The organism is Aquincola agrisoli (assembly GCF_036621135.1).
GTDB classification, from domain to species: Bacteria; Pseudomonadota; Gammaproteobacteria; order Burkholderiales; family Burkholderiaceae_C; genus Aquincola; species Aquincola agrisoli.
Genome location: NZ_JAZIBG010000003.1, coordinates 1 through 54,567 on the forward strand (window position 1 = coordinate 1; position 54,567 = coordinate 54,567).

Annotated in this window: 52 protein-coding genes, 1 pseudogene and 1 riboswitch (1 of these 54 only partly in view); of the genes and pseudogenes, 26 read left to right on the top strand and 27 right to left on the bottom strand. The window is 71.6% G+C overall.

Annotated elements, in window-relative coordinates; genetic code table 11:
• Positions 1-118 precede the first annotated feature (118 nt).
• Positions 119-925, bottom strand: coding sequence for an IclR family transcriptional regulator (locus V4F39_RS00465; RefSeq protein WP_332287260.1), 807 nt, complete (start codon positions 923-925; stop codon positions 119-121).
• A gap of 169 nt (positions 926-1,094) precedes the next feature.
• On the opposite strand from V4F39_RS00465, the gene V4F39_RS00470 reads away from it, so the two are divergent.
• Positions 1,095-2,096 (top strand): tripartite tricarboxylate transporter substrate binding protein, encoded by a 1,002-nt coding sequence (locus tag V4F39_RS00470; protein WP_332287261.1) that lies wholly within the window; start codon positions 1,095-1,097, stop codon positions 2,094-2,096.
• Positions 2,097-2,118: 22 nt separating this feature from the next.
• Here V4F39_RS00470 and V4F39_RS00475 read toward each other — a convergent pair whose 3' ends face one another.
• Entirely contained in the window at positions 2,119-2,778 is a 660-nt protein-coding gene (locus V4F39_RS00475; protein ID WP_332287262.1) for a FadR/GntR family transcriptional regulator, read from the bottom strand.
• A gap of 178 nt (positions 2,779-2,956) precedes the next feature.
• Here V4F39_RS00475 and V4F39_RS00480 point away from each other — a divergent pair, with 178 nt between their 5' ends.
• Both V4F39_RS00480 and V4F39_RS00485 read left to right on the top strand, forming a co-directional pair.
• Positions 2,957-3,826, top strand: coding sequence for a fumarylacetoacetate hydrolase family protein (locus V4F39_RS00480; protein ID WP_332287263.1), 870 nt, complete (start codon positions 2,957-2,959; stop codon positions 3,824-3,826).
• Positions 3,827-3,871: 45 nt separating this feature from the next.
• Positions 3,872-4,843 carry a Bug family tripartite tricarboxylate transporter substrate binding protein gene (locus V4F39_RS00485; protein WP_332287264.1) on the top strand — a complete coding sequence of 324 codons (972 nt, stop codon included), beginning with the start codon at positions 3,872-3,874 and terminating at the stop codon, positions 4,841-4,843.
• A 9-nt stretch (positions 4,844-4,852) separates the two neighbouring features.
• Here the strand turns inward: V4F39_RS00485 and treY are convergent, their stop codons facing one another.
• From treY to V4F39_RS00510, 5 genes and pseudogenes are all read right to left on the bottom strand, one after another.
• Positions 4,853-7,780: a malto-oligosyltrehalose synthase gene (treY, locus tag V4F39_RS00490; protein ID WP_332287265.1), complete on the bottom strand. Its 2,928-nt coding sequence runs from the start codon at positions 7,778-7,780 to the stop codon at positions 4,853-4,855.
• A complete protein-coding gene (gene treZ, locus V4F39_RS00495; RefSeq protein WP_332287266.1) occupies positions 7,777-9,624 on the bottom strand; it encodes a malto-oligosyltrehalose trehalohydrolase in 1,848 nt (615 codons plus the stop codon). The genes treY and treZ overlap by 4 nt, the downstream gene beginning before the upstream one ends.
• Positions 9,624-11,750 (bottom strand): glycogen debranching protein GlgX, encoded by a 2,127-nt coding sequence (glgX, locus tag V4F39_RS00500; RefSeq protein ID WP_332287267.1) that lies wholly within the window; start codon positions 11,748-11,750, stop codon positions 9,624-9,626. The genes treZ and glgX overlap by 1 nt, the downstream gene beginning before the upstream one ends.
• Before the next feature lie 26 nt (positions 11,751-11,776).
• A pseudogene (locus V4F39_RS00505) lies at positions 11,777-12,988 on the bottom strand (glucose-1-phosphate adenylyltransferase); the annotation flags it as partial.
• A gap of 143 nt (positions 12,989-13,131) precedes the next feature.
• A complete protein-coding gene (locus V4F39_RS00510) occupies positions 13,132-13,473 on the bottom strand; it encodes a thioredoxin family protein (RefSeq protein ID WP_332287268.1) in 342 nt (113 codons plus the stop codon).
• Positions 13,474-13,621: 148 nt separating this feature from the next.
• Here V4F39_RS00510 and V4F39_RS00515 point away from each other — a divergent pair, with 148 nt between their 5' ends.
• The 4 genes from V4F39_RS00515 to V4F39_RS00530 all read left to right on the top strand — a co-directional run bounded on the left by V4F39_RS00515 (position 13,622) and on the right by V4F39_RS00530 (position 17,942).
• A complete protein-coding gene (locus V4F39_RS00515; protein ID WP_332287269.1) occupies positions 13,622-14,227 on the top strand; it encodes a (2Fe-2S)-binding protein in 606 nt (201 codons plus the stop codon).
• Complete coding sequence (locus tag V4F39_RS00520) at positions 14,224-15,276, top strand: FAD binding domain-containing protein (RefSeq protein WP_378235136.1); 1,053 nt, start codon at positions 14,224-14,226, stop codon at positions 15,274-15,276. The genes V4F39_RS00515 and V4F39_RS00520 overlap by 4 nt, the downstream gene beginning before the upstream one ends.
• A complete protein-coding gene (locus V4F39_RS00525) occupies positions 15,273-17,588 on the top strand; it encodes a xanthine dehydrogenase family protein molybdopterin-binding subunit (protein ID WP_332287270.1) in 2,316 nt (771 codons plus the stop codon). Before V4F39_RS00520 ends, V4F39_RS00525 begins: the two co-directional genes overlap by 4 nt.
• 84 nt (positions 17,589-17,672) lie before the next feature.
• Positions 17,673-17,942, top strand: coding sequence for a GlsB/YeaQ/YmgE family stress response membrane protein (locus tag V4F39_RS00530; protein ID WP_332287271.1), 270 nt, complete (start codon positions 17,673-17,675; stop codon positions 17,940-17,942).
• Between the two features lie 62 nt (positions 17,943-18,004).
• On the opposite strand, the gene V4F39_RS00535 is transcribed toward V4F39_RS00530, so the two are convergent.
• Entirely contained in the window at positions 18,005-18,292 is a 288-nt protein-coding gene (locus V4F39_RS00535; protein WP_332287272.1) for a hypothetical protein, read from the bottom strand.
• A gap of 109 nt (positions 18,293-18,401) precedes the next feature.
• Between V4F39_RS00535 and V4F39_RS00540 the strand changes: the two genes are divergently transcribed.
• The 12 genes from V4F39_RS00540 to V4F39_RS00595 all read left to right on the top strand — a co-directional run bounded on the left by V4F39_RS00540 (position 18,402) and on the right by V4F39_RS00595 (position 30,942).
• Positions 18,402-19,736 (top strand): DUF3422 family protein, encoded by a 1,335-nt coding sequence (locus tag V4F39_RS00540; protein WP_332287273.1) that lies wholly within the window; start codon positions 18,402-18,404, stop codon positions 19,734-19,736.
• A 112-nt stretch (positions 19,737-19,848) separates the two neighbouring features.
• On the top strand, positions 19,849-21,030 hold the full coding sequence (locus tag V4F39_RS00545; RefSeq protein WP_332287274.1) for a DUF3182 family protein: 1,182 nt from the start codon (positions 19,849-19,851) through the stop codon (positions 21,028-21,030).
• Positions 21,017-21,844 (top strand): alpha/beta hydrolase family protein, encoded by an 828-nt coding sequence (locus V4F39_RS00550; protein WP_332287275.1) that lies wholly within the window; start codon positions 21,017-21,019, stop codon positions 21,842-21,844. The genes V4F39_RS00545 and V4F39_RS00550 overlap by 14 nt, the downstream gene beginning before the upstream one ends.
• 230 nt (positions 21,845-22,074) lie before the next feature.
• Positions 22,075-24,153 (top strand): NAD(+) synthase, encoded by a 2,079-nt coding sequence (locus V4F39_RS00555; RefSeq protein WP_332287276.1) that lies wholly within the window; start codon positions 22,075-22,077, stop codon positions 24,151-24,153.
• Positions 24,150-24,431 carry a DUF427 domain-containing protein gene (locus V4F39_RS00560; RefSeq protein WP_332287277.1) on the top strand — a complete coding sequence of 94 codons (282 nt, stop codon included), beginning with the start codon at positions 24,150-24,152 and terminating at the stop codon, positions 24,429-24,431. Before V4F39_RS00555 ends, V4F39_RS00560 begins: the two co-directional genes overlap by 4 nt.
• 13 nt (positions 24,432-24,444) lie before the next feature.
• The gene (locus V4F39_RS00565) at positions 24,445-26,052 is read left to right on the top strand and encodes a sensor histidine kinase (RefSeq protein WP_332287278.1); all 1,608 of its coding nucleotides are present in this window, start codon (positions 24,445-24,447) and stop codon (positions 26,050-26,052) included.
• A 191-nt stretch (positions 26,053-26,243) separates the two neighbouring features.
• Positions 26,244-26,930: an energy transducer TonB gene (locus V4F39_RS00570; RefSeq protein ID WP_332287279.1), complete on the top strand. Its 687-nt coding sequence runs from the start codon at positions 26,244-26,246 to the stop codon at positions 26,928-26,930.
• Positions 26,931-27,012: 82 nt separating this feature from the next.
• The gene (locus V4F39_RS00575; RefSeq protein WP_332287280.1) at positions 27,013-27,825 is read left to right on the top strand and encodes a MotA/TolQ/ExbB proton channel family protein; all 813 of its coding nucleotides are present in this window, start codon (positions 27,013-27,015) and stop codon (positions 27,823-27,825) included.
• 13 nt (positions 27,826-27,838) lie between these two features.
• Positions 27,839-28,276: an ExbD/TolR family protein gene (locus V4F39_RS00580; protein WP_332287281.1), complete on the top strand. Its 438-nt coding sequence runs from the start codon at positions 27,839-27,841 to the stop codon at positions 28,274-28,276.
• A 19-nt stretch (positions 28,277-28,295) separates the two neighbouring features.
• The gene (locus tag V4F39_RS00585; protein WP_332287282.1) at positions 28,296-28,721 is read left to right on the top strand and encodes an ExbD/TolR family protein; all 426 of its coding nucleotides are present in this window, start codon (positions 28,296-28,298) and stop codon (positions 28,719-28,721) included.
• 8 nt (positions 28,722-28,729) lie between these two features.
• The gene (locus tag V4F39_RS00590; RefSeq protein WP_332287283.1) at positions 28,730-29,944 is read left to right on the top strand and encodes a tetratricopeptide repeat protein; all 1,215 of its coding nucleotides are present in this window, start codon (positions 28,730-28,732) and stop codon (positions 29,942-29,944) included.
• A gap of 26 nt (positions 29,945-29,970) precedes the next feature.
• Positions 29,971-30,942, top strand: coding sequence for an MBL fold metallo-hydrolase (locus tag V4F39_RS00595; protein WP_332287284.1), 972 nt, complete (start codon positions 29,971-29,973; stop codon positions 30,940-30,942).
• A gap of 7 nt (positions 30,943-30,949) precedes the next feature.
• On the opposite strand, the gene V4F39_RS00600 is transcribed toward V4F39_RS00595, so the two are convergent.
• The 3 genes from V4F39_RS00600 to V4F39_RS00610 all read right to left on the bottom strand — a co-directional run bounded on the left by V4F39_RS00600 (position 30,950) and on the right by V4F39_RS00610 (position 33,444).
• Positions 30,950-31,504: a TMEM165/GDT1 family protein gene (locus tag V4F39_RS00600; RefSeq protein ID WP_332287285.1), complete on the bottom strand. Its 555-nt coding sequence runs from the start codon at positions 31,502-31,504 to the stop codon at positions 30,950-30,952.
• Between the two features lie 58 nt (positions 31,505-31,562).
• Positions 31,563-31,726: riboswitch (yybP-ykoY riboswitch) on the bottom strand.
• Between the two features lie 4 nt (positions 31,727-31,730).
• A complete protein-coding gene (locus V4F39_RS00605; protein WP_332287286.1) occupies positions 31,731-32,978 on the bottom strand; it encodes an MFS transporter in 1,248 nt (415 codons plus the stop codon).
• Entirely contained in the window at positions 32,971-33,444 is a 474-nt protein-coding gene (locus V4F39_RS00610) for a MarR family winged helix-turn-helix transcriptional regulator (protein ID WP_332287287.1), read from the bottom strand. Before V4F39_RS00610 ends, V4F39_RS00605 begins: the two co-directional genes overlap by 8 nt.
• A gap of 51 nt (positions 33,445-33,495) precedes the next feature.
• On the opposite strand from V4F39_RS00610, the gene V4F39_RS00615 reads away from it, so the two are divergent.
• Genes V4F39_RS00615 through V4F39_RS00625 form a run of 3 tightly spaced genes read left to right on the top strand, consistent with a single transcriptional unit; the run spans position 33,496 to position 35,100 of the window.
• Positions 33,496-34,056 (top strand): PaaI family thioesterase, encoded by a 561-nt coding sequence (locus V4F39_RS00615; RefSeq protein WP_332287288.1) that lies wholly within the window; start codon positions 33,496-33,498, stop codon positions 34,054-34,056.
• Positions 34,053-34,451 (top strand): lactoylglutathione lyase, encoded by a 399-nt coding sequence (gene gloA, locus V4F39_RS00620; protein WP_332287289.1) that lies wholly within the window; start codon positions 34,053-34,055, stop codon positions 34,449-34,451. The genes V4F39_RS00615 and gloA overlap by 4 nt, the downstream gene beginning before the upstream one ends.
• Positions 34,452-34,467: 16 nt before the next feature.
• Positions 34,468-35,100: an FMN-binding negative transcriptional regulator gene (locus tag V4F39_RS00625; protein ID WP_332287290.1), complete on the top strand. Its 633-nt coding sequence runs from the start codon at positions 34,468-34,470 to the stop codon at positions 35,098-35,100.
• Positions 35,101-35,127: 27 nt separating this feature from the next.
• Here V4F39_RS00625 and eda read toward each other — a convergent pair whose 3' ends face one another.
• Positions 35,128-35,757, bottom strand: a complete 630-nt coding sequence (gene eda / locus V4F39_RS00630) for a bifunctional 4-hydroxy-2-oxoglutarate aldolase/2-dehydro-3-deoxy-phosphogluconate aldolase (protein ID WP_332287291.1) — start codon at positions 35,755-35,757, stop codon at positions 35,128-35,130.
• 134 nt (positions 35,758-35,891) lie between these two features.
• Positions 35,892-37,706, bottom strand: coding sequence for a phosphogluconate dehydratase (gene edd / locus V4F39_RS00635; RefSeq protein WP_332287292.1), 1,815 nt, complete (start codon positions 37,704-37,706; stop codon positions 35,892-35,894).
• A gap of 211 nt (positions 37,707-37,917) precedes the next feature.
• Here edd and V4F39_RS00640 point away from each other — a divergent pair, with 211 nt between their 5' ends.
• The gene (locus V4F39_RS00640) at positions 37,918-38,478 is read left to right on the top strand and encodes a gamma-glutamylcyclotransferase (protein ID WP_332287293.1); all 561 of its coding nucleotides are present in this window, start codon (positions 37,918-37,920) and stop codon (positions 38,476-38,478) included.
• 37 nt (positions 38,479-38,515) lie between these two features.
• On the opposite strand, the gene V4F39_RS00645 is transcribed toward V4F39_RS00640, so the two are convergent.
• On the bottom strand, positions 38,516-39,124 hold the full coding sequence (locus tag V4F39_RS00645; RefSeq protein WP_332287294.1) for a nucleotidyltransferase family protein: 609 nt from the start codon (positions 39,122-39,124) through the stop codon (positions 38,516-38,518).
• 154 nt (positions 39,125-39,278) lie between these two features.
• On the opposite strand from V4F39_RS00645, the gene pdxH reads away from it, so the two are divergent.
• The gene (gene pdxH, locus V4F39_RS00650) at positions 39,279-39,917 is read left to right on the top strand and encodes a pyridoxamine 5'-phosphate oxidase (RefSeq protein ID WP_332287295.1); all 639 of its coding nucleotides are present in this window, start codon (positions 39,279-39,281) and stop codon (positions 39,915-39,917) included.
• 28 nt (positions 39,918-39,945) lie between these two features.
• Here the strand turns inward: pdxH and V4F39_RS00655 are convergent, their stop codons facing one another.
• From V4F39_RS00655 to ligD, 5 genes are all read right to left on the bottom strand, one after another.
• Positions 39,946-42,054, bottom strand: a complete 2,109-nt coding sequence (locus tag V4F39_RS00655) for a TonB-dependent receptor (protein ID WP_332287296.1) — start codon at positions 42,052-42,054, stop codon at positions 39,946-39,948.
• Positions 42,055-42,147: 93 nt separating this feature from the next.
• Positions 42,148-42,525, bottom strand: a complete 378-nt coding sequence (locus V4F39_RS00660; RefSeq protein ID WP_332287297.1) for a hypothetical protein — start codon at positions 42,523-42,525, stop codon at positions 42,148-42,150.
• 28 nt (positions 42,526-42,553) lie between these two features.
• Positions 42,554-43,084 (bottom strand): peptide-methionine (S)-S-oxide reductase MsrA, encoded by a 531-nt coding sequence (gene msrA, locus V4F39_RS00665; RefSeq protein WP_332287298.1) that lies wholly within the window; start codon positions 43,082-43,084, stop codon positions 42,554-42,556.
• Positions 43,085-43,233: 149 nt separating this feature from the next.
• On the bottom strand, positions 43,234-43,449 hold the full coding sequence (gene cspE, locus V4F39_RS00670; RefSeq protein ID WP_332287299.1) for a transcription antiterminator/RNA stability regulator CspE: 216 nt from the start codon (positions 43,447-43,449) through the stop codon (positions 43,234-43,236).
• A gap of 125 nt (positions 43,450-43,574) precedes the next feature.
• A complete protein-coding gene (ligD, locus tag V4F39_RS00675; RefSeq protein WP_332287300.1) occupies positions 43,575-46,154 on the bottom strand; it encodes a DNA ligase D in 2,580 nt (859 codons plus the stop codon).
• Positions 46,155-46,291: 137 nt separating this feature from the next.
• Here ligD and ku point away from each other — a divergent pair, with 137 nt between their 5' ends.
• Both ku and V4F39_RS00685 read left to right on the top strand, forming a co-directional pair.
• Positions 46,292-47,203 (top strand): non-homologous end joining protein Ku, encoded by a 912-nt coding sequence (ku, locus tag V4F39_RS00680; protein WP_332287301.1) that lies wholly within the window; start codon positions 46,292-46,294, stop codon positions 47,201-47,203.
• 140 nt (positions 47,204-47,343) lie between these two features.
• A complete protein-coding gene (locus V4F39_RS00685) occupies positions 47,344-47,844 on the top strand; it encodes a VOC family protein (RefSeq protein ID WP_332287302.1) in 501 nt (166 codons plus the stop codon).
• A gap of 12 nt (positions 47,845-47,856) precedes the next feature.
• Here the strand turns inward: V4F39_RS00685 and V4F39_RS00690 are convergent, their stop codons facing one another.
• The 8 genes from V4F39_RS00690 to V4F39_RS00725 form a co-directional block, all read right to left on the bottom strand.
• The gene (locus V4F39_RS00690) at positions 47,857-48,471 is read right to left on the bottom strand and encodes a DVUA0089 family protein (protein ID WP_332287303.1); all 615 of its coding nucleotides are present in this window, start codon (positions 48,469-48,471) and stop codon (positions 47,857-47,859) included.
• 178 nt (positions 48,472-48,649) lie between these two features.
• Positions 48,650-49,492 carry a citryl-CoA lyase gene (locus V4F39_RS00695; RefSeq protein WP_332287304.1) on the bottom strand — a complete coding sequence of 281 codons (843 nt, stop codon included), beginning with the start codon at positions 49,490-49,492 and terminating at the stop codon, positions 48,650-48,652.
• A 16-nt stretch (positions 49,493-49,508) separates the two neighbouring features.
• A complete protein-coding gene (locus tag V4F39_RS00700; protein WP_332287305.1) occupies positions 49,509-50,789 on the bottom strand; it encodes a TRAP transporter large permease in 1,281 nt (426 codons plus the stop codon).
• 18 nt (positions 50,790-50,807) lie between these two features.
• Positions 50,808-51,317, bottom strand: coding sequence for a TRAP transporter small permease (locus V4F39_RS00705; RefSeq protein WP_332287390.1), 510 nt, complete (start codon positions 51,315-51,317; stop codon positions 50,808-50,810).
• 180 nt (positions 51,318-51,497) lie between these two features.
• The gene (locus V4F39_RS00710; RefSeq protein ID WP_332287306.1) at positions 51,498-52,064 is read right to left on the bottom strand and encodes a type II secretion system protein; all 567 of its coding nucleotides are present in this window, start codon (positions 52,062-52,064) and stop codon (positions 51,498-51,500) included.
• Positions 52,058-52,432: a type IV pilin protein gene (locus tag V4F39_RS00715; protein WP_425606787.1), complete on the bottom strand. Its 375-nt coding sequence runs from the start codon at positions 52,430-52,432 to the stop codon at positions 52,058-52,060. The genes V4F39_RS00710 and V4F39_RS00715 overlap by 7 nt, the downstream gene beginning before the upstream one ends.
• A complete protein-coding gene (locus tag V4F39_RS00720; protein WP_332287308.1) occupies positions 52,432-52,920 on the bottom strand; it encodes a type II secretion system protein in 489 nt (162 codons plus the stop codon). Before V4F39_RS00720 ends, V4F39_RS00715 begins: the two co-directional genes overlap by 1 nt.
• Positions 52,917-54,567: the 3' portion of a secretin N-terminal domain-containing protein gene (locus V4F39_RS00725; RefSeq protein ID WP_332287309.1), read on the bottom strand. It continues 578 nt past the right edge of the window; only the last 1,651 of its 2,229 coding nucleotides appear in the window; the start codon falls outside the window, past its right edge; it ends in the stop codon at positions 52,917-52,919. Before V4F39_RS00725 ends, V4F39_RS00720 begins: the two co-directional genes overlap by 4 nt.

A 54,567-nucleotide genomic window follows, 5' to 3' on the forward strand; every position in this document is an offset into this window, starting at 1 on the left:
CGATCACCCCAGCCGCTACCAAACTGCACGGGCCGGTCTGGCCGCCTCAACGGCGTTCAGACTCTACCGTGCCGGTCTGGTCTGAACATACAAGCCGCCGCGGCCACGGATGCCGCGGCTACCAGTCCCCGCCATGGATCAGCGCGCGGATCTCCGCGGCCGCCACGGCCAGCGCCGCGCCCATCGCTTCCAGCGTGGACCGGGTCAGGTACGACGACGGCCCGCCGATGGTGAGCGCCAGGGGCGGCCGGCCATCGCCCACCAGCACGGGCACACCCACCGCGGAAATCTGCGGCTCCCATTCGCGCTCCGAGGTGACGAAGCCCTGGGCCGCGTACTGCCTGAGCGCACGGGCCAGGCCCTCGCGCTGCCGGGGCCAGCCTTCGGCGTCGGCCTGGGCGAGGCGCTCGCACAAGCCCTCCCGTTCCGCCTGCGGCAGCGAACACAGCAGTGAACGTCCCATCGCCGTGTCCGCCAGCGGCAGGCGCGCACCGACATCCAGGCCCAGCGTCAGCCGGTTGCCGCCCCGGCAGTGCGCCACGTAGACCATCTGCAGCCCGTGCCGCAGCCCCATCGACACGGCCACCTCGAAGCGGTCGGCCAGCGCCTGCATCACGGGCCGCGCGACCCGGCCGAGGTCGAAGTTCGTCAGCATCGAGAAACCCAGCGCCAGCACGCCGCCGGCCAGCGCGTACTGGCCGGTCTCGGCGCGGTGCCGCAGGTAGCCCAGTTGCGTCAGCGTGAAGGTCATGCGCGAGACGGTCGCCTGCGGCAGGCCGCTGCGCCGCGCGATCTCCTGGTGCGACAGCCAGCGTTCGCGCGTGCCGAAGCACCGCAGCACCTCCAGGCCGCGCGCCAGCGCGGTGACAAAGCGCCGGTCCTGGGCGGCTTCGGGGGCCTGGGGGGCGAGGCGGCGGCGTGACATGATTGCAATGGTCATTATTCCGATATGCGGAATATAAAGGCTCTCCGACCACTGTCACCCCCGTGACAAGCCCTTGGGGTTTGTGCCGCGTTTACAGGACAAAGCCATGCCCTCTACGATGGATGACGATCCACCTTCACTCCGCAGTGCGGAATACAGGCGACGCCCCATGCCCCACGATCCCGCTCCCTCGCCCACCGCCCCGGCGCTGCGCCGCCGCACGGTGCTGGCCGCTGCCGCCGCGTCGGCCCTGGTGCCCTTCGGCACCGCACGGGCCCAGGCCTTTCCCAGCAGGCCGATCACGCTGATCGTGCCGTGGCCCGCCGGCGGCTCCACCGACCGCCACCACCGCCTGCTGGCCGAGCTGGCCAGCAAGCACCTGGGGCAGAACGTCATCGTGCAGAACCAGCCGGGCGCCGGCGGCACGCTGGGGCCCGGCTCGATGGCGCTCACCGCCAAGCCCGACGGCTACACCATCAGCCAGTACCCGATGGGCATGCTGCGCATCCCGCACATGCAGAAGACGCAGTGGCATCCGCTGAACGACTTCACCTTCATCATGGGCGTGTCGGGCTACACCTTCGGCTTCGTGGTGCGCGCCGATTCGCCCTACAAGACCTTCAACGACTACGTGGAGGCCGCGCGCAAGCAGCCCGGCAAGATCGACTACGGCTCCACCGGCATCGGCACCAGCCCGCACCTGCTGATCGAGGAAGTGGCCGAGGCCGCCAAGATCCAGCTCAACCACGTGCCCTTCAAGGGCAACGCCGACCAGATGCAGGCGCTGATCGGCGGCCACGTGATGGCCGCGAGCGACGCCACCGGCTGGGACAAGTTCGTCGACGCTGGCCAGATGCGGCTGCTGCTCACCTTCGGCGAAACACGCACCAAGCGCTGGCCGCAGGTGCCCACCGCGAAGGACCTCGGCTACGGCGTGGTGTCCACCTCGCCCTACGGCCTGGTCGGCCCCAAGGGCATGGACCCGGCGGTGGTGAAGGCGCTGCACGACGCTTTCAAGAAGGCGATGGACGATCCGCGCCACGCCGAGGTGATGGAACAGCTCAACCAGCAAGTCTGGTACCGCACCGGCGACGAATACCGCGCCTGGGCGACCGAAACCTTCGCCAAGGACCGCCAGCTCATCGAGAAGCTGGGGCTGGCCGCCAAGTAGCCGCCGCGCCCTGCCGGGGCGATCAGTCGCCCAGCAGGTTGCGCCGCACGTGCAGCAGGTGCGCGCGTGTGTGCTGCACGGCCGCGGCCAGGTCGCGGTCTTTCAGCGCGGCCACCAGCGCACGGTGCTCGCGCTGGTAGGCGGCGCGCCGTTCGGGGGTGACGCTGCGCCGCTTGAGCATGCCCCACTCGCCCTGCGCCCGCACCGCATTCATCGACTGGAAGACCCCCGTCACGAAGCTGTTGTGCGCAGCCTTGGCAATCGCCTCGTGCAGTGCGCCGTCCCAGTGCTCGAACTCCTCCAGCGTGGCGGCCGCCTCGGCCTGGCTGCAGCAGGCTTCCATTTGCTGGAAGTCGGCGGCCGTCGCGTTGCGGATCACCATCTCGACGATGGCCGGCTCCATCGCGAGCCGCGCCTCCATCAGTTCCGCCGGGCTGGTCGACAGCGCCGCGGGCGCCGACGCCACGGTGGCGGCCTGCGCCGTCACGTAGGTGCCGCTGCCCACGGTCTGCGTGATGAGCTGCTGCGCCTTCAGCTGCCCGAGCACGCGCCGCACCGTCGAGCGGCTGATGCCGTACTGCTCGCTCAGCTCACGCTCGGGCGGCAGCCGGTGGCCGGGCCGCAAGGCGCCGGTACGCAACTGGTCGAACAAGGCATCCCGGAGGGTGGCAGCGGCATCCACGGGTCAATCGCTCAGTGAGGAAGCCGTGATCGTACCAAATCGGACCAATTAGCGGTGACATCCTGCAGCCGTGAGAGCGGAAAGGGTGAAAGCGCAGCTTGTCGTGGCCTGCCATTGGTCCTATAGTGGTCCTCATTGGATCTGATTGGTATCAATTGGTTTTTGTAGGAGCACCATCTTGCGCATCGCCACCTTCCTGCTCGACGGCCAGCGCCGCGTCGGCCTCGTGTCCGCCGACGGCCAGCATCTGCAACCGCTGAAGCTCGCACCGGCCGACGCCCGGCGCGGCGCGCTGGCGCTGATCGAGGCCGCCGCGAACGGGCAAGCCCTGCCCGAGGCCGAGGGCCCCGAGATCGCCCTGGCCGGGGTGCGGCTGGAAGCGCCGCTGCCGCTGCCGCGGCGCAACCTGTGGTGCGTGGGCCGCAACTACCACGCGCATGCCCAGGAGCTGCAGGCCTCGGTCTTCAAGGACAACAACAGCAACCCCGCGTCGTGGCCCATCGTCTTCACCAAGGTGCCCGAATGCGTGGTCGGCCCGCATGACGACGTGCAGCTGCCCGGCGCCGTGTCGTCGCAGATCGACTACGAGGCCGAGCTGGCGGTGGTGATCGGCCGGGGCGGCAAGAACATCGCGCGCGCCGACGCGATGCAGCACGTGTTCGGCTACACCGTCGTCAACGACGTGACCGCCCGCGACGTGCAGATGCGCCACCAGCAGTGGGACATGGGCAAGTCGTTCGACACCTTCTGCCCGATGGGCCCGTGGATCGTCACCGCCGACGCGCTCGACGGCACCAAGACCCGCGTGCGCTGCTGGGTCAACGGCGAGCTGCGCCAGGACGGCCCGACCGAGAACATGATCTTCGACATCCCGACGCTGATCGAGACCGTCTCGCGCGGCATCACGCTGTACCCCGGCGACGTCATCGCCACCGGCACGCCGGCCGGCGTGGGCCTGGGCCTCACGCCCCCGCGCTTCCTGCAGCCGGGCGACGTGGTGCGCATCGAGATCGACGGGCTCGGCGTGATCGAGAACCGCTTCGCCTGACGGCGACTGCCTCCCACCCATCCAAGAACCCTCCGGAGACAAGCCATGAACCTGCCCGCCCTGAAAAGGGCGCTGGCGGTGGTCGCGTTCGCCGCCACCACCGGCGCCAGCGCCAGCGACTACCCACAGCGCCCCATCACGATGATCGTGCCCTTCCCGCCCGGCGGCGTGGCCGACACGGTCGCCCGCCCCGTCGCCGAGGCGCTGGGACGCGAGCTGAAGCAGAGCATCGTCGTCGAGAACAAGGCCGGCGCGGGAGGCAGCCTCGGCATCGCGCAGGCCGCGCGCGCCACGCCCGACGGCTACACGGTGCTGATGACGCTCTCGTCGATCTCGGTGCTGCCCGAGGCCGACCGGCTGCAGGGCCGCAAGCCGGCCTACCAGCTCGAACAGTTCGTGCCGATCGCCCGCTTCACCGCCGACCCGACGGTGCTGGTGGTGCGCGCCGACGCGCCCTGGAAGACGCTGGAGGCGTTCATCGCCGACGTGCGCGGCAAGCCGGGCACGTACAACTACGGCAGCTCGGGCAATTACGGCTCGATGCACGTGCCGATGGAAATGCTGAAGTCGCAGGCCGGCATCGACATCACGCACATCCCGTACACCGGCGCCGGGCCGGCGCTCACGGCGCTGCTGGGCGGCCAGGTCGATGCGGTGGCGAGCGGACCCTCGAGCGTGCTGCAGCACATCAAGGGCGGCAAGCTGCGTGCGCTGGCGCACTGGGGTGATGCACCGCTGGCCACCCTGCCGCAGGTGCCGAGCCTGGCCTCGCGCCAGATCGAGGCGCGCTTCGCGCAGTGGACGGGCCTGCTGGTGCCGGCCGGCACGCCGGAGCCGGTGGTGCAGCAGCTGCGCGCCGCGGCCCGCAGGGTTGCCGCCGACCCGGCCATCCAGGCGAGCATCCTGCAGGCCGGCAGCCCGGTCGACTACCTCGATGCGCCGCAGTTCGCCGCCTACTGGAAGGAAGATGCCGCGGCGCTGGTGTCCGCCGTGCGGCGCATCGGGCGCCTGGAGTAGCCGGGGGCGTCAGCCGTTGCCATTGCCGTTGTCGGCCCCGCGGGTGCGCAGCAGCAGCACGGCCACCGGCAGGTCGGCGAGCGCCGCGCCCAGCGGCAGGCCCTCGGCCGCCAAGGCCACGGAGCGGCCGGTCAGCGCATCCACGGCCTCCGGTCCGCCGGCCAGGCGCGGCGCCATCGCGTTGGGCCAGGCGATCGAGGTGCCGGACCACGCGGCTTCCCCCACGGGCCACTGGCCGGCCTCGAAAGCCTGTGCGAACTTGCGGCCGGCGATGACGAGCAGCGTCGCCCCCTTCACGCAGCGCGCGAAGGCGATCGCATGGGCGCGTTGGCGGCCCTGCACCCGCAGCGGCTGGTAGTTGCCGTCGCGCAGCAGCGCCGGCAGCTCGGCGCGCAGGTGCAGCAGCCGCCACAGGCACCACAGCTTGAGCCGGCCGTCGGCCGGCGTGCGCGCCAGCGCGGCCAGGGTGTCCGCGGCAGGCAGCCCCTGCGTCGCGGCCTGCTCGAAGCCCTCCAGCAGGCGCTCGCGCACCGCGTAGTCGACCGGCTGCCGGTTGTCGGGGTCCACCAGCGTCAGCGGCATCAGCTCCGAGCCCTGGTACAGGTCCGGGACGCCCGGCGACGTCAGCTTCAGCACCGTGGCGGACACGCTGTTGAGCGCCCCGTACCACGCCAGCTCGCCGGCGCGGGCGCGCAGCTCGCTCAGCACCGGGTTGGGCTGCAGCCGGCCCAGCACGCCGTGGATGAAGCGCTGGAGCGCGGCCTCGTACGCTGCGTCGGGCCGCACCCAGCTCGTGTACTGCTTGGCCTCGCGCACCGCCTTCAGCATGTAGGCCTGGATGCGCTCGCGGTAGGCCGCCAGCGCCTCCTCGGTCAGAGGCTCGGCCGGCAGGCTGCCGAGCAGCGTCTGGTAGAGCAGGTAGTCGTCGGACGGCGCGGGGGCGGGGCGGCCATTGGCGTCGCTGCGCCACGCCCGCGTGCCCTCGCGCCAGCGGCGCAGCCCCAGGCGCAGCGCGGCCGGCTGCTCCGACAGCACGTTGATGCGCTGGCGCACGTCTTCCGCGCGCTTGTTGTCGTGCGTGGAGCTGGCCAGCATGGTGTGCGGCCAGTGCCGGGCGCGGTCGACGCTGGCGCCGTGGAAGGCCGCCGCCGACAGCCCGAAGACCGCGGGCTCGCCGCCCACCTCGTTGAGCGAGACCAGCCGGTGGTAGCGGTAGAAGGCCGTGTCCTCCACGCCCTTGGCGGCCACCGGCGCGCAGAACTGCTGGAAGCGCAGCACGAAGCGCCTCAGCAGCGCCTCGGCCGCGGGGCCGCCCAGGCCGGGCGGCGGATCGCGCAGCAGGCAGCGGCGCACGAACTCGAACACGCCGTCGTCGGCGATGCCGCTGTGGCGGCGCGCGTCGGCCACCGCCCATTCGATGAAGCGGCGGTCCTGCGCGCTGGGGGTCTCCACCACGTAGGTGCGGTAGACGGGCATGCTCGCCGCCACCTCGGCCAGGGCCTCGCGCAGCGTGTTGAAGCCGTGGTCGCGCGTGCTGCGGTGCGACTGCGCCACGCGGTGCAGCGCCTGCGCGAGCAGCGTGAGGTCCGAGGCCAGCGCGCCGCGGGCCACGGCCAGCTTGGCCTCGCGCACGATGTGCTCGTAGCCGGCCGGCGCCTGAGCGTGTTCGCGCCACAGGCGCTCCAGCCGGGCGGCATGGCGGCGCTCCACGAAGAGGCCGTTGACCACGTTGGCGAAGCGGTAGCCGGTGGTGCCGTGCAGCGCCCAGGCATGCGGCACGTCCTCGTGCGCGGCGGCGATCTTCTCGGCCGCCACGTACAGCGGCCCGAAGCGGGACGCCGGGTCGCGCTGCTCGCCGCGGCGCTGCGCATAGCCAGCCTGCAGGCGCTCGAAGTACTGCGCGGGATCGAGCAGGCCGTCCGGGTGGTCGATGCGCAGCCCGTCGACCACGCCGGCGGCCGCGAGGTCGAGCGCACGGCCGTGGGTCGCCTCGAAGACCTCGGGCACCTCAACACGGATGGCCGCCAGCTCGTTGACGTCGAAGAAGCGACGGTAGTTGATCTCGTCGGCCGCCACGCGCCACGAGGCGAGCCGGTAGGCCTGGCGGTCGTGCAATGCGTCGAGCGCATCGCGGGCCGGCGCCTCGTTGAGGGCCTTCAGCGTGCCGTCGATCGCGGCCTGCACGGCCGGTGCCGACGAGACGTCGGCGAGCGCCGCCTGCAGCACCGGGACGGCGGCCTGGCGCTGCGTGCGCCGCGCCTCGTCCGGGTCGTCGTGCGCGGGCAGCGCCGCGAACTCCTTGCTCAGGCGCTGCAGCATCTGGCGCACGGCATCGCCGCCCGGCAGTTCCTCGACCACCTGCTGCAGCACCTGCGCGTAGCTGCGTGGATCGAGCGGGAAGAGGTGCTGGTGGTAGTGCAGCGCCAGCCGCCCGGCGCGGTGGCCCAGCTGCAGCTCGCCGCGGTCGAGCACGGCGCCGTAGCTGTCGCCCAGCACCGGCACCAGCAGCTTGCCGCGCAGCGAGCGGTTGGGCGGCGACCAGTCGATGTCGAAATGGCCGGCATAGCGCGAGGCCTGCCCGTTCTCCAGCACGTCCAGCCACCACGGGTTGTCGGCGCCGAACACGCCCATGTGGTTGGGCACCATGTCCAGCAGCAGCCCCAGGCCCTGCGCGCGGGCCGCCGCGGCAAAGCGCTCGAAGCCTTCGTCGCCGCCCAGCTCCGGGTTGATGGTGCCGGGCTCGACCACGTCGTAGCCGTGCAGGCTGCCCGGCCGCGCACGCCAGATCGGCGAGCAGTAGACGTGGCTGACCCCCAGCCGCCGCAGGTAGGGCAGCACGGCCGCGGCCTGCGCGAAGCCGAAGTCCTTGTGCAGTTGCAGCCGGTAGGTGGCGCGGGGAATGATGGCGTCGGGCATGGTGATGGATCGGTCGGTCATTCGCCGGCAGCCCGCACGGCGGGCTCGAGCGTCGCCAGCACGCCGGGGCCGTGAAAGCGGCAGCGCCCGTCCCCCAGCGTGGCGGCCAGCTCGAACACGGCGTGCTCGTGCGCGCCGACGGGCCATTCGCCCGCGCCGTCGCCGAAGTGCGCGCGCAGGCGCCAGCACGTGCCGTCCGCGGCCGCCCAGGCGACCGACAGGCCCTCGCCCTGCGCTTGCCACCGCCCGCCCCGGTGCATCTGCGGCAGCAAGGGCAGCAGGTGCTCGCGCCGCAGCGCCAGCAGGCGGGTGACGAAGGCGAGCCGGTGCTGCCCCGCGGCACGGTGGCCCTCGGCCCAGCGCAGGGTGCTCTCGCTGAAGGTGGCGGCGGCGTTCGGGTCGGGGATCGCCTGGCGCGCCGCCGGGTCGGCGAAGGCCGCGAAGCGGGCGAACTCTTCGCGCCGCCCCGAGGTGACCGCCTGCGCCAGCGCGCCCTCGTGGTCGCAGAAGTAGAGGAACGGCGACGTGGCCGCGAACTCTTCGCCCATGAAGAGCATCGGCACCTGCGGCGACAGCAGCAGGCAGCCAAGCAGCGCCTCCACCCGCGCCGCGGGCGCCACCGCGTCGAGGCGCTGGCCCAGCGCGCGGTTGCCGATCTGGTCGTGGTTCTGCAGGAAGGCGACAAATGCGGTGGGCGGCAAGTGGGCGCTCGGCTCCCCGCGCGCGGCGCCGCCGGCGAAGGCACTCGGCTGGCCCTGGTAGATGAAGCCCTCGGCCAGGGCGCGGGCCAGCTGGGCGACGGGTTCGTCGGCGTAGTCCGCGTAGTAGCCGTCCGTCTCGCCGCTGGCGACGACGTGTGCCGCGTGGTGCCAGTCGTCGTTCCACTGGGCGAGGCCGGCGCCGCCGCCGGCGGCCCGGTCGCGGGCCAGCAGGCGTGCGGCGTTGCGCTCGTTCTCCAGCACGAGGTGCACGTGGCGCTCGCGGCCGGGCCCATCGCGCAGCGCGGCGGCGATCTCCTCGACCAGGTGCGTCGCGGAGCCGTCGAAGAGCGCGTGCACCGCGTCGAGCCGCAGGCCGTCGAGCCGGCAGGTCTGCACCCAGTACAGCGCGTTCTCCACGAAGTAGCGGCGCACCGCCTCGCACTGCGGGCCATCGAGGTTGATCGCCGCGCCCCACGGCGTATGGTGCGCCGGGTTGACGAACGGCGGGCAGTACACGCCCAGGTAGTTGCCGTCCGGGCCGAAGTGGTTGTAGACCACGTCGAGCAGCACCATCAGCCCGAGGCCGTGCGCGGTGTCGACGAAGGCCTTCAGGTCCTCCGGCGTGCCGTAGGGGGCATGCACCGCGAAGGGCAGCACGCCGTCGTAACCCCAGCCGCGCCGGCCGGGAAAGGCAGCCAGCGGCATCAGCTCGACCGCGGTGATGCCCAGCGCCTGCAGCGCCGGCAGCCGCGCGGCCGCCGCCGCGAGCGTGCCGTCGGGGGTGAAGGTGCCCACGTGCAGTTCGTACACCACCGCCTCGTGCCAGGGCCGGCCCGCCCAGTCCGGATGCCGCCACGCGTGGTGCCCGGGGTCGACGACCTCGCTCGGGCCGTGAACCCCGAGGGGATTGAAGCGCGAGGCCGGATCGGGCACGGCCAGGTCCTCGCGCACCCGGAAGCGGTAGCGCGTGCCGTGGCCGGCGCCGGCCACGGTGGCCTGGTGCCAACCCCCCGGCGCAGGCTGCAGGCAGTGCGACGCGAGCACTTCGCCCTGCGCACCCACGATCTCCAGCCCGGCCTCGCGGCAGCCGGGGGCCCACAGGCCGAAACGGGTGGCGTCGCCGAGGGGCAGCGCCCCGAAGCGGAAGGAAGCCAGGTCGTCCATCATTCCGGGGCCAGGGGCCGGGACAGCACCGCGAGGGAGCGGCCGCGCAGCGCGTATTGGCTGCCCGGCGCGTGGCGGGCGCCGCCGTCGCCCAGGCCGTCGTGGGCGGTGTCGGCGGTGTCCACCTCCACAGTCCACGATGCGCCTTCGAACGCCGGCAGCACGAACGCGACATCCTCGTGGTGCGCGTTGAACAGCAGCAGGAAGTCGTCGTCGACCATGCGCACGCCGTAGCGGTCGGTGTCGGCGAGGCCGTTGCCCGCGACGAACATGCCCAGGCAGCGCGCGAAGGCCTCGGCCCACTCGGCCTCGCCCATCTCGACGCCGTCAGGGCGCAGCCAGCGCACGTCGTGGCCCCGCTCGCCGGCCGGGCCGGCGAAGAAGTCGCGGCGGCGGAAGGTCGGGTGCTCGCGGCGCAGCGCGATCAGCCGGGCGACGAAGCGCGTCAGCGACTCGCGCTCGGGCGTCGGGCGCCAGTCGAGCCAGCTGATCGGGTTGTCCTGCGCATAGGCGTTGTTGTTGCCGCCCTGCGTGCGGCCCATCTCGTCGCCGCCCAGCAGCATCGGCACGCCTTGCGAAAGCAGCAGCGTGGCCAATAGGTTGCGCTTCTGCCGCTCGCGCAGCGCGTTGACCTCGGCATCGTCGGTTTCGCCTTCGGCGCCGCAGTTCCACGACAGGTTGTGGTTGTGGCCGTCGCGGTTGTCCTCGCCGTTGGCGTCGTTGTGCTTGTCGTTGTACGAGACCAGGTCGTGCAGCGTGAACCCGTCGTGCGCGGTGACGAAGTTGATGCTGGCGTTCGGGCGCTTGCCGCTGCGGCCGTAGAGGTCCGAGGAGCCGGTGAGCCGGCGCGCGAACTCGCCGAGCTGCCCCTCGTCGCCCTTCCAGTAGGCGCGCATGCCGTCTCGGTAGCGGTCGTTCCACTCGGCCCAGCCGAGCGGGAAGCGGCCGGTCTGGTAGCCGCCTTCGCCGAGGTCCCAGGGCTCGGCGATGAGCTTGACCTGGTTGAGCGTCGGGTCCTGGCGCACCGCGTCGAAGAAGCCGCCCAGGTGGTCGACCTGGCCCTGCTCCCGGGCCAGCGCGGAGGCCAGGTCGAAGCGGAAGCCGTCGACGTGCATCTCCTCGACCCAGTAGCGCAACGAGTCCATCACCAGCTGCAGCACGCGCGGCTGCTCGATGTTGAGCGTGTTGCCGCAGCCGGTGACGTCGTGGTAGTAGCGCCTGTCCTGCGCCAGCACGTAGTACGACGCGTTGTCGATGGCGCGCATCGACAGCGTGGGCCCGAGGTGGTTGCCCTCGCAGGTGTGGTTGTAGACCACGTCGAGGATGACCTCGATACCCGCCGTGTGCAGCGCGCGCACCATGGTCTTGAACTCCTTGACCTTCTGCGACGCCGAATAGCGCATCTCCGGCGCGAAGAAGCCGAGCGTGTTGTAGCCCCAGTAGTTGCGCAGCCCCTTCTCGGCCAGGTAGCGGTCGTTCACGAAGGAGTGCACCGGCATCAGCTCGACGGTGGTGACGCCCAGGCGCTTCAGGTGGTCGATGGCGGGCTTGGTGGAAAGCCCGGCGTAGGTGCCGCGCAAGGCCTCGGGCACCTCGGGGTGCTGCATCGTGTAGCCCTTGACGTGCAGCTCGTAGACGACCATCTCGTGCCACGGGATCTCGGGGCGGCGGTCGTCGCCCCAGCTGAAGGCCGGCTCCAGCACGCGGCACTTGGGCATGTAGGCGGCGCTCTCGCGCCGGTCGAAGGACAGGTCCGCCTTGCGGTGGCCGATGCTGTAGCCGTAGAGCGCGTCATGCCAGCGCAGCGCGCCCACATAGTCCTTCGCGTACGGATCAAGCGCCAGCTTGTGCGGATTGAAGCGGTGCCCCTCCTCCGGCCGGTAGGGGCCGTGCACGTAGTAGCCGTAGGCCTGGCCGGGCCTGGCCTCCGGCAGGTAGCAATGCCAGACGTGGTCGGTGCGCTCGCGCAGCTCGATGCGCTGGCGCTCGCGGCCGCGTTCGTCGAACAGCGCCAGCTCCACCCGTTCGGCGTACTGGGAGAACAGCGCGAAGTTCACCCCCTGCCCGTCCCAGGTGGCCCCGCGGGGATAGGGCTTGCCGGGCCACACCGCCTGCAGCGGCGTCATGCGCCTGCACCCGCTGCGGTGTTGCGCTTGAAGTAGCCGCGGGGCACGACCACGATCCCGCTGTCGCTCACGTGGAAACGGCGGCGGTCGCGCTCGACGTCGCCGCCAATCACCTCGCCCGGCGGGATGTCGTTGTCCTGGTCGACGATCGCCCGGGTGATGCGCGCACCGCGGCCGACGACGGTGCGCTCCATCACGATGCAGTGGTCGAGCCGGGCGTCCTCGTTGACGGTGACGGCGCGGCGCAGCATCGCGTGGTTCAGCCGCGCGTTGTTGACGACGCAGCCCGAGCCGACCACCGAGCGCGTGATGACGCCGCTCTCGATCTGCGCCGACTCCGACGGGTCCTGGCTGGCATAGATGGGCCAGCTGGGGTTCGTCATGCGGAACCGGGGCCGCGCCCCTAGCGTGTCGAAATGCGCCTCGAAGTACGACTCGATGGTGCCGACGTCGCGCCAGTAGTGCGGGTCCTCGAAATCGGCGAGGCCGGGGATGTGGTTGGTCGCGAAGTCGTAGGCCAGCACGCGGTGGCTGCGCGCCAGCCGCGGCAGGATGTCGGCGCCGAAGTCGCGCTCGCCGCTGGCATGCGCGCGGCGCAGTTCGTCGACGAGCACGCCGGTCGAGAAGATGTAGTTGCCCATCGACGCCAGCGCATGGCCGGGCCGGCCGGGCATGGCGGTGGTCGTGGTGGGCTTCTCGCGGAAGTTGCGCACCCACAGATCCGCGTCCGTCTCGACGATGCCGAACGACGCGCACTTCTCGATCGCGACTGGCAGCGTGGCGACGCTCACGTCGGCCTGCGCGTCGATGTGCGCCGCCAGCATCTGCCGCACGTCCATGCGGTAGACATGGTCGGCGCCGAAAACGGCGACGAAGTCGGGCTGGTGCGTCTCGATCAGGTGGAGGTTCTGGTAGATCGAGTCGGCCGTGCCGCGGAACCACTGCGGACCGTCGCGCATCTGCGGCGGCACGATGGTGATGAAGTGGTCGGGAATGAAGCGCGCCATGGTCCACGACTGGCGCACGTGCTCGATCAACGCCTGCGACTTGTACTGCACCAGCAGGTATACCGAATAGATCTCGGAATTCACGAGGTTGCTCAGCACGAAGTCCACGACCCTGTGCTTGCCGTTGAAGGGCACCGAGGGCTTGCAGCGGTGCTCGGTCAGCGGAAAGAGACGCGAGCCCTCGCCCCCCGCCATCACGAAGGCGAGTACATCCGGTTTACGTTTTTGCATGCCAACTCCTGTGGCGGCAGGCGTCGTCTTGACCCGCTGCCGCATGTTGCAGGAAGTGTCTCGGCCCGGCTGACGGGCTCGCGTAGGACGATGGCTCATCCGCGCGTCGGCACCGCAGGGTGAGGCGGGCCGCCGCCGGAGGATCAGCCCGCGCCGGAGGCCTGCGCTAGGCGCAGCAGCGCCTGGGCGACAGGCGCCGGCGCATGCGGCCGCACCAGCCGCTCGACCTCGCGCCCATCCTGCAGGAACACCAGCGTCGGCCACAGCCGGACGCTGAACGAGCGCCCCAGCGGGCGGCCCGGGCCGTCCTCCACCTTCAGGTGGCGCACGCCCGGCTGCGCCGCCAGCGCTTCGGCTACCGCGGGCTGCGCCGCCTTGCAGAACCCGCACCAGTCGGTGCCGAACTCCAGCAGCGTGGCGCCCTCCAGGGCGGCGATCTCCTCGCGGGTGGGCTGGGTGACGGCGTAGGGCGTGTGCAAGCTCATGGGGCAGTCCTGTCGCAACGGTTCGTGGCAGAAGCGGCTGCGGCAAGCGCCGTGCCAGTCAGACAGCGCTTGCGCCGCCCTCCGGGCGCCCGCAGGAACGACGCTTGCCACGCCACGGACATCACAACAGCTCCCCGCCGTCGACGCCATGCCCCAAGCCGCTCCCGCCCACGCGTCCGCTCCCCCGGACATCCCGGAACGCAGGGTGCGACTCCACATCAACGGCACGCCGCAGGACGTGGTGGTCGCGCCGTGGGTCACGCTGTTGGACCTACTGCGCGACCACCTCGGCCTGACCGGCAGCAAGAAGGGCTGCGACCACGGGCAATGCGGCGCCTGCACCGTGCTGCGCGACGGGCGGCGCATCAACGCCTGCCTGGCGCTGGCGGTATCGCTCGACGGGCAGGCGATCACGACGGTGGAGGGCCTGGCCAGCCCCGACGGGCACCTGCACCCTTTGCAGCAAGCCTTCATCGACCACGACGCCTTCCAGTGCGGCTACTGCACGCCCGGACAGCTGTGCTCCGCCGTGGGCCTGCTCAACGAGGGGGGCGCCGCCACGCCCGAGGCGCTGCGCGAGCTGATGAGCGGCAACCTGTGCCGATGCGGCGCCTACCCGCAGATCCTCAAGGCGGTGTCGACGATCGCGCTGCAGCCGCTGGCAGGCGATGACGAGGCCGACGCCGTGCTGCCGCTCGACCCGCCCGAGCCGGTCGTCGCGGTGGCCGATGGCGCGACGAAGGTGCAGGCATGACGCCGTTCGAGCACGTGATGCCGGACAGCGTGGCGGGCGCGCTCGCGGGCATGCAGGACCGCCCCCCGGGGGAGCACGCGAGCTTCCTGGCCGGCGGCACCAACCTCGTCGACCTGATGAAGTCGGGCATCGCCCAGCCCGGCCGCGTTGTCGATCTCCGGCATGTGGCGCTGCAGGCGATCGAGCCCACCGCCGACGGGGGCCTGTCGCTGGGCGCGCTGGCGACCAACGCCGACACCGCGGCCCACCCCCTCGTGCGCTCGCGCTACCCGTTGGTGGCCGCGGCCCTGCTCGCCGGTGCCTCCCCGCAGATCCGCAACATGGCCACCAACGGCGGCAACCTGCTGCAGCGCACGCGCTGCAGCTACTTCTACGACACGCAGGTGCCCTGCAACAAGCGCGCGCCGGGCAGCGGCTGCCCGGCGCGGCGCGGGCTGGCGAAGTCGCTCGCGATCCTGGGCACGAGCGAGTACTGCATCGCGACCCACCCGTCCGACTTCTGCGTGGCGCTGGCCGCGCTGGATGCCACGGTGCACGTGGAGTCGCCCCGGGGGAGCCGCACGATCCCGCTGACGGCCTTCCACCGCCTGCCCGGCGACCAGCCCGAGCGCGACACCGAGCTGTCGACCGGCGAGCTGATCACCCACATCACGCTGCCGCCGGGGCCCTTCTCGCAGCACAGCAGCTACCTCAAGCTGCGGGAGCGGGCGTCCTACGCCTTCGCGCTCGTCTCCGTCGCCGCGGCCCTCGCCGTCGGGCCCGACGGCCACGTGCGCGCGGCGCGCATCGCCATCGGCGGCGTCGCGCCCCGGCCCTGGCGCGTGCCCGAGGCCGAAGAGCTGCTGGTGGGCCGGCCGGCGACGCCCGCCTCGTTCGCGCTGGCGGCGCAGCGCATGCTCCAGGGCGCCAGCCCGTCCGGCGCGAAGGGCACCGACAACGCCTTCAAGATCCCGATGGCCGAGCGCGCCGTGGTGCGCGCGCTGGAAGTGGCCCTGTCGGGCGAACTCGGGCACCTCACCCGGCAACAGCCCCGCCAGGAGGCACCATGAACGACCGCAGCCGCGACACCTTCTTCACGCTGTTGCCGCCGCCCCCGCAGGTGGCGCTGGGCATGGAACTGCCGCGCCTGGACGGCCACGCCAAAGTCACCGGCGCCGCACGCTACGCCGCCGAGCATCCGCAGGCGGGGCTGCTCTACGGGGTGGTGGTCAACACCGCCGCCGCACGAGGCCGCATCGAGCGCATCTCGACGCGGCGCGCGCTGGCCGTGCCCGGCGTGGTGGACGTGCTGACGCACGAGAACCGGCCGCGCATGCGCTCGCTCGACCTGTTCTACAAGGACATGACGGCGCCGGTCACCGGCTCGCCGTTCAAGCCGCTGCACGATGCGCAGGTGCACTGCAGCGGCCAGCCGGTGGCCCTGGTGGTGGCCCGCAGCTTCGAGGCCGCACGCTACGCCGCCACGCTGGTGGAGGTGGAGGTGGCCGCCGAGCCTCACGAGACCGACCTGCTCGCCCAGCTGCACACGGCGCGCCAGCCCAGCGCGCTGCGCGCCGGCTTCAAGTCGCCGCCGAAGCAGCGCGGCGACGCCGACCGCGCCTGGCATGCCGCGCCGGTTCAGGTGGACGCCGCATTCCACCTTCGCCCCGAGCACCACAACCCGATGGAGATGCATGCCACGACGGTGCTCTACGCCGCCCGGGGCCCCGCCGGCAAGGGCAGCCACCTGACGATCCACGACAAGACGCAGGGCTCGCAGAACGTGCGCTCGGTCGTCTCGCGCGTGTTCGGCCTGCCGGAGAGCCGCGTGACGGTGCGCAACACCTTCGTCGGCGGCGCCTTCGGCTCCGGCCTGCGGCCGCAGTACCCGCTGCTGCTGGCGGTGATGGCGGCGCTGAAGCTCAAGCAGTCGGTGCGGGTGGTGCTGACGCGGCCGCAGATGTTCACCTTCGGCCACCGGCCCGAGCTGTGGCAGCGCGTGCGGCTGGGCGCGCAGCGCGATGGCCGCCTGACCGCGCTGCTGCACGATGCCGCCGGCACGACCTCGCGGCGGGAAGACCACGTCGAGGTGGTCGTGAACTGGTCCGGCCAGCTCTACCGCTGCGACAACGTGCGGCTGGACTACAAGCTCGTGCCGCTCGACCTGCACAGCCCGATGGACATGCGTGCCCCCGGCGCCGCGCAGGGCGTGCATGCGATCGAGGTGGCGATGGACGAGCTGGCGCACCGCCTGGGCATGGACCCGCTGGCGCTGCGGCTCAAGAACTACGCCGAGCACGACGCCAACGAGGACCTGCCCTTCTCGAGCAAGGAGCTGCGCGCGTGTTACCAGCAGGCCGCGCAGCGCTTCGGCTGGGAGCGCCGGCCGCCGCGGCCACGCGCCTGGCGGCACGGCCGCGAACTGGTGGGCTGGGGCATGGCCACCGGCACCTGGGACGCGCTGCAGATGTTCGCGCGGGTGCAGGCCGTGCTGCAGGCCGACGGCCAGCTCGTGCTGCGCACGGCGGCGAGCGACATCGGCACCGGCACGCTGACGGTGATGACCCAGATCGCCGCGGCGGCGATGGGCCTGCCGCTGTCGCAGGTGCGCTTCGAACTGGGCGATTCGACGCTGCCGGTGGCGCCGGTGGAGGGCGGTTCATCGCACGTGGCGACGGTGGGATCGGCGGTGCAGGGGGTGTGCGAGCGGCTGCAGCGCCGCCTCTGGTCGATGGCACGGCAGCAGCCCGGCTCGCCATTCGCCACCGGCCGCTTCCACGACGTGGGCTTCGCCGACGGCTGCATGCACCTGCGCTTCGAGCGCGACGTGACGGTGCGGCTGACCGACATCCTTGCCGCCGCGGGCCACAGCACACTGGAGGAGAAGTACCTGCTGTTGCCCGCGGTGCTGAAGCAGCGCAAGTACACCCGGGCGGTGCACTCGGCGGTGTTCTGCGAGGTGCACGTCGACGAGACGCTGGGCACCGTGCGGGTGACGCGCGTCGTCATCGCGGTGGCCGCGGGGCGCATCATCAACCCGCTGACGGCGCGCAGCCAGGTGATCGGCGGCGTGGTCTGGGGGATCGGCCAGGCACTGCACGAGGAGACGCTGGCCGACCACACGCTGGGCCGGTTCATGAACCACGACCTCGCGCAGTACCACGTGCCGGTGAACGCCGACATCGGCGACATCGAGGTGGTGTTTGTCGAGGAGAAGGACACCATCGCTAGCCGCCTGGGCGCCAAGGGCGTGGGCGAGATCGGCATCGTCGGCGTCGCCGCCGCGGTGTGCAACGCGATCCACCACGCCACCGGCCGCCGCATCCTCAGCCTGCCGATGACCCCCGACAAGGTCATGGCGCCGGACGTAGGCCAACGCTGACGCGCGATGGCGGTACCGCCCGACGGTGCCCGCGGACCGCCCTCCCTACGCTTGCCACATCTCAACACGCATCAGGAGCGATACATGAACCTCATCATCTGGCTGGTCGTCGGCGGTCTCATCGGCTGGGTTGCCAGCATGATCATGCGCACCGATGCGCAGCAGGGCGTGATCCTGAACGTCGTGGTCGGCATCGTGGGCGCGATGCTCGGCGGCTGGCTGCTGTCGCCGCTCGTCGGCGGCGGCACGATCAACAGCAGCGACTTCAGCATGATGGGCCTGCTGCTGTCGCTGGGCGGCGCGATCATCCTGCTGGCGATCGTCAACCTGATCCGCCGCGGCAGCGTGCGCTGACGCACCGCGACGTCCCGCACGGCGACGCCGGCTCCGCGCCGGCGTCGCCGTTCTTGTTACTGTCAGCCGAACAGCATGCGCGCCGCCTGGCAGGCGCCGAGCAGCAACCCGCACACCGCGAGGTGAACGATGCGGTGGCGCCAGCCGGCGGCGAAGTCGATGCCCAGGCGCACCGACAGGCTGCCCCACAGCATCACCAGCAGCAGCGCCGCGGCCTCGGGCCGTTCCAGCGCGTGGCCGCCGGCGGACAGGAGCCCCACGAGGGCGATCCACAGGCCGCCGCCCATGACGGTGGCGGCAGTGATTTCATTGAACCCTGGCTTGCGCAGGGAAATACCGACGACTTGCATGGCCGCAAGCGTATCCGCAGCGGCTTCCGGCCAATCGCCGGAAGTGTTGCGGATCCGCGGCCGTTTGTTGCAGGCACACTGGGCGGGCCGCCGTACCCCCGTGCCCGCCATGCCCGACGCTCCCGCCCCGCCCCCGGCCTCCGCCCTGCCACCCGACGATGAGCTGCGGGCCTCGTTGCACAACGAGGTGCACGCCCGGCCGTCGGCGCGCATCCGGCTGCCGGCGCTGGTGATGACCATCGCGGTGTTGAACCGCGACGTGTCGCGCGAGGAGGAGTGCGCCCACCTGCGCCGCCTGCCTGGCCAGGGCGAGCTGTCGGTCGACGACCTGCAGGGCAACTTCCTGCGTCTGCGCTTTGCGGACCACACGCTGAAATGGGAGCGGCACACCGAGTTCACCCGCTACGCGCTGGTGCAGCCGCTGCCCGTCGGCGCCGGCCTGGGTGCGGAAGACCCGGACCTGCTCACGCCGCTGGTGCTTGACGCCGGCTGGCTGCGCGGCCTGCCCGGCCGCACGGTGGCGGCGACGCAGCTGGTGATGCTGGAGCACGACATCACGCCGCCCGATGGGGCGCTGGCGCTGGCACAGCGCTGGTTCGGCGGCCACACCGTCGTCGCCTCGTTGATGGGCCAGGGCCATTCGATGGCCGTGACCGACTTCCGGCTGCGGCCCGACGGCTTCGAGCGCATGCTGGTGGTGGCGCCGCCCGGCACCTCCGACACCCGCGCCGGCCGCATCTCGCAGCGCCTGCTCGAGCTGGAGATCTACCGCCTGATGGCGCTGCGCGGCCTGCCCGTCGCCAAGGCGCTGGCGCCGGTGCTGGCGGCGTCCGAATCGGCGCTCTCGGCGGTGACGGCGCGCCTGGAGGCGCGCCAGGAGCCTGAAGCCGCGCTGCTCGACACGCTGATCCACGTGGCCGCGCGGGTCGAGCGCGCGACGGCGGAGCACCAGTACCGCTTCTCCGCCACCCAGGCCTACGACGCGCTGGTGCGCCAGCGCCTGGCCGAGCTGCGCGAGAAGGCCATCCCGGGCACCCAGACGCTGGGCGAATTCATGCAGCGGCGCCTCTCGCCCGCCATCGCGACGGTGGCGGCCACGGCGCAGCGGCTGCAGTCGCTGTCGCAGCGCATCGAACGCACCAGCGCATTGCTGCGCACCCGCGTCGACATCGCCACCGAGGCGCAGAACCAGCAGCTGCTGGCCAAGCTGACGCGGGGCCAGTCGCTGCAGCTGCGGCTGCAGTCCACCGTCGAGGGGCTGTCGATCGCGGCGATCTCGTACTACGTGGTGAGCCTGCTGCTTTACAGCGGCAAGGCGCTGAAGGCGGTGGGCGTGCCGGTGCACCCCGAGCTGGCCGCAGGAGCGCTGATACCGCTGGTGCTGTGGTCGGTGTGGAAGGCGACGCAGCGCATCCATGCCCGGCTGCACCACGAGGGGGACTGAGCGCCGCCGCGCGGCGCCCTCCTACAGGCGATGCACGCGGCCACCGGCAGGCCGGCCGGCACCTGCCGCGCACAGTGGCGCCATCTGCCACCGCCTTGGACGGAGACCGACGATGACGACTGCCCTGCTCACCGCCGCCCCCACCCCCGACATCGGCGCGGTTCTCGCCGCCAGCGCGCTGCGCCCGACCGTCGTCTTCGGCTGCAGCGGCCCCGACGCGCAGCCCGACGGCCACGACCAGCGCACCAAGGCCTCCGTGGCCCGGTCGCTGGCCGATCTGCTGGAACTGGAGTTCGGCGGCCTGCACGATCCGGCAGAACACGCAGGCCGGCCGCTGTATGTGGTGCCCGGCCAGACGCTGACCAGCCTGCAGGCAGCCCGTGAACTCGGCATCGAGTCGCCCGACCACTTCTTCGGCGGCGTGGTGCCCCATCCCTTCGTCGCCACCAAGCTGATCACGCACCCGCTGGTGCGCCCCGGCGCGCAGGCGCCTCGGGGTTGGTCGGCGGCCTACGGCGAGGCGGTGCGGCCGGTCGTGCTGCCGGGCTACTCGGTCTTCGCGCCGGAAGACGCCCGCACGGCCGCCGAACGCCTGCTCGAGCACGGCGGCGTGCGGCTGAAGAACCCCGACGGGGTCGGCGGCCTCGGCCAGCAGGTGATCGAGGACATGGCTTCGCTGGAGGCGTGGCTCGACGAGACCGATCCGCAGGCGCTGCGGACCCACGGCGTGGTGCTGGAACGCAACCTGTCGCAGGTGGAGACGCTCAGCGTCGGCCAGGTGCGGGCGGGCCGGTGGCTGGCCTCGTACGTCGGCACGCAGTCCCTCACCCGCAACCACCGCGGCCACGAGGTGTATGGCGGCTCCACGCTGACGGTGGTGCTGGGCGACTTCGAGGCGCTGCAGCAGATCGGGCTGGCAGCGCCGTTCGCCACCGCGGTCGAGCAGGCGCTCACCTACCACCGCGCCGCCGCGCGCTGCTACCCCGGCTGGCTCGCCACGCGGGCCAACTACGACATCGCCCAGGGCCTGGACGCGCAGGGGCAGTGGCAGTCCGGCGTGCTGGAACAATCCTGGCGCATCGGCGGCGCGAGCGGCGCCGAGGTCGCCGCGCTGCACGCCTTCAAGGCCCAGCCGTGGCGGCGCGTGGTGCGGGCGTCCACGCACGAGGTGTACGAGGAGGATGCACCGGTGCCCCCGGGCGCGCAGGTGCATTACGACGGCGTCGATTGCCACGTGGGTCGGGTCGTCAAGTACGTGACCGTGGAGGAGAACGAGGCGCATGCCGACGATTGACGAGAGCATCGCGATACCGGTCGACGAAGGCAGCATCGCCGGCACCTTCGTGACGCCGGGCACGCTGCTGCCCGGCGTGCTCTTCATCCACGGCTGGGGCGGCAGCCAGGGCCAGTACCTGGCGCGGGCGCGGCAGATCGCCGCGCTCGGCTGCATCTGCCTGACCTTCGACCTGCGGGGCCACGCGCAGACGCGGCCTCAGTTCGAGACCGTCTCGCGGGCGAGCAACCTGCGCGACGTGCTCGCCGCGTACGACCGGCTGGCCGAGCGCCGCCACGTCGACCGCTCGTCGATCGCCGTCGTCGGCAGCAGCTACGGCGGCTACCTGGCGACCATCCTGACGACGATGCGTCCGGTCAAGTGGCTGGCGCTGCGCGCGCCGGCGCTCTACATGGACTCGGGCTGGGAAGTGCCCAAGCTGCAGCTGCACAAGGACCAGGACCTGCGCGCCTACCGCCGCAGCCTCGTGGCCTTCGGCGACAACCGGGCCCTGCAGGCCTGCCACGACTTCGACGGCGACCTGCTGCTGGTGGAATCCGAACTGGACACCATCGTCCCGCGCGCGGTGCTCACCAGCTACCGCGAGGCCGGCAAGAACGCGCGCTCGCTCACCTACCGCTGCCTGGCGGGCGCCGACCACGGCCTGGCGCGCGAGGCTGACCAGCGGGCCTACACCTCGGTGCTGGTGGGCTGGCTGCAGGAAATGGTGTTCGGCGAGCGCGCGAACGCGCTGGCGCCGGTCGTGCAGGAAGCACCTCACGAGCCGGAAGCACCGCCCACGCCGGCCGCACCGCAGCCGGCGGCGCGCACCTGAAGCAGCCGTCCCCCCTGCCGCACGGCCGCCGCCCACGAAGCCGGCACCGGCGCCAGGGTTTTCCCGTTGCAGTCGGTACCGGGGTGCCGATGATCTGCGCCAATGACAATAGTGGCCGCTGGCTTCCACACGGCCGTCGACCTGTGGCAATGTCGATCGTGACCGACGGCCGGGACGCCTCCGCACCGAAGCCCCTCTTCGCCAACCGCAAGCCCGTACCGATCCCTCCGATGACCGAGCCGCCGACCTTCTTCCACCCCGCCGCCCACGGCTTCGTGCGCGCGGCGGTGGCCGTGCCCCGCGTGCGCATCGCCGACCCCGCCTACAACGCCGGCGAGACGGTGCGGATGCTGCGGGAGGCCGCGGCGCAGGGCGCCTCGCTGGTGGCCTTCCCGGAGCTGGGCCTCTCGGCCTACACCTGCGACGACCTCTTCCACCAGCGTGCGCTGCTCGATGCCTGCGAGGCGGCGCTGGCCGCCGTGGCGGAGGGATCGCTCGGGGTGGGCGCGGTCGCCGTCGTCGGCCTGCCACTGCGGGTGCGGCACAGCCTGTTCAACTGTGCGGCGGTCGTCTTCGACGGCCGCATCCTGGGCATCGTCCCGAAGACCTACCTGCCCAACTACGCGGAGTTCTACGAGGCGCGGCAGTTCAACCCCGCGGCCCACGCGCTGGCCGGGGAGGTCACGCTGGCCGGGCAGGCCGTGCCCTTCGGGACGCAGCTGCTGTTCGAGGCCGAGAACCTGCCGCTGCTGCGCTTCCACGTCGAGATCTGCGAGGACGTGTGGGTGCCCATCCCGCCGTCGTCCTACGCCGCGCTGGCCGGGGCCACGGTGCTGGTGAACCTGTCGGCGTCGAACGTCACGATCGGCAAGTCGGGCTACCGGCACCAGCTGGCCAGCCTGCACTCGGCGCGCTGCCTGGCGGCCTACCTGTACACCTCGGCCGGCACCGGCGAATCGACCACCGACCTGGCCTGGGACGGACAGGCGCTGATCTACGAGGCGGGCGACCTGCTGGCTGAATCGCCCCGGTTCGAGCCCGGCGCGCACTGCAGCTTTGCGGACATTGACCTGGAGCGCCTGTCGCGCGAGCGCATGCGCCAGACGAGCTTCGGCCAGTCGGCGGCGGTGCACGCCGACGAGGTCTCGCGCATGCGCACGGTGGGCTTCACGCTGCCGCTGCCGGCGCCCTCGGCGCTGCGCCGCACCGTGCAGCGCTTCCCGTACGTGCCGGCCCACCCCGCCACGCGCGACGAACGCTGCGAGGAGGTCTACCTGATCCAGGTGCGCTCCCTCGTGCAGCGGCTGGAGACCAGCGGCATCGGCAAGCTGGTGATCGGCGTGTCCGGCGGGCTCGATTCGACGCACGCGCTGCTGGTGGCGGTGCGGGCGATGGACGACATGGGCCTGCCGCGCAGCAACGTGCTGGCCTACACGATGCCGGGCTTCGCGACCAGCGAGCGCACGCTCGCCCAGGCGCGCGAGCTGATGGCCGCGGTGGGCTGCAGCGCCGGCGAGATCGACATCCGACCGAGCAGCACGCAGATGCTGAAGGACCTCGGCCACCCGTATGCCGAGGGCCAGGCGCAGTACGACGTGACCTTCGAGAACGTACAGGCCGGCGAGCGCACCAGCCACCTCTTCCGCCTGGCCAACCACCACGGCGCGCTGGTGCTGGGCACCGGCGACCTGAGCGAGCTGGCGCTCGGCTGGTGCACCTATGGCGTCGGCGACCACATGTCGCACTACAACGTCAACGCCAGCGTGCCGAAAACACTGGTCAAGCACCTGGTGCGCTGGGTGGCCGAGAAGTCCGACGCGCGCACGCGCCAGGTGCTGGAAGCGGTGCTCGACACCGAGATCAGCCCCGAGCTGGTGCCGTCCGGCGCGGCCGAGGCCGGGCAGCCGGCGCAGAGCACCGAGGGCACGCTGGGGCCGTATGAGCTACATGACTTCGCGCTGTACTACACGCTGCGCTTCGGGTTCGCGCCGTCGAAGGTGGCCTACCTCGCCTGGCACGCCTGGCACGACGCGGCGGCGGGCGCATGGCCGGACAGCCCGCTGGTGGCGCGCAACGCCTACACGCTGGCGCAGATCAAGCAGCACCTGCGCACCTTCGTGTTCCGCTTCTTCCAGACCAGCCAGTTCAAGCGCTCGTGCGTGCCCAACGCGCCCAAGGTCGGCTCCGGCGGCTCGCTGTCGCCGCGCGGCGACTGGCGCGCCCCGAGCGACGCGCATGCCACGACCTGGCTCGCCGAGCTGGCCAACATCCCCGACCAGGCACCCGACGACAAGGAGTTGAAACGATGAAAGCCATCTGGAACGGCACCGTGGTCGCCGAAAGCGACGACACCGTGGTAGTCGAGGGCAACCACTACTTCCCCGCCGCGTCCCTGAACCAGGCCTACGTGCTGCCCAGCAACACCAAGACCATGTGCTCGTGGAAAGGCCAGGCGAGCTACTACACGCTGTTCGTCGACGGTGACGCCAACCCGGATGCAGTGTGGTTCTATCCCGACCCGAAGGAAGCGGCCGGCGAGATCCGCGACCGCGTGGCCTTCTGGAAGGGTGTGCAGGTCGTCGAGTGACGGAGCAGCAACGATGAAACCCCTGCACATCCTGCACCTCGAAGACGACGCGATGGACGCCGACCTGGTCCAGCGCGAGGTCGCCCGCCTCGGCGGCGACCCGACGTGGCTGAACGTCGGCTCCGCGGAGGAGTTCTTCGACGCGCTGGAGAACGTGCAGTTCGATGCCATCCTCTCGGACAACTCCGTGCCGGGCATCGACGGGCTGAGCGCGCTGCAGGTGGCGCGGCAGCGGCTGCCGGGCATCCCGTTCGTCTTCGTCAGCGGCAACGGCGACCCGCGCTGGGCGGAGCACTGCATCGAGGCCGGCGCCACCGACTACGTGCAGAAAGGCGAGCTCTGGCGCCTGCCGAGTGCGCTGCAGCGGCTGCGCGACGCGCGGGAATCCGCCCGGCTGGCGACGCTCACGCGCGCCCGAGCGCTGCTGGTGGACCTGGTGAAGGAGCTGTCGCACGCACGCAGCGTCGAGGTGATCGCCGGCATCGTGCGCCGCGGAGCGCGTGCGCTGAACAGGGCCGATGGCGCCACCTTCGTGCTGCGCGACGGCGATCAGTGCCACTACGTCGACGAGGACGCCATCGGCCCGCTGTGGAAGGGCAGCCGCTTCCCGCTGACGTCGTGCGTGAGCGGCTGGGCGATGCTGAACCGGCAGGCCGCCATCATCCCCGACATCTACGACGACCCCCGTGTGCCGCATGACGCCTACCGCCCGACCTTCGTGAAGAGCCTGGTGATGGTGCCGATCCGGGCCGAGGCACCCATCGGCGCGATCGGCAACTACTGGGCGACGGCGCACGAGCCCACGCAGGACGAGGTCGAGCTGATCCAGGCGCTGGCGGATTGCACGTCGCTGGCGTTCGAGAACGTCGCCGCCTACGAGGGCCTGGAGCGGCGCGTCCGGCAGCGCACGGCCGAGCTCCAGGAAGTCAACCAGGAGCTGGAGGCCTTCACCTACTCGGTCTCCCACGATTTGCGGGCGCCGCTGCGGGCAGTGCAGGGCTACAGCGACCTGCTGCTGACCGACAGCCGGGTCGAGCTGCAGGGCCAGACGCTGACCTTCGTGCGCAACATCCACCGCTCGGCGCAGAAGATGCACACGCTGATCGAGGACATGCTGAGCCTGTCGAAGATCAAGCGCGCCGAGGTGCGCATGCGGCCGGTGGCGCTGGACACGCTGGCGCGGGAGATCATCGACACGCTGCAGGCCGGCGAACCAGACCGCAGCGTGCAGGTCGACATCGAGCCCGGCCTCATGGCGCAGGGCGACCCCGGCCTGCTGCGCATCGCCCTGCAGAACCTGCTTGCGAACGCCTGGAAGTTCACCGGCAAGCGCGCGGACGCCGCCATCGGCGTGTCGTCGGCACCGCCGGACGCCGACGGCCGGCCCGTGTACTGCGTCAGCGACAACGGCGCAGGCTTCGACATGGCGCACGCCCAGCAGCTTTTCGAGCCCTTCCGGCGGCTGCACCGCGAGGCGGACTTCCCCGGCACCGGCGTCGGCCTGGCCATCGTGCACCGCGTGATCCACAAGCACGGCGGGCACATCTGGGTCGACGCGGCCCGCCATGCCGGCGCACGCTTCTACTTCATGCTGCCGGGCCCCGCGGCGAAGCGCGGCTGAACCCGCCCGTCACACGCCCGGCGCCCCGGCCGGGTTATCGTAGCGGTACGCAACCCAACGGGAATGCGAACCGTTTGCGTTTATAGTCGTCCGCTTCGCGCAGTACGCCACGTGCAGGCCCTGCCACGGCCATGCACCAGCCAACAGGTCAGTCCGCTGCGGTCGCCAGGCGGAGCTAAAGGATTCTTCGAGTGGATTTCGCTGAACAGCAGCGCCGGCCGACCAGGCACCTGGTCGGGATCGGCATCGTGGTGGTGATGCACGTACTCCTCGGATGGGCCCTCGTCAGCGGCCTCGCGCGCAAGGTCGTCGAGGTGATCAAGGCGCCGATCGAGACGAAGATCATCGAGGAGGCCAAGGCGCCGCCGCCCCCGCCCGAGAACCTGCCGCCGCCGCCCAAGCTCGCACCGCCGCCGCCGAGCTTCGTCCCGCCGCCCGAGATCACCGTGGCGCCGCCGCCCACCCCCGCCCCGGCGATCACCGTCACGCCGGTCGTGCCGCCGCCCGCGCCGCCGGTGGCCATCGCCCCGCCGCCGGCCCCGGCCGCACCGCCGGCTCCGCCCGTGCCCGTCGCGCGGCCCACCGGCACGCCGGCGCGCATCGACGTGTCGACCTGCGAAAAGCCCGACTACCCCCGCGCCGCGCTGCGCGCCGAGGCCACCGGCACCACCCGCATCCGCTTCACCATCGATGCCGGCGGCAAGGTCGCCAAGTCGGAGATCGACCGCGCCTCGGGCCCCACGCGCGAGCACCGGCAGCTCGATGCCGCAGCGGTCGAGGCGCTGAGCAAATGCGCCTTCCGGCCCGGCACCGACCCCGAAGGCCGGCCGGTCGGCGGCGCCATCGCCACCGTCGAATACGTCTGGAAGGTCGAGTAGCGGCCCTTCCACGCCCTCGCAGTTCCCGTCCCAACCCCCTGCCGGCTGCGCCCCGGCCGCCTGTTCCCCGGAGATCACACCCATGTTCCTGACCAAGTTCCTGCGCGCGGCCGTGCTGGCCCTCGCCGCCGCCGCAACCGTCGCGCCCAGCCTGACCCTGGCGCAGCCGGCCTCCGAGCCGGCGCCCGCCGAGGCCGTGGCGCCCGCCGCCGCTCCCGGCGTCGCCAGCACGGAGGTGGTCGAGAACCCCTACGGCCTGGCCGCGCTGTGGGCGCAGGGCGACTGGGTCGCCAAGGGCACGCTGGTCATCATGATCATCATGAGCATGGGCAGCTGGTACATCATCTTCACGAAGCTGTACGAGCAGCACAAGCTGCTGCAGGCCGCGGAACGCGCGAGCAGGAGCTTCTGGACGGCGGGCAGCGTCAAGGCCGGCGCCGCCGCGCTGGAGCAGGGCAGCGCCTTCCGCTACATCGCCGAGCAGGGCCTGACCGCCAGCGAGCACCACGAGGGTACGCTGGTCGAGCAGATCGACCTGCACACCTGGGTCACGATGAGCATCCAGCGTGCCGTCGACAACATCAACAGCCGCCTGCAGGACGGCCTGGCCTTCCTGGCCACGGTGGGTTCCACCGCGCCGTTCGTCGGCCTGTTCGGCACGGTCTGGGGCATCTACCACGCGCTGACGGCCATCGGCATCAGCGGCCAGGCGTCGATCGACAAGGTGGCCGGCCCGGTGGGCGAGGCGCTGATCATGACCGCCATCGGCCTGGCCGTCGCGGTGCCCGCGGTGATGGGCTACAACTGGCTCATCCGCCGCAACAAGAGCGCGATGGAGAAGGTGCGAGCCTTCAGCAGCGACCTGCACAACGTGCTGATCGCCGGCAAGCGCTGATCCGGACACCGCCATGGCGATGAGCTTCGCATCGGGCGACGGCGACGAGGACACCCTCAACGCCAGCATCAACACCACGCCGCTGGTGGACGTGATGCTGGTGCTGCTGATCATCTTCCTGATCACGATCCCGGTCGTCACGCAGTCGATCAAGGTCGAGCTGCCGAAGGAGAAGAACGTCCCGACGCAGACCAAGCCCGAGAATATCGTGCTCGCGGTCGACCGCGAGGGCGACGTGTACTGGGGCGTGGAGCGCCTGCCCGACATCGACACGCTGGTGGCCAGGCTGAAGGACAGCGCGGTCAAGGAGCCGCAGCCCGAGGTGCACATCCGGGGCGACGGCGAGGTGCGCTACGAAGCGGTGGGCCGGGTGGTGATGGCGTGCCAGCGCGCCGGCATCCACAAGGTCGGGTTCATCACCGAGCCCCCCGCGGGCGTCGCCGCGCCGTGACAGGCAACAGGAGAACGACATGGCCATGAACCTGGGCAGCGCCAACGACGACGACGTGATGGTGGACATCAACACCACGCCGCTGATCGACGTGATGCTGGTGCTGCTGATCATGTTCATCATCACGATCCCGATCCAGACACACGCGGTCAAGATGAACATGCCGGTGCCCAGCAACGCGCCGCCGCCGCCGGTGCCGCCGGAGGTGGTGCGCATCGACGTCGACTTCGACGGCACCATCGGATGGAACGGCGTGATCGTCGCTGACCGCGCCGACCTGGAGAACCGGCTGGCGCAGGTCGCGGCCCTGCCCGAGCAGCCCGAGGTCCACCTGCGGCCCAACAAGCTCGTGACCTACAAGCACGTGGCCGGCGTGATGGCCGCCGCCCAGCGCCTGGGCGTGACCAAGATCGGCCTCATCGGCAACGAGCAGTTCCTGAACTGACGATGACCATGCGAACCTCCCTCCGAGCCCTTTTGGCCGCGCTGCTCGTGGCCGGCTTCGTCGCGCATGCCGGGGCGCAGCAGCTGCGTCCCGAGGTCGGCCGCCCGCTGCAGCAGGCCGGCGAGCTGCTGAAGGCCGGCAAGGCGCGGGAGGCGCTCGCCAAGGTGCGCGAGGCCGATGCCGCCGGCAACAAGACGGCCGCCGAACAGCTGCTGATCGAGCGCATGCGGGGCGCCGCGGCGCAGCGCGCGGGCGATGCGCCCACGGCCATCGCGGCGTTCGAGGCGGTCTTCGCGTCCGGCAAGCTCAGCGCGGCCGAGCAGGGGCAGATCGCCGAATCGCTGGCCTTCGCGTACTCGCAGGCCAAGAACTGGCCGAAGACCACCGAATGGGCACAGCGCGCGCGGCAGGCGGGCAGCAACAGCCAGCAGCTGCAGCAGCTGCTGGCCTACGTGCAGGCGCAGAGCGGCGACTACGCCGCCGTCGCGCGCGACGCCGCATCGGCCGTGTCGGCGGCGGAGCAGGCCGGCCGCCGGCCGGCGGAGGACGACCTGCTGCGCCTGGCCGACGCCTACCAGCGCACCAACAACGCCGGTGGCCACGCCGCGGCGCTCGAGAAGCTCATCCTCCACTACCCGAAGAAGGACTACTGGAGCGCCTACCTCAACAACGTGCAGCGCAAGCCGGGCTTCTCGTCGCGGCTGTCGCTGGACGTGATGCGGCTGAAGCTCGCCAACGGCCTGATCTCCACGACCGAGCAGTACATGGAGATGGCCCAGCTGTCGCTGCAGGCCGGCCTGCCCGACGAGGCCAAGGCGATCGTCGAGCGCGGCTTCGCCGCGGGCGCCCTGGGCACCGGCACCGAGGCCGAGCGCCACAAGCGGCTGCGCGAGCTCGTGCTCAAGCAGGAAGCGCAGACCCACGCCGGGCTGGCCCAGGCCGAGACCGCGGCGCTGGCCGCCAAGGACGGCAACGAGCTGGTCAAGGTCGGCACCGTTTACGTGTCGATGGGGCAGGCGGCCAAGGGGGCCGGGCTGATCGAGAAGGGTATCGCCAAGGGCCAGCTGAAGCGGCCCGACGACGCGAAGCTGCGCCTGGGCTGGGCGCAGCTGCAGTCGCCCCAGACGCGCACGAAGGGGCTGCAGACGCTGCGCGGCGTGGGCGGCAACGACGGCACGGCCGAGATCGCGCGCGCCTGGGCGGCGCTGGCCCGCCAGGGCTGAACGCCCGCCGCTGCGAGAATCGCAGCATGACGACCGCCCTGCCCGACTACCTCGAACCGCTGGGCGACGGCCTCTACGCCATCGACACCGGCTTCCAGCGTCCGCGCTTCGATGCGGCCTACCTGATGACCGAAGCGGGCCGCGCCTGCTTCATCGACACCGGCACCAACCACGCGGTGCCCCGGCTGCTCGGGGCGCTCGAGGCGCTGGGCCTGCCGCGCGACGCGGTGGACTACGTGATCCCCACGCACGTGCACCTGGACCACGCCGGCGGCGCCGGGCTGCTGATGCAGTCGCTGCCCGCCGCGCGGCTGGTCGTGCATCCGCGCGGCGCCCGCCACCTGGTCGACCCGCGCATGCTGTATGCCGGCGCACTGGCGGTCTACGGCCAGGCCGAGATGGAACGTTCGTACGGCCGGCTCGTCGGCGCCGATGCCGCGCGGGTCGACGCCAGCGAGGACGGCATGGTGCTGTCGCTCGCCGGGCGCCCGCTGCGCCTGATCGACACGCCGGGCCATGCGCGCCACCACCACTGCGTGTGGGACGAGCGCACGCGCGGCTGGTTCACCGGCGACACCTTCGGCCTGAGCTACCGCGAGTTCGACCTGCCGGGCCGCGCCCCGTGGATCCTGCCCACCTCGACGCCGGTGCAGTTCGAGCCCGAGGCGATGCGCCAGTCGATCGAACGCATGATGGCCGAGCAGCCGCAGTGCATGTACCTGACGCACTACGGCCGCGTGGGCGACACGCCGGCGCTGGCGGCCGAGCTGCTGCTGCAGCTGGACGCGATGGTCGCGATCGGCGAAGCGCACCGCACGGCGCCGGACCGCCACGAGGCGCTGAAGGCCGCACTGCGCCGGCTCTACGCCGAACGGCTGCAGGCGGGCGGCCGGCGCGGCGACGAAGCGGCGCTGTCGCTGCTCGACCTCGACGTGGAGCTGAACGCGCAGGGCCTGGCGGTGTGGCTCGACCGGCCGGCGCCGCGCTCCACGCCGTAGGCCACGCTCAACCCAGCAGCGCCAACACGCCCAGCACCGCGAAGATCACCGCGGCGACCATGTGGATGGCGCGGATCGGCACGCGCTTCGTCACCTTGTCGCCCAGCAGCACCACGGGTGCGTTGGCCAGCATCATCCCGAGCGTGGTGCCGAGCACCACGCCCACCAGCGCGTCGTAGCGCGCGGCCAGCGCGACGGTGGCGATCTGGGTCTTGTCACCCATCTCGGCCAGGAAGAACGCGATCACCGTCGCGCCGAACACCCCGAGCCGGGGCGCCCGGGTGTCTTCCTCGTCGAGCTTGTCGGGGATCAGTGTCCACACCGCCATCGCGAGGAACGACACGCCCAGCACCCAGCGCATCACCTGCGGCCCGGCCAGGTCGGTGATCCAGGCGCCCAGCGCGCCGGCGGCGGCATGGTTGAGCACGGTGGCGACGAAGATGCCCGCGATGATGGGCCACGGCCGCCGAAAGCGGGCGGCAAGCACGAGCGACAGCAATTGCGTCTTGTCGCCCATTTCGGCGAGGGCGACGATGCCCGTGGAGACGAGAAAGGCTTCCAACAAGGTGGCTCCGGCCGGCAATGAGCACGCATGACCGCGGCGCATCCCCGGCCATCGGAGTCGCCACGGTCAAAGGTCTCGCCAAATCCGGCCAACGCCGATGCATCGCCTGCGCCATGCCCTCGCGGGCAAGTTTGTTGACGCAGGCCCCTCTCGCGGCACCGCCCCGGACCAGGCGGCGCAGGGCGGTTCGGAGGGAAGCTACTCCCCAATGACAGCCGGCATTCTAAGCGGCCGCCGGCTGCAGCGCCGTGCGACGGGCTTCGCGGATCGGCAGGTGCACCAGCGCCGCGCCCACCGCCAGCACGATGTCGGCGTACCACATCCAGTCGTAGCTGCCCGTCCACTCGAAGGCCTTGCCGCCGAGCCATGCGCCGAGGAACCCGCCCAGCTGGTGCGCGAGCATCACGATGCCGAACAGCGTGGCCATGTTGGCCGGGCCGAAGAAGCGCGCCACCAGGCCGGCCGTGGGCGGCACCGTGGACAGGTAGGTGAAGCCAATGACCGCGGCGAAGCCCAGCATCACGGCAGGCGTCTTCGGCAGCAGCAGGAAGGCGACGACCGCCACCGCCCGGGCGGCGTACACCAGCGACAGCAGCGACTTCATGCGCCATCGGCCCCCCTGGTAGCCGATGGCCCAGCCCATGCCCAGGCTGCCGAAGATGTTGAACAGGCCGATCACCGCCAGCGACCAGGCGCCGATCTCCGGCGGCAGCTGGCAGGCGGCCACCACGCCGGGCAGGTGGGTCGCGATGAACGCCACGTGGAAGCCGCAGACGAAGAAGCCGATGCACAGCAGGCGGTAGCTCCGGTCGGCCAGGGCCCGGCGGATCACCACGGCCGCGCTCTCGCGCGCCACCGGCGCGGCGCCGGCCGCGGCAGGCGGGTGGGCCGAGTGGCCGCGCAACACCCAGGCGGCGGGCAGCGCCAGCAGCGTGATCGCGCCCAGCGTGTACAGCGACGCCGCCCAGCCCGCCGCGGCCGTCACGCCCTGGGCAATGGGCGCGAACACGAACTGCCCGAAGGAGCCGCCCGCGTTGACGATGCCCGTGGCCATGCCGCGCCGCTCGGGCGGCACCAGCCGCGTGGTGGCCGCCATCAACACCGACGGCCCCGCCATGCCGGCGCCGCCCGCGGCCAGCACGCCGATGGCCAGGATCAACCCGGCCGTGCTCTGCATGTGCGGCACGAGCACGGTCCCCAGCGCGACGAGCAGCACGCCGAGCACGATCACCCGGCCGGTGCCGATGCGATCGGCCACCAGGCCGGCGACCGGCTGCGTCAGCCCCCACCAGAGCTGCCCGAAGGCAAAGGCCAGGCTGATGCTGGCCAGCCCCAGGCCCGTGGTGGTGTTGAGCGTGCTCAGAAAGAGCCCCATCGACTGCCGCGCGCCCATCGTCAGCGCGAAGGCGCCGGCGGCGGCGAGCAGCACGAGGCCGAGCGGTAGCGCCGAGCGCTTCACACCTTCATTCATTGCGGGCTCCTTCTTCATGGGCGTCGTCCGTGGTTTCAAGGACGGCGATGCATTCATCGATCAAGGCGTGCAGTGCCGTGACACGCTCGATGCCGAGCAGCGCGTTCACCTCCAGCTGCGCCTTCTTCCAGGCCTTCTGGCCCTGCTCGCGCGCGGCGCGGCCGGCCTCCGTCACGTCGACCAGGCGGCTGCGGCCATCCGCGCCCGCACCGAGGGTGACCCAGCCCTGCGCGACCAGCGGCTGCAGGTTGCGCGTGAGCGTGGAGGCGTCGAGCCGCATGGCCTGCGCCAGATCGCCGGGGCGCACCGGGGCCATCTTGACCACGTGGGACAGCAGCGAGTACTGCGTGTTCTTCAGGCCGGTGGCGGCGGCATGCGCCTCGTAGTGGCGGCCCACCAGGCGGGCGAGCTGGCGGATCTTGAGGTTGGTGCAGCCTCGGGGGGGCTGCGGCACTGCTTGGCTCATTCGATGATTGTATCTACAATTGTTGTAGCTGCAACCTTCAGGAGAACCTGCATGAACGAACCGTCCGCGACGCCCGCAGAACGGACCCTCGACGCCTGGCGCGCCCGCGAGGCGGAGATCGACGCCCGGGCCCACGAGGTGGGGCTGGCCAGCCCGGCGCAAGTGGCGGGCCGCACCGGGCTGGAGATCCTGCAGGCGATGGTGGCGGGCGAGATCCCGCGTGCACCCATCTCCCGCACGCTGAACTTCCTGCTGGTCGAGCTCGAGGCCGGCCGGGCGGTCTTCCAGGGCCGGCCGCTGTTCGACCACTACAACCCGCTCGGCACGGTCCACGGCGGCTGGGTGGCCACCCTGCTGGACTCCGCCGTGGGCTGCGCCGTCCACACGCTGATGGAGCCCGGCAGGAGCTACACCACGGTCGAGCTGAAGATCAACTACGTCAAGGCCGTGACGCACAAGGTGCCGCTGGTGCGGGCCGTCGGTGAAGTCATTCACCGCGGTGGGCGCATCGCCACCGCGCAGGGCAGGCTGGTGGGGCCCGATGGCACACTCTATGCCCACGCGACCACGACCTGCCTTCTCTTCGAGGCCCAGCCCTCCGCCACGCCATGAGACTTCTCCACACCATGCTGCGTGTCACCGACATGCAGCGCTCGATCGACTTCTACACCCAGACCCTCGGCATGAAGCTGCTGCGCACCGTGCAGCGCCCCGAGCAGCAGTACGACCTGGCCTACCTCGGCTACGAGGCCAACCCCGCCCAGGCGGAGCTGGAGCTGACCTACAACTACGGCGTCGACAGCTACGAGATGGGCACCGCCTATGGCCACATCGCCCTCGGCGTCGACGACGCCCATGCGATGTGCGACGCGGTGCGCGCGAAGGCGGCGCAGTTCGGCGGCGCCGTCACGCGCGAGGCCGGCCCGGTCAAGGGCGGACACACCATCATCGCGTTTGTCACCGACCCCGACGGCTACAAGGTCGAGCTGATCCAGGGCGGCGTCTGACACGGCGCACCGGCGCATGTACCAGCCCCGCCACTTCGAGCAGCCCGACACCGCGGCGCTGCACGCGCTGATGCGCGAGCGGCCGCTGGCGACGCTGGTGGTGCACACCCCCGCGTCCGGCCTGCAGGCCAACCTGCTGCCGCTGCTGCTCGACCCCGAGGCCGGCCCCCACGGCACGCTGCGCGGCCACGTGGCGCGCGCCAATGGCCTGTGGCGCGACGCGGCCGGCGGCATCGAGGCATTGGCGCTGTTCCAGGGCGCGCAGGCCTACGTCAGCCCGGCCTGGTACCCGGGCAAGCAGGAACACGGCAAGGTGGTGCCGACGTGGAACTATGCGGTCGTCGAGGCCCGGGGCGTGCTGGCCGCGGTCGACGACGCGGCCTGGCTGCGCCGCCTGGTGGGCGAGCTCACGCAGGTGCACGAGGCCGGCCGGGCGCAGCCCTGGTCGGTGGACGACGCCCCGGCGGACTACGTCGACCAGATGCTGCGCGCGATCGTCGGCATCGAGCTGCGCCTGACCGCGCTCACCGGCAAGTGGAAGGTCAGCCAGAACCGCAGCGATGCGGACAGGCTTGGCGTCGCGGCGGGCCTGGCCTCGCTGCAGACGGCCGACGCGGCGGCGATGGCCGCCCTCGTCAAGCCCGGCTGAACCGCTGCCGCCCGCCGGGCGGCGGCTTCAGCCGCGCGGCAGCGCCCCCGCCTCGCGGGCCAGCCGGGTGATGCGGTCCCAGTCGCCGGCCTCGACGGCGTCGGCCGGCGTCAGCCACGAGCCGCCGCACACCTTGACGTTCGGCAGCGCGAGGAACTCCGGCGCGGTCTTCAGCGAGATGCCGCCGGTCGGGCAGAACACCACGTCGGGGAACGGACCGGCCAGCGCCTTCAGCATCGGGATGCCGCCGGCCTGGCTGGCCGGGAAGAACTTCAGGAACTGCAGGCCGTCGGCCTGCGCCGTCATCACCTCGCTGGAAGTCGCCACGCCCGGCAGCAGCGGCAGGCCCGCGTCCCGGCAGGCGCGGCCCACCTCGGGCGTGTAGCCGGGGCTGACGCCGAAGAGGGAGCCGGCGTCCTTCGCGGCCCGGGCATCCGCCGCCGAGCGGATGGTGCCCGCCCCCACGATGGCCTGCGGCACGGCCTTGGCGATCGCCTCGATGCACTGCAGCGCCACCGGCGTGCGCATCGTCACCTCGAGCACACGCACGCCACCGGCGACGAGCGCCTCGGCCAGCGGCACGGCGTCCTGCACACGTTGCAGCACGATGACCGGGATGACGGGGCCGTGAGCAACGAGGTCGAGCGTATTCAGCATGGTTCAGATTCCTAAAAAGTGAGATCACGAAAGGGCACGGCCCACTCAAGCCACCGGCATGGATCCGGCTCCGCCGGTCCATCGCCGGGCGGCCCCCTCGGGGGGTAGCGAGCGCAGCGAGCTTGGGGGCTCGTTCACAACCAGGTGCAGGCGCCCTCCTCGGCGCTCACCGCGTTCTTGCGCATGCCCGCGAACAGCTCGCGGCCGAGGCCATGGGCGTTGTCTTCCGCCGCATCGGGCCGGATGACCGCCAACGGCCGGGCCGCCCAGGTCGCGTCGTCGACCAGCACGTCGAGCACGCCGGCCGTCGCGTCGAGCCGGATGATGTCGCCGTCGACCACCCTGGCCAGCGGCCCGCCGGCCAGCGCCTCCGGGCTCACATGGATGGCCGCGGGCACCTTGCCCGACGCGCCGCTCATGCGGCCGTCGGTCACCAGCGCGACCTTGAAGCCCTTGCCCTGCAGGACGCCCAGCGGCGGCGTGAGCTTGTGCAGCTCGGGCATGCCGTTGGCGTTCGGCCCCTGGAAGCGCACCACCGCGACGAAGTCCCGCTCCAGCTCGCCCGCCTTGAAGGCGGCCTGCAAGGCTTCCTGGCTCTCGAACACCCGGGCCGGCGCCTCGATGACGTGGCGGTCTTCCGGCACGGCCGACACCTTGATCACCGCACGGCCCAGCTTGCCCGTCAGCAGCTTCAGGCCGCCGGTTTCCGAGAATGGCGCCGCGGCGCCGCGCACGACCGACGGGTCGGTGCTCTTGGCGGGCAGCGGCTGCCAGGCGATGCCGGCGCCTTCGAGCGACGGCACGCGGCCGTAGGCTGCCAGGCCGCCGTCGGCGACGGTGGCCACGTCGGGGTGCAGGCAGCCGGCCCCCAGCAGCTCGCGCAGCACGAAGCCGGGGCCCCCCGCCGCCTGGAACTGGTTCACGTCGGCCGACCCGTTGGGGTACACGCGGGAGAGCAGCGGCACCTGGGCCGACAGCTCGGAAAAATCGGTCCAGTCGATCAGGATGCCCGCCGACCGCGCCACGGCGACCCAGTGGATCAGGTGGTTGGTCGAGCCGCCCGTGGCCAGCAGCGCCACCATCGCGTTGACGATGGTGCGCTCGTCGACCAGGCGGCCGATCGGCTGGAAGTTGCTCCCGGGGCCGATGGCCAGCACACGCCGCACGGCCTCGCGCGTCAGCGCCTCGCGCAGCGGGGCATGCGGATGCACGAAGGCGGCGCCGGGCACGTGCAGGCCCATCGCCTCCAGCAGCATCTGGTTGCTGTTGGCCGTGCCGTAGAAGGTGCAGGTGCCGGGGCCGTGGTACGCGGCCGATTCGGCGGCCAGCAGCTCCTCGCGACCGATCAGCCCCTGCGCATGCTTCTCGCGGACCTTGGCCTTCTCGTTGTTCGACAGGCCCGAGCTCATCGGGCCCGCCGGCACGAACACGCAGGGCAGGTGCCCGAAATGCAGCGCGCCGATCAGCAGGCCCGGCACGATCTTGTCGCAGATGCCCAGCAGCAGTGCGCCGTCGAACACGTCGTGCGTGAGGGCGATGGCCGTGCCCATCGCGATGGTGTCGCGCGAGAACAGGCTCATCTCCATGCCCGGCAGCCCCTGCGTCACGCCGTCGCACATCGCCGGCACGCCGCCGGCGACCTGCAGCGTCGCGCCCTGGCGGTGCGCCTCGTCGCGCAGGATGGCCGGGAAGCCCTCGTAGGGCTGGTGGGCCGAGAGCATGTCGTTGTAGGCCGTGACCACGCCCAGGTTCGGCGCCCGCTCGGCGACGACCTTGAGCTTGTCGTTGGCCGGCAGCGCCGCGAAAGCGTGCGCCACGTTGGCACAGCCCATGCGTTCGCTGCCGCGACGGCGGCCGGCCAGGCGGTCGATCCGGGCCAGGTAGGCCGTGCGCGTGGGCTGGCTGCGTTCGCGGATGCGATCCGTGATGCGGGCGATGGCTGGTTTCATGGTGGCGGGCCTTGTAACTCGGTGGTGGATTCTTGCGTAACAAGGTTACATCGTCAAATCAACCTGTCGTGCGACGGACAGGGCTCTGTCATCATCCAACCTTGCCATGGACGATCCGCGCCCGCCTTCCGATCCCCCTACCGCCGGCACGAGCGCGGAGGGGGCGGCGCCCTCGGTGGCGCCGCTGGGCGCACCGCGCGATGGACGCGCGATGCTCCAGCGCATACGCCACCAGTGGGGCCCCACCGACGACCTCTGGGTATTCGGCTACGCCTCGCTGATCTGGCGGCCGGAGTTCGATGCCGACGAGCACCGCCCGGGCCTGGTGCGCGGCTGGCACCGCGCGCTGCGCATGCGCTCGCGCGTCAACCGCGGCACCCCGGACCGGCCGGGGCTCGTGTTCGCGCTGATGCCCGGTGGGTCCTGCCGGGGCATGGTCTACCGGGTCGCGCGGGCGCGCGCGGACGCGGAGCTCGACCGCCTCTGGGCGCGCGAGATGATCAACAGCGTCTACGACCCGCGTTGGCTGCCCTGCCAGACGGCGCAGGGCCGCGTGATGGCCCTGGCCTTCACGCTCAGCCGCCGCAGCCCGAGCTACACCGGCCGCCTGCCCGACGAGGAAATCATCCAGATCCTGCGCCTGGCGCAGGGGCACTGCGGCAGCACGCTCGACTACCTCTGCGAGACGGCCCGCTGCCTCGACGAGCGCGGCATGACCGACCATGAGGTGCGCCGCCTGATGGCGCTGGCGCGGCAGCACCGGCTCGCCTGACGGCGGCGCCGGCCGTAACCACGCTGAAACCGGCCCCTCAGCGCACCACGGATTCGGAGTGCGGGCGGGCCGCCGCCAAGTCCTCCACCGTGTCGAGGTCGATCAAGGCGCCGGGATCGTCCACGTCGACGGCCTGCGCCGGGTAACGCGCCACCAGCCGCCTCGCGCCCTCGTCGCCCTGCAGCAGGACGAGGTCGGAAAACAGCTCCGCCGCGAAGCCCACCGGATGCCCGCGCCGTCCCGCGTGCTGTGCATAGGCCACCGGATGCTGCGGCAGCGCGGCCGCGACCGCCACCAGCGTGGACGGCCGCACCAGGGGCATGTCGGCCGGCAGCACCAGCCAGCCGGGCGCATGCGGGCGCGCGCCCACGCCGGCCGCGATCGAGCTGCCCATGCCCAGTCCCGGCTGGCTGTCAGCCGTCGGCAGCACGACCACGTCGCGGCTGGCGACGACGGTGCGGGCCATCGACTCCAGCGCCGCGGTCGTCACGACGACAACGGGCAGCTGGGATGCCACGGCCCGTCGCAGGGTCGCGACGAGCACCGGCGCGGCCCCGTCGAACGGGTGCGCCAGCTTGTGGCTCGGGCCGCGGAAACGGCTGCCCCGGCCTGCGGCCAAAACGATGATCGTGGGTTGCGACCACATGGTGCAACGCTCCCTTCCTCCATCCGCCATGCTGCGAAATGCTGCAGCGCGGTATAGCAAGGATGAGTCCAGCCGAACCACTCAGGTAGTGGGATTGCTACGTAGGGCGTTCCACGTAAGCGCAAATGCCGGTTGCCGTCGCTATGCTGCCCGGATGGATACCTCCCTCGCCGATCTCCGCAAGAGCTACGAACGCGCCGAACTGGACGAAAGCGCCTCGCTTCCCGACCCGTTGAAGCAGTTCGAAACCTGGCTGGACCAGGCGCTGAAGGCGCAGATCCCCGAGCCCACCGCGATGACGCTGGCCACCGTCGGCCCCCAGGGCCGGCCCTCGACCCGCATCGTGCTGCTCAAGGGCCTGGATGCACGGGGCCTCGTCTGGTACACCAACTACGGCAGCCGCAAGGGCGAGGAGCTGGCCGCCCACCCGTGGGCAGCACTGCAGTTCCACTGGGTGGAGCTGGAACGCGTGGTGCGCATCGAAGGCCGCGTCGACAAGGTCGAGGCTGCCGAATCCGACGCCTACTTCGCCTCCCGGCCGCTGGATTCGCGCATCGGCGCCTGGGCCTCGCCGCAGAGCCAGGTGATCGGCTCGCGCGCCGTGCTGGTGGCCAACGCGGCCAAGTACGGCGCGCGCTACGCCCTCCACCCGCCGAGGCCGCCGCACTGGGGCGGCTACCGGCTGCAGCCCGACCGCTGGGAGTTCTGGCAAGGCCGCAAGAGCCGCCTGCACGACCGCCTGCGCTACCGCCTGGACGGCAGCGCATGGGTGCGCGAGCGGCTGGCGCCTTGAGGCGGCGCCCAAGGAAGCGCCGGCCCGCTCAGAAGCTCACGCGCACACCGGCGGTGAGGGCCCGCGCGCCCTGCGGCGACAGCTCCCGCACGGTGCGGATCGCGCTGGCGTTGTAGGCCAGCTCGTTCGTCACGTTGTCGAGCCGCACGAACCACAGCGCGTCGGCGCTTGGCAGCGCGGTGCGCCAGCTCGCCCAGAGGTTCAGCACCGTCGACGAGGAGGTGGGCACGTCGAAGGCGGGCACACGGTCCTGGCGGGCGGCATGCACGACGCGCGCCCCCAGGCGCCACGCGCCGCTGCCCGCCTCGACGCCGGCCCGCACGCGCTGCGGCGCGAGCCGGGCGAGCGGCTCGCCGGTGTCGAGGTTGTCGCCGCGCACCATGTCGAACCCGCCCTCGAGATCGAGCGTCCAGGGCCGCTCCAGCAGGCGGGTGCGGCCCTCCAGCTCCAGGCCGCGCAGCCGCGCGCGCACCGCGCTGAAGGCGTACTCGGGCACGGTGGCGGCTTCGCCGTCCTCGTCGACGACGGGGATCTCCCGCCCCGTCGCATCGAGGCCGATGTAGCGCGAGAAGCGCGTCTGGAAGACGCTGGCCTTCACCCGGTGCGCATCGCGCCGCCATTCGGCGCCCAGCTCCACGTGGCGGCTGCGCTCGACGCGCAGGTCCGGATCGCCCCGTTCATAGGCGCCCGTCGCGACATGCACGCCGTCGGCGAAGAGCTCGTAGTACGCGGGCGCCCGCTCGGTCGCGCCGGCCGAGGCCGACAGCGTCCAGCCTCCGCCCGCCGGCAGGGTCGCGCCCAACGACGCACTGCGCGGCGTGAAGCGGCGCTCGGCGGACGCCCCGAAGCGCGGCTCCTCGGCATCGGCGGGATCGCCCTTCGACGACACGCGCACCCGCTCCCAGCGCAGGCCGGCGGTCAGCGTGGCCGGGCCGACCGAGGCTTCCTCCAGCATGAAGAGCGCGAGCGACCGCGTCCGCGTCGCCGGGACGAAGGCTTCTTCTCCAAGCGCGGAGAACTCGAGCTGCTCGGCCTGCAGCCCGATCACGCCGCGCAGCGGCCCCAGCGGCCGGTGGCGCGCCTGCACCCGCATCTCCTCGCCGGTGCTCTTGAACGTGGTGCCGACCTCGCCGCCGCCCTCCACCTCCTCGTGGCGGTAATGCGTGCGGCTCGCCTGGAATTCGACCTGGGTGAACGGCCCCGCCAGCCGCCGGCGTTCCCCGGCCACCGCAACGCGCTCGCGGTGCATGCGGATCATGACGTCGGGCTCGACGGCCACGCCGTAGTCGTTGTCATGCCCGTCGATGGAGGCGCCGATGAAGCCATCGGCATCGGCCCAGGAGGCGCCGAGGGCGCCGCTGCGGCTGTCGCCCTCGGAGTTCGCGACGCGGCGTGTGCGCGTGGCGCCGCCGTCCTCCGACGGCGGCGAGAACCGGGGCGTGCGCAGGTCGTCGCTGCGGCGGCCGGCGACGTCGGCGTGCCACGACCAGCCCCCCGCACCGCCCTCGACCAGCGCGGCGCCGGCCCGCTCGCGCGCCGCGCCGCCCAGGCGCAGCTCCGCGCGGCCCGAGAGGCCCTCGGCCGCCGTCCGGGGAATGCGGTTGTCGATCGCGTTGACCACGCCCCCGGTGGCGTTGCCGCCGTACAGCAGCGCCGCCGGCCCGCGCAGGATCTCGATCCGCTCGGCGACCAGCGGATCGAGCGTGGGCGCATGGTCGAAGCTGAGGTTCGATGCATCGACCGACGCGCCGCCGTTGTCGAGCAGGCGGACGCGGTCGCCGTCCAGCCCGCGGATCACGGGCCGGCTGCTCTGCGGCCCGAAACCGGTGGCGGCCACGCCGGGCAGGCCGTCGAGCGTCTCGCCGAGCGAGCCGGCGCGGCGCAGCGTCAGCCCGTCGCCCGACAACACGCTGCTGGGCTGGGCCAGTTGCTCGCGGCCGAGCGGGTTGCCGGTGATGACGACGGTGGCGGCAGGCGCCGCCGGTGCGGGCTCGGACACAGGCGCGGGGGCAGGCGCCGCGGCCTGGACGGCCTGCGCGCCGGCCCCTGCCGGCCACATCGCCGCCGGCGGCAGCACGAGGAGGGACAGCACGGCACGCGCGAGCGCATGCCGTGCAGGGGTGGAGGATCTCTGCATGGGAACAGCCTTGCGCCGGTGTGCTCGCGGCGGCACCGGCGACGAATCGACGAGGGAAGGCGGCCCCGCGCGCAGCGCGGTGGCCGGGGGCGGTCAGCTCGCGCGGACCGCCGGAGGCCCCCGGGCTTCGTAGGGGGCCGCCGCCTCGAGCGCGGCGCCGTCGGCCAGCACGGCCGGCGCCGTGGCCGGGCCGCTCGCCGGCAAGACGAGCCCGCCTGCCGGCACCAGGGCATCGGCATGCCCGAGATGGTCCACCAGATGGCACAGCGCCGAGCCGTCGTCATGGTGCGCCAGGCTTGCGGCGACGTGCGCCGCCGGCCCGACGACCTGCTTCACCTGCGACGCCATGCCGCCGGCGTGCGGATGCACGACGCCATGCAGCAGCGCCAGCGTCTGCGCCAGCAGCATCGCCAGCGCCGCCAGCCCGGCCCAGCGGGACCGGGTGGCGCGTCGTGGCGCGAGGCGGCTCATGGCGGCGGCAGCACCGGCAAGGCGAGCGTCAGGCCTTCACGCGGGCGCGGAAGGTCTTGCGGAACTTCTCGACCTTGGGTGCCACGACAAAGGCGCAGTACCCCTGCCCGGGATGGTTCGCGAAGTAGTGCTGGTGGTAGTCCTCGGCCCGCCAGTAGTTGGTCTCCGGCTGCAGCTCGGTGACCACCCGGCCGCCCGAGGCGGCATCGACCTCGGCAATGACCTCGCGGGCCACCTGCGCCTGCTGCGCATCGTGGACGTAGATGCCCGAGCGGTACTGCGTGCCCACGTCGTTGCCCTGGCGGTTGAGGGTGGTCGGGTCGTGGATGGTGAAGAAGATCTCCAGCACCTCGCGCAGCGGGATGCGCTCGTTGTCGAAGCGCACGCGCACCACTTCGGCATGGCCGGTGTCGCCCTGGCACACCTGCTCGTAGCTGGGGTCTTCCACCTGGCCGTTGCTGTAGCCCGATTCGACGGAGAGCACGCCGTCCACCTGCTCGTACACCGCCTCCGTGCACCAGAAGCAGCCGCCGCCCAGGGTGATGGTTTCGATGGTCATGGGTCAGTCTCCACGCCGGTGCACCGGACCGGCTTCGGTCATGGGTCGTTCGGCAGCGCGCGAGCTTACACACGGCGCGGGGCGCATCCAACGGCAGGCGCAAAAAAACCGCGGCAGGCCGCGGTTCTTCGGGGATCGGCGAAGGCCGATCAGAGGGCGCGAATGTTCGACGCCTGCGGGCCCTTCTGGCCTTGCGTGACTTCGAATTCGACGCGCTGGCCTTCGCTCAGGCTCTTGAAGCCCTCGCCGCGGATTTCCTTGAAATGCGCGAAGAGGTCCTTGCCGCCTTGTTCGGGCGTGATGAAGCCGTAGCCCTTGCCGTCATCGAACCACTTGACGGTACCGGTTTGCGTTGCGTTGGACATGATGATCCTTGAGTTAAGAGAAGCACGCGCAGCACATGCTGGCGCGTGGCAGAGACACGCAAGAAATCACCAGGGGGAAGAACAGAAATTCCGAACCGACCTCACGAAGACGGTCTTGTGTATGCCTACCCACGTAGTGTACCCGCCCTCGGCGAAGAGGGCCTTTCGGCTGCCTGCGGTGGTCCATCGTCGGCCGGCGGCACGAAGTCGAGCACCCGCATCGCGGTGCGCAGCGTCTGCCGCCGCAAGGCGGCCCCCTGGGCCCAGGGGTCCGGCATCGCGAGCCGCTCGTCGATGTTGCGCAGCGTCCAGTGCGCACCGCTGGTCAGGCCGTCGAGTTCCTCCCAATGCACCGGCACCGACACGCCGATGCCCGGCCGGGCCCGCGGCGACCAGGCCGCCACCGTGGTGGCCCCCCGGCCGTTGCGCAGGTAGTCGACGAAGATCTTGCCGACCCGGTTGCGCGGCCCGCTCTTGGCGACGAAGCGGTCGGGCAGCGTCGCGGCCAGGTGCTGCACGATGCGCTGCGACAGCGCCTTCACGGCCACCCAGCCCAGCGAGGGCTTGAAGGGCACCACGACATGCAGGCCCTTGCCGCCGCTGGTCTTGAGCAGCGACTGCAGGCCCAGTTCGTCCAGCAGTGCCTTCACGAGGTGGGCCGCCTCGAGCATGCGCGGCCAGGCCAGGCCCTCGCCCGGATCGAGGTCGAAGGTCATGCGGTCGGGCCGCTCGATCGACCGGACAGTCGCGTTCCAGGTGTGCAACTCGATCACGTTCATCTGCACCGCGCCGAGCAGGGCGGTGAGGCTGGCGATCTCCATCAGCGGCGCATGCCCCGGGTCAAGCGCGGGATCGAGCTGCCGCATGCCGGCCATCTTCCCGGTGTCGTCGTGCTTCTGGAAGAACAGCTCGCCGCCGATCCCGGCCGGCGCCCGCACCAGCGAGACCGGCCGGCCGCGCAGCTGCGGCAGCAGCCGGCTGGCGGCCCGGGCGGCGTACTCGGCCAGCTCGCGCTTCGTGATGCCGGTGGACGCATCGATCACACGCTCCGCATGCGTCAGCCGCAGCCCCTCCGGCAGCACGCTGCGCCGCCGCGCGGCCGGCGCCCCGGCCTTCGCCGGCCTGCCGCGGGCGGCGCCCGGCGCAGGCGGCGCCACCGCATGCTCGCGGCCGATGGCCCGCGGCGGCTTGTCGCTGCGCAGGCCATGGAACACCGCCTGGCGCACACGGCCTTCCTTCGTCCACTCCGCGAAGGAAACTTCGGCGACGAGCTTCGGCTTCACCCAGTGGCCCTTCACGCCCGCCGGCAACGCGTCGAACGGCGACTGCTCGGCGTGCAGGCGCGCCAGCTGGCGCGCCAGATCGGCCAGCGTGCGCTGGTCGAAGCCGGTGCCGACGTTGCCCGCGTACTGCAGCGCGCCCGCCGCGTCGTGCACGCCGAGCAGCAGGGCGCCCAGGCCCTGGCGGCTGCCCTTGGGGTCGGTGTAGCCGCCGATCACGAACTCCTGCCGCTGCTGGCACTTCAGCTTGATCCAGGTGCGGCCGCGGCCCGAGGTGTACGGCGCATCGGCGCGCTTGCCGATCACGCCCTCCATGCGCATCTGGCAGGCCGTGTGCAGCAGGTGCGCGGGCTCGACCACGAAGTCCTCGCTGAACCGCAGCGCCGACTGCGGGCCTGCCGCCTCCAGCACGGCCCGCAGCCGCTCGCGGCGCTCGCGCAGCGGTGCGGCACGGAGGTCTTGCCCGTCGAGGTAGGGCGCGTCGAACAGGAAGTACAGGATGCCCTGCGGCTTGCGCTGGTCGAAAGCGTTCTGCAACTGCTGGAAATCGGGCACGCCCTGCGCATCCTGGACCACGATCTCGCCATCGAGCCAGCCCGAGCGCAAGCCCAGGCCCGCAACGGCCTGCGCCAGCGGCCGCAGCTTGCTCGTCCAGTCGTGCCCGTTGCGCGTGAAGAGCCGCACGTCCTCGCCATCGACGCGCGCCAGCAGGCGGTAGCCGTCGAACTTGATCTCGTAGATCCACTCGCCCTCGGCCGGCAGCGCATCGACCAGCGTGGCCAGCTGCGGCGCAAGCGTCAGGGGCAGCGGATCCGGCTTCGGCTTGCGGCGCATGCCGGCCTTCGCGGCGCTGGCCGGGGTGGCGGCAGCGGCCCTCGAAGACGTGCCGAGCACACTGCCGGGCGCTGCCGCCACGACGTTGTACTCCGCGGCCGGTCGGGCGTAGTCGTCGGCTTCCTTGATCAGCAGCCACGGCACCTGCTTGCCGCTGCCCTTGCCGCGCATGCGCACGAGCGTCCAGCGGCCGCCGAGCTTCTCTCCCCGCAGCGTGAACTTGAGCTTGCCCGCGGCCAGCGCCGCACGGGCGTCGCCGTCGGCCTCCCAGGTGCCGCGGTCCCAGACGATGACGGTGCCGGCCCCGTAGTGGCCCGCAGGGATCGTGCCCTCGAAACCGGCGTAGTCCAGCGGGTGGTCCTCCACCTGCACGGCCATGCGCTTGTCGTGCGGATCCAGGCTGGGGCCCTTGGGGATCGCCCAGCTCTTGAGCGTGCCGTCGAGCTCCAGGCGGAAGTCGTAGTGCAGCGCCCGGGCCGCGTGCTTCTGCACCACGAAGCCGAGCGCCGCCCCGCTCGCCTGCCCGCCCTGCGGCTCGGGCGATTGCGAGAAATCGCGCTTGGCGCGGTACGGCTGCAGCGGGTCGCTCATGCCGCACTATCGGCCCCGCGCGGCGGCCGCCGCGTCGGCCGGCCGCGAAGCCCCTTGTAGGACTGCGCCGCCATGCCGGCGCCCCCAGGCATGCTGGGTGCCAGAGGCTGCCGACCGGCTTGCAACAGGAGGCATCCATGCCGCGCGTGATCTGGAAAGGCGCCATCAGCTTCGGCCTCGTGCACATCCCCGTGGCGCTCTACCCCGCCTCGCGGGAGGACGAGATCGACTTCGACTGGCTCGACGCCCGGTCGATGGACCCGGTGGGCTACAAGCGCGTCAACAAGCGCACCGGCCGCGAGATCGCGAAGGAACACATCGTCAAGGGCGTGAAGCTGGACGACGGAGAGTACGTCCTGGTCAGCGACGACGACATCCGCGAGGCCTACCCGCGCAGCACGCAGACCATCGAGATCGAGCGCTTCGTCGCGGCCGCCGAGATCCCCTTCGTGCACCTCGAGCGCCCCTACTACCTGGCGCCGATCAACAAGGGCGAGAAGGTCTACGCGCTGCTGCGCGAAGCGCTGTTGGCCGCCGGGCGGGTGGGCGTGGCCAAGGTGGTGATCCAGAGCAAGCAGCACCTCGCCGCGCTGATCCCGGCGGGGCCGGCCCTGATGCTCAACACCCTGCGCTGGGCCGGCGAGATCCGCCCCTGGGACGAGCTGTCGCTGCCGCCCGCCGGCCGCCAGGCCGCCGGCCTGAAGGACGCCGAGCTGAAGATGGCGGCGCAACTGGTGGAGGAGCTGAGCGCGCCGTGGCAGGCCGGGGACTACAGCGACCAGTTCAAGGACGCGGTGATGGCGCTGGTCGAACGCAAGTCGCAGGCGGGAGACACCCGCGAGGTCACGCCGCTCGAACCCGCGCCGGAGCAGCCCGGGTCGTCCAACGTGGTCGACCTCACGGCACTGTTGAAACGCAGCCTCGCGGGCGGCGCATCGGGCAAGGCCGCGCCGGCCAAGCGGCCCGCCCGCCCCGCGGCCAAGGCGGCGTCGAAAGCCGCGGCCAAGCGCGGCGCGCCGGCGCGCAAGGCCGCCCGGCGCCGGGCCTGAGGTGGCGCCGCGCAGGCGCCCTCCGCGGCCCGCCACCACCTTTCGTGGCACGCCACCGGCGCGGGATGTCGAAACGGCGGGCGGCCGTTCGTCGTGAACATGGAACCGCAGCGTTCCGCCCAACCACTTCGGAGCACCCCATGACAGCAGCGTCGAACGCCCCCACGGTCAACCCCGTCCCGCCCGCCAGCGGCGCCATCCCGTACCTGGTCGTCAAAGGTGCGGCCGAAGCCATCCGCTACTACCAGGCGGTCTTCGACGCCAGGGAGGTGTTTCGCCTCGACGCCCCCGACGGCGGCGTGATGCACGCGGAACTGCAGGTGGGGCCGGCCCGCTTCATGCTGACCGAGGAGCGCCCGCAGCACCAGGCGCTGGGCCCGCTGACCCTGGGCGGGTCGGCCACGTCGGTGGTGCTCTACGTGCCGGACGTCGATGCCACGATGGCCCGTGCGATCGCTGCCGGCGGCAAAGCCGGCATGCCGGTGGAGAACCAGTTCTGGGGCGACCGCAGCGGCATGCTGACCGACCCCTTCGGCCACGCGTGGATGGTCGCGACCCACATCGAGGACCCGACGCCCGAGCAGGTGAAGGCGCGGGTGCAGGCGATGTTCGAGCAGGGCGGGGCCGGCTGCGGCGCCTGAGCCGTCCGCGCGCTATCGCACGGCGCTGGAACGCCGGGCCCTGAGGGCCACGGCGGCCAAACCGGCCAGCATCAGGGCGTAGCTGCCCGGCTCCGGTACCGGGGCCGTTGCGGCGTCGACGCCGGTCAGGTGCACGCGCCAGTGGGTGCCCATGCCGAAATGGCTGGAGGGCTGGTCCCAGTCGGCGAGCGCGATGGGGGCCGCACCGTCGTAGGTGAAGCCGTCGCTCAGCCACTCCCCCTTGTTCCAGTTCGGATAGGTGGCGATGGTGAACAGGTAGTTGCCGGCCTTGAGCTCGTCGAACACCAGGCCGGAGTCGAAGTCGTTCTGGCCCGGCTCGATCGTGCCGTCGTCGTCGTTGGTGTCGAGCAGCTTGCCGCCGGCCGACATGTCCCAGACCGCCGTGATGGGGTCGAAGTTGACGCCGTACGGCGAGCTCGCGCCGTAGGAGTCGGTCCAGACGCGGACGTTGGTGGCGTCGGTGAGCAGCGTGAAGCTGATCCGCACCACGTCGTTGTGGAAGGCGATGTCTCCTGAAAAGCTGAACTCGGCGGCCTGCGCGGGCGCGACGGCGCTCAGGGCGCAGGCCACCGCCGCGGCGGACAGGGTCTGGGTGAAGTACTTCAAGGCGTTTTCCCTGGATGATGGTGATCCAGCCCGGCACGTGCCAGGCGCTGCTTCGCCTGTGGGGCGAAGCGCGGGATTCTTCGCTGAGCGCTCGTCGGCTCATAGCCTCTAAAAGGGGACATCGCCCCCGCGGCTCAGCGGCGCGGGCGCCTTCCCGGCGCCTGGACGCCGCGCGCCCTCAGCCGCGCGGCACGGGCCGCTCGGCCACGCCGTCGTAGGTCGGGATGTACTGCCGGGGAATGGGGCCCTTGTTGCGGCCGCCCTGCTGCGTCTGCTCCCACGCATGCGCGAGGATGCCCACCGAGCGCGACAGGCAGAAGAGCCCGCGCGCCAGCGGCGCCGGGAACCCCAGCTCGGCATAGATCACCGCCGTCGCGCCGTCGATGTTCATCGGGATGCGCCTGCCGCCCTTGCGCGCGGCCAGCCCCGCCTCGACGGCCCGGCCGATGCCGGCAAAGCGGCCGCCGACCACGCCCTGCGCCGCGGCGGCGTCGACCAGCGCGAGCAGCGGCGCGGTGCGCGGGTCGATCGGGTGGAAGCGGTGCCCGTAGCCCGGCACGAACTTGCCGTGCTCGGCGATGAAGGCATCGAGCGCGGCCTGCACCGCGTCCGCTTCGCCCTGGCCGGCGTCGATGCGCGCGGCGATGTCGAAGAACAGTTCCACCGCCTGCTCACCGGCGCCGCCATGCACGTCGCCCAGCACGTTCACCGCCGTGGCCATCGCGTTGTTCAAGCCCACGCCGCAGGTGGCCGCCATGCGCGCGATGGCGATGCTCGGCGCCTGCGGGCCGTGGTCCACCGCCGACATCAGCGCCGCATCGAGCAGCCGGCCCTGCGCCGGGCTGGGCAGCTCGCCGCGGGTCATCAGCCACACCATCTCGGCGAAGCCGATGCGGCCGATCAGCTCCTGGATCGGGTAGCCGCGGAAACGGATCACCCCGGGCTTCATGTCGATGATCTCGGTGTGCCACCAGTCCTCGGTGGTCTTGCGCGCGTCGGGCATGGCGGTCTGTTCGGTCATGGCAGGGCCCCTCCGGTCAGCCGCCCAGCCACTTCAGCGGCACGAGCACCAGCGACGGGAACAGCACGAGCAGGAACATCACGCCGAACTGCGCCATCATGAACGGCAGCATCCCTCGCGTGACCTCGTCCATCTTCATCTTCCCGACGCCCGCCACGGTGTTGAGCACCACGCCCACCGGCGGTGTGATCAGGCCGATCGCGTTGTTGATGATGAACAGGATGCCGAAGTACACCGGGTCGATGCCCGCGGCCTTCACCACCGGCATCAGCACCGGCGTGAGGATCAGGATGGTCGGCGTCATGTCGAGCGCCGTGCCCACGGCCATCACCAGCACCATGATGGCGATCAGCAGCAGCGTCGGGTTGTCCATGAAGGGCGACAGCATGTCGATCATCTTGCTGGGCAGGTCGGCCACCGTGATGAGCCAGGCCGAGACCATCGCCGCGGCCACCAGGAACATCACCACCGCGGTGGTGCGCACGGCGTTGGCAAACACCTCGTAGAGCTGCTTCAGGTTCAGCTCGCGGTAGATCACCGTCGAGACGAACAGCGCGTACATCGCGGCGACCACCGCCGCCTCGGTGGGCGTGAAGACGCCGAAGCGCAGGCCCACGATGATGATCACCGGCAGCAGCATGGCCCAGCCGCAGTCGCGCATCGCGCGCCACACCTCGGCCCGCGAGGCGCGCGGCGGCGGCTCCACGGTCTCGCGGCGCACCAGCACCGCCCAGGTGATCCACAGTGCGGCCGCGAGCATGATGCCGGGGAAGATCCCCGCGAGGAACAGCTTGGAGATCGAGACGTTCGCCGACACGCCGAAGATCACGAGCCCGATCGACGGCGGGATCACCGGCGCGATGATGCTGGCCGAGGCGATCAGGCCGCCGGCGCGCGCACGGTCGTGCCCGGCCTTGACCATCATCGGCAGCAGCAGCGCGGTGAGCGCCGCGGCGTCCGCCACGGCCGAGCCCGAGAGCGCCGACATCATCACCGCGGCGATGATGGTGACGTAGCCCAGGCCGCCGCGGATGTGGCCGACGAGCGCGAGCGCGAACGTGACGATGCGCCGCGAGAGGCCGCCGACGTTCATGATCTCGCCGGCGAGCATGAAGAAGGGCACCGCCAGCAGCGGGAAGCTGTCGGCGCCGCTGATGACGTTCTGCGCCAGGATCTGCGCGTCGAAGAGGTCCAGGTGCCACATCAGCGCCACGCCGCTGAGCAGCAGCGAGTACGCGATGGGAATGCCGAGCGCCATCGCGCCGAGCAAGGATCCGATGAAGATGAAGACGGTCATGCTGGAATCCCCGAGGTGTCAGCGCTTGTCGTTGTTGTGCTTGTCGAGCGCGGCCTGCAGTTCGGCCGCATCCTCGGACTCCTGGATCATCACGAGGGCGTCGTCGGAGATGCGTCCCGTGATCGCGCGCAGCAGGTCGAGGCCGATGATCAGCAGCGCCGAGGCGGCGAACACGATCCCCGAGGCATAGACGATCGCCATCGACAGGCCCGTCACCGGCGCCTGCACGTCGGCGTTGATGACGGCCTGCTGCCAGCTGCCCTTGAGCAGCAGCCAAGTCACCCACAGCATCAGCAGCTGCCCCACCACGAGGCACACGCGCTTGCCTGCGGGCGGCAGGCGGCTGATCAGCGCGTCGGTGCCCAGGTGCCCGTGGCGGCGCAGCGCAACCAGGGCCCCCAGGAAGGTCATCCACACGAAGAGCCATCGCGACAGCTCCTCCGACACCGTGATGCCCGAGTTGAAGACGTAGCGCAGCACCACGTTGCCAAAGACCAATGCCACCATCGTCGCCAGGAAGAGCACCATCAGGCCTTCCAGGAAACGGCAATAGATATCCAATACTCGATTCGTCAAGGAACGCTCCCAGATCCGGAAATTGAAGGGACGTGCCAGCAGGGATGGGCACGGCCTGGTGGCGCTACGCGTTCCACCGAACAGAACTTAGTTCCAAAAATATAGGGAGCGCGCCCTCCCCTGTCAATCGGGTTACTCCGGGTCCGCCCGGATTGCCGCGGCGTTCTCCGACGGGCCCGCGGCCGGCGAGAGTGTCAGTGCCCCGTAGCAAAATCGCCAGTCCACGTACGCTGTGGCCTGGGCGAAGCCGTCGTAGCGGCGCGGGAACCCGGCGCGCTTGAGCGGCGCCGCGTCCGAGGTGCTGTGCACGCACATGATGCCGCCGCCCGGCGCGGCCACGGTGCCCCACTCGCGCGAGCCGGTCATCGGATCGATGTAGGCGCGCCGCAGGTGCCGGCGCACGGTCGGCCAGCGGCGGTCGTCGAGCAGGTCCTCGATCCGGGCCGGGAAGCGCGCGGGCTCGCCGGCCGGCGTCTCTTCCCGGTAGGTCTGGATCGCGCGGCGGATCTCCTCGCCGGCGAACAGCAGTTCCTGCTCGCGGTCGCGCTGCAGCTCGGTGTGCCACAGCGTGCCCGCGGCGGCCAGCACGCTGCCGAGCAGCGCGAGCAGCAGCAGCAGCCCGATGTAGGTGAAACCCCACTGCAGCGCCAGCCGGCGCGGGCACCGGGGTGCTGCGGGCAGGCCGGCCCGGCTCACCATCCTGCGTACTCGCTGCCGTCGGTCGCGTGGCCTTCGGCGCCGCTGCGCACGTCGGCGACGCGGCCCTTCAGCGGCACCTCGCCCGCCGGGGGCACCTCGACCCAGGTGGCGCCGCCGGTGATCGGGTCCACCGGCATGGCACGCAGGTAGCGCTTGTCGACCAGCTCGGCCAGCGCGTCGGGATAGCGGCCGTTGTCAGCGTAGAACTTGTCGAGCGCATCGCGCATCGTGTGCAGCGACTGCTTGAGCGTCGCCTCCTTCGACCGCTCGACCGAGCCGAAGTAGCGCGGCAGCGCGATCGTCAGCAACGTCGCGATGATGGCCATCACCACGAGCAGCTCGATCAGCGTGAAGCCCCTGCGGCGCATCACCATGCCCGGTAGGGCTGCCCGTTGAGGCCGGTGCCGGGCGCGCGCGAGTAGACGTCGAACACGTCCTTGCCGGGCTGCGGATCCTCGGGCGGCGACGCATAGCTGCGCAGGCCCCAGGTGGCGGCGGCGGGCAGGCTCGCATCCGGCTCGAAGGGGTCGCGCGGCACGCGGCGCAGGAAGTAAATCATCTGCTTCTCGGTCGAGCGCATGTCGCGCGTGCCGACGGCCAGCGCGTCCAGCGACTCGGGGAAGCCGGTGGCATCGGCGGCGCGGTTGACCCGGCCTTCGTCGACGGCCCGCTTGTACGCGTCGATCGCGCCGCGGATCTCGCGCAACGCGAGGCGCAGTTCCTGCTCCTTCTGCCGCTGGATGACCAGTTCGGCCAACGGCAGCGCCCCGGTGGCCAGCACCCCGAGGATGGCCACGGTGACCACCAGCTCCACGATGGTGAAGCCCCGCTGGCGGGCGCCGTGGAACCGGCTCATCGCGGCACCACGTTCAGCGTGGCCGCGCCCGGCGCCAGCACCGGCTGGCGGCTGCCGCTGGCGTCGATGTTGATCTGCGTCTGCGTCGCCACCTTCGACACCACGCGGAAGCGCACGTGCACCGGCGCCGGCGGCATGCCGGCCACCGCCGGCGCGGCCACGTCGACCCGCATGCGGCCGGGCTCGTCGGGGTTGCCGCCGACCACCGCCAGCACGGCGGTGTCGTACTGCAGCTCGACCTGCGCGACGCCGCCGGCGTTGCTGGCCGGCAGCGAGAGGCTGACGCTGAACTCCTGCCCCGGCGCCGCTTCCGGCGGGGCCTGGAAGCTCAGCGCCAGCGGCTGCGGAGCCACGCCGGGCACAGGCGGCGGTGCCGTCGCCGCGGAGGACGACAAGGGCGCGCCGCCGCCGGCCTCCAGCACGAAGCGCGGTGCCACCGCACTGCCCAGGCGCAGCGGCGCCACGCCGGGCGATGCCTCCGTGCCGGACGCGAACTGCGACGCCACCGCATCCGGCCGCGCCAGGTTGCGCACCACGCGCGGCGTCACCAGCAGCACGATCTCGCTCTTGTTGCCGCGCTCGTCGTTGTTGCGGAAGAGCTGGCCCAGCACGGGCATGTCGCCGAGGTAGGGCACCTTCGCGAAGTTCTTGCGGTCCTCGCTGTTGATCAGGCCGGCCAGCACCTGCGTCTCGCCGTCGCGCAGCCGCAGCGTGGTCGCCGCGGTGCGGGTGCCCAGGCGGTACGAGACGGTGTTCTGCAGGTTGAGCTGCTCCAGGATCGTGGAGACCTCCAGCTGCACCTTGATCGCAACCTCGTCCTCCAGGTAGATGTTGGGCTCGACGTCGAGCTTGAGGCCGGTCTCCAGGTAGTTCACCGACGACGAGATGCCGATGTCCGGCGTGGCGGTGCTGGTGATCACCGGCACGCGCTCGCCGATGTGGACCTTGGCCTTCTCGCGGTTCTTCACGCGGATGCGCGGGTTGGCGAGGATGTTGGTGGAGCCGTCCTGCTTCTTCAGGTTGAGCAGCAGCACCGGGTTGGCCACGTAGGCGCGCAAGGGGCCGCTGCCGCTGCCCAGCCGCGTCAGGGCGGAGAAGGTCGGGGAGCCGTCGCTGCTGCTGCCGCTGGGCACGCCGCCGACGATCTGGTCGGGGTAGCGCACGCCGAACTCCTCGACCAGGCTGGACGCGACCTCCAGCACCTCCAGCTCCAGCATCACCTCGGGCTCGCCCAAATCCTGTGTGGCCACGAGCTGCTCGGCCAGGCGGATGGCTTCGGGCGTGTCGCGCATGATCACGAGGTTGAGCTTCTCGTCAATGAAGATGTCGCGGGTCTTGACCATCGCGCGGATCATCGCCGCCGTCTGCTTGGCGTCGGCGTTGGCGAGGTAGAAGGTGCGCATGGACAGCTCCTGGTACTCGCGCTGCTTGGCCTGCGTCGCGGGGTAGATCAGGATCGTGTTGTCGTTGAGGACCTTGCGCTCGAGCTGGTTGGTCAGCAGCAGGATCTTGATGGTGTCCTCGAGGCTGCTGTCGCGCACGAAGATGGTGGTCTTCTGGTCGCCCTTGACCTCGCGGTCGAGCACGAAGTTGATGCCGCCGGTGCGCGAGACGATCTCGAACACGCTGCGCAGCGGCGCCTCGCGC

What these genes read in the sequence shown, in the direction of transcription:
- V4F39_RS00465 (WP_332287260.1), bottom strand. Translation starts at nt 925, where the DNA reads ATGTCACGCCGCCGCCTCGCCCCCCAGGCCCCCGAAGCCGCCCAGGAC.
- V4F39_RS00470 (WP_332287261.1), top strand. Translation starts at nt 1,095, where the DNA reads ATGCCCCACGATCCCGCTCCCTCGCCCACCGCCCCGGCGCTGCGCCGC.
- V4F39_RS00485 (WP_332287264.1), top strand. Translation starts at nt 3,872, where the DNA reads ATGAACCTGCCCGCCCTGAAAAGGGCGCTGGCGGTGGTCGCGTTCGCC.
- treY (WP_332287265.1), bottom strand. Translation starts at nt 7,780, where the DNA reads ATGACCGACCGATCCATCACCATGCCCGACGCCATCATTCCCCGCGCC.
- treZ (WP_332287266.1), bottom strand. Translation starts at nt 9,624, where the DNA reads ATGGACGACCTGGCTTCCTTCCGCTTCGGGGCGCTGCCCCTCGGCGAC.
- glgX (WP_332287267.1), bottom strand. Translation starts at nt 11,750, where the DNA reads ATGACGCCGCTGCAGGCGGTGTGGCCCGGCAAGCCCTATCCCCGCGGG.
- V4F39_RS00510 (WP_332287268.1), bottom strand. Translation starts at nt 13,473, where the DNA reads ATGAGCTTGCACACGCCCTACGCCGTCACCCAGCCCACCCGCGAGGAG.
- V4F39_RS00515 (WP_332287269.1), top strand. Translation starts at nt 13,622, where the DNA reads ATGCCCCAAGCCGCTCCCGCCCACGCGTCCGCTCCCCCGGACATCCCG.
- V4F39_RS00520 (WP_378235136.1), top strand. Translation starts at nt 14,224, where the DNA reads ATGACGCCGTTCGAGCACGTGATGCCGGACAGCGTGGCGGGCGCGCTC.
- V4F39_RS00525 (WP_332287270.1), top strand. Translation starts at nt 15,273, where the DNA reads ATGAACGACCGCAGCCGCGACACCTTCTTCACGCTGTTGCCGCCGCCC.
- V4F39_RS00530 (WP_332287271.1), top strand. Translation starts at nt 17,673, where the DNA reads ATGAACCTCATCATCTGGCTGGTCGTCGGCGGTCTCATCGGCTGGGTT.
- V4F39_RS00535 (WP_332287272.1), bottom strand. Translation starts at nt 18,292, where the DNA reads ATGCAAGTCGTCGGTATTTCCCTGCGCAAGCCAGGGTTCAATGAAATC.
- V4F39_RS00540 (WP_332287273.1), top strand. Translation starts at nt 18,402, where the DNA reads ATGCCCGACGCTCCCGCCCCGCCCCCGGCCTCCGCCCTGCCACCCGAC.
- V4F39_RS00545 (WP_332287274.1), top strand. Translation starts at nt 19,849, where the DNA reads ATGACGACTGCCCTGCTCACCGCCGCCCCCACCCCCGACATCGGCGCG.
- V4F39_RS00550 (WP_332287275.1), top strand. Translation starts at nt 21,017, where the DNA reads ATGCCGACGATTGACGAGAGCATCGCGATACCGGTCGACGAAGGCAGC.
- V4F39_RS00555 (WP_332287276.1), top strand. Translation starts at nt 22,075, where the DNA reads ATGACCGAGCCGCCGACCTTCTTCCACCCCGCCGCCCACGGCTTCGTG.
- V4F39_RS00560 (WP_332287277.1), top strand. Translation starts at nt 24,150, where the DNA reads ATGAAAGCCATCTGGAACGGCACCGTGGTCGCCGAAAGCGACGACACC.
- V4F39_RS00565 (WP_332287278.1), top strand. Translation starts at nt 24,445, where the DNA reads ATGAAACCCCTGCACATCCTGCACCTCGAAGACGACGCGATGGACGCC.
- V4F39_RS00575 (WP_332287280.1), top strand. Translation starts at nt 27,013, where the DNA reads ATGTTCCTGACCAAGTTCCTGCGCGCGGCCGTGCTGGCCCTCGCCGCC.
- V4F39_RS00580 (WP_332287281.1), top strand. Translation starts at nt 27,839, where the DNA reads ATGGCGATGAGCTTCGCATCGGGCGACGGCGACGAGGACACCCTCAAC.
- V4F39_RS00585 (WP_332287282.1), top strand. Translation starts at nt 28,296, where the DNA reads ATGGCCATGAACCTGGGCAGCGCCAACGACGACGACGTGATGGTGGAC.
- V4F39_RS00590 (WP_332287283.1), top strand. Translation starts at nt 28,730, where the DNA reads ATGCGAACCTCCCTCCGAGCCCTTTTGGCCGCGCTGCTCGTGGCCGGC.
- V4F39_RS00595 (WP_332287284.1), top strand. Translation starts at nt 29,971, where the DNA reads ATGACGACCGCCCTGCCCGACTACCTCGAACCGCTGGGCGACGGCCTC.
- V4F39_RS00605 (WP_332287286.1), bottom strand. Translation starts at nt 32,978, where the DNA reads ATGAATGAAGGTGTGAAGCGCTCGGCGCTACCGCTCGGCCTCGTGCTG.
- V4F39_RS00610 (WP_332287287.1), bottom strand. Translation starts at nt 33,444, where the DNA reads ATGAGCCAAGCAGTGCCGCAGCCCCCCCGAGGCTGCACCAACCTCAAG.
- V4F39_RS00615 (WP_332287288.1), top strand. Translation starts at nt 33,496, where the DNA reads ATGAACGAACCGTCCGCGACGCCCGCAGAACGGACCCTCGACGCCTGG.
- gloA (WP_332287289.1), top strand. Translation starts at nt 34,053, where the DNA reads ATGAGACTTCTCCACACCATGCTGCGTGTCACCGACATGCAGCGCTCG.
- V4F39_RS00625 (WP_332287290.1), top strand. Translation starts at nt 34,468, where the DNA reads ATGTACCAGCCCCGCCACTTCGAGCAGCCCGACACCGCGGCGCTGCAC.
- eda (WP_332287291.1), bottom strand. Translation starts at nt 35,757, where the DNA reads ATGCTGAATACGCTCGACCTCGTTGCTCACGGCCCCGTCATCCCGGTC.
- edd (WP_332287292.1), bottom strand. Translation starts at nt 37,706, where the DNA reads ATGAAACCAGCCATCGCCCGCATCACGGATCGCATCCGCGAACGCAGC.
- V4F39_RS00640 (WP_332287293.1), top strand. Translation starts at nt 37,918, where the DNA reads ATGCTCCAGCGCATACGCCACCAGTGGGGCCCCACCGACGACCTCTGG.
- V4F39_RS00645 (WP_332287294.1), bottom strand. Translation starts at nt 39,124, where the DNA reads ATGTGGTCGCAACCCACGATCATCGTTTTGGCCGCAGGCCGGGGCAGC.
- pdxH (WP_332287295.1), top strand. Translation starts at nt 39,279, where the DNA reads ATGGATACCTCCCTCGCCGATCTCCGCAAGAGCTACGAACGCGCCGAA.
- V4F39_RS00655 (WP_332287296.1), bottom strand. Translation starts at nt 42,054, where the DNA reads ATGCAGAGATCCTCCACCCCTGCACGGCATGCGCTCGCGCGTGCCGTG.
- V4F39_RS00660 (WP_332287297.1), bottom strand. Translation starts at nt 42,525, where the DNA reads ATGAGCCGCCTCGCGCCACGACGCGCCACCCGGTCCCGCTGGGCCGGG.
- msrA (WP_332287298.1), bottom strand. Translation starts at nt 43,084, where the DNA reads ATGACCATCGAAACCATCACCCTGGGCGGCGGCTGCTTCTGGTGCACG.
- cspE (WP_332287299.1), bottom strand. Translation starts at nt 43,449, where the DNA reads ATGTCCAACGCAACGCAAACCGGTACCGTCAAGTGGTTCGATGACGGC.
- ligD (WP_332287300.1), bottom strand. Translation starts at nt 46,154, where the DNA reads ATGAGCGACCCGCTGCAGCCGTACCGCGCCAAGCGCGATTTCTCGCAA.
- ku (WP_332287301.1), top strand. Translation starts at nt 46,292, where the DNA reads ATGCCGCGCGTGATCTGGAAAGGCGCCATCAGCTTCGGCCTCGTGCAC.
- V4F39_RS00685 (WP_332287302.1), top strand. Translation starts at nt 47,344, where the DNA reads ATGACAGCAGCGTCGAACGCCCCCACGGTCAACCCCGTCCCGCCCGCC.
- V4F39_RS00695 (WP_332287304.1), bottom strand. Translation starts at nt 49,492, where the DNA reads ATGACCGAACAGACCGCCATGCCCGACGCGCGCAAGACCACCGAGGAC.
- V4F39_RS00700 (WP_332287305.1), bottom strand. Translation starts at nt 50,789, where the DNA reads ATGACCGTCTTCATCTTCATCGGATCCTTGCTCGGCGCGATGGCGCTC.
- V4F39_RS00705 (WP_332287390.1), bottom strand. Translation starts at nt 51,317, where the DNA reads ATGGTGCTCTTCCTGGCGACGATGGTGGCATTGGTCTTTGGCAACGTG.
- V4F39_RS00710 (WP_332287306.1), bottom strand. Translation starts at nt 52,064, where the DNA reads ATGGTGAGCCGGGCCGGCCTGCCCGCAGCACCCCGGTGCCCGCGCCGG.
- V4F39_RS00715 (WP_425606787.1), bottom strand. Translation starts at nt 52,432, where the DNA reads ATGCGCCGCAGGGGCTTCACGCTGATCGAGCTGCTCGTGGTGATGGCC.
- V4F39_RS00720 (WP_332287308.1), bottom strand. Translation starts at nt 52,920, where the DNA reads ATGAGCCGGTTCCACGGCGCCCGCCAGCGGGGCTTCACCATCGTGGAG.